The following is a 55,802-nucleotide window of genomic DNA, read 5'->3' as shown; positions in this document are numbered from 1 at the left end:
AGACCACGCTCGCGCGTGCGTTCGCCGCGATGACGCCCGGCAATGCGGCGCAGGTCGTGCAACTGGCCGACCTGCACGCGCGCGTGCGCGGCTTCGGCCACGTGAAGGTGCGCAACCTCGCCGGCGTGAAGCGCGCGGAACGCGAGCTCGCGTTGCAGCTCGGTATCGACGCGGCGACGAGCGCGGCCGTGCAGCACGCGCTCGACGAGATGAAGGGCGCGGGGATGCTGAAGGGGATTCCGGTCGTCGTCGCGAAGTAACGCGATCGCGAGCGGAGGCGAGAACGGCGACGCCGATGCGTCGCCGTTTTTTCATGCCCGCGGGCGGCGGCGCGCAAGCCGCGGCCGGTCGCTCAGAGAATGCCTTTCTTGCGCGTCGACAGCGCGGTTTCGGACAGGTCGATCTCGCGAAGCAGCTTCGTCAGCGTCTCGTCGGAAATCTTGCTGTCGCTGCGCAGCCGATACAGCGCCGAGCGTTCCGCGCGCACGGCCGCGATCCGCATCTGCAGCTCCATCGTTTCGGCCTGCTGCGCTTGCGCGCGCGGCGTGGGGCCGTCTTCGGCCAGCGCGGCCAGCCGGCGGCGGTACTGGTCCATCACGCGTGCGGAGATGTCCGCGCAGCGTGCCGCGCCCGATTCGTCGAGATCGGCCGAGATCGCGTCGTGCGACGAATCGACCGCGCGGATCGCGGCCTGCGCGGCGGCCGAGCGTGCGAGGCGCTCCTCGTCGCCGAGCGGGTTGCGCGTCGAGCGCACGCCGCGCAGCAGCAGCGGCAGGCCGACCACCGCGACGATCAGCGAGCCCAGGATCACGGCCGATGCGATGAAGACCGCGGTGTCGCGGCCCGGCAGCGGTGCGCCGTCGGACAGCGCGACCGGGATCGACAGCACGCCGGCGAGCGTGACCGCGCCGCGCACGCCGCCGACCGTCATCACCGCGATCGTGCGCACGCCGGCCATCGTGCCGGCGAGGCCGTGGCGCGCGGCTCGGCGGCTCGCGAACCAGCGCAGCAGCCACACCCACAGGAAGCGGATCGCATACAGCGCGAGAATCATCGCGCACACGTTGAAGATCATGCGGCCGACCAGCGCGTCGCTCGTATGGTGCGCGTCGACGAGCGCGCGGCCGATGATGTGCGGCAACTGCAGCCCGAGCATGATGAACACCATGCCGTTGAACACGAACTCGATCATCGCCCACGTGCTTTCGGCGCGCACGCGCGACGCGACGGTGCTTTTACGCGAGAAGCTCGTGTAGTTCATCATCATCCCGGCCGACACGGCCGCGAGCACGCCCGACAGGTCGAGGTGCTCGGCGAACAGGTAGGCCGCGAACGGCACCAGCAGCGTCATCACGATGCCGGGGGCCGGATCGCCCTCCTGCTCGGCATTCAGGAAGCGCGTCGACAGCGCGCTGAACAGCCACGCGACGAGCGCGCCCGTCGCGAGCCCGCCGGCCGCGACGATCACGAACGTGACCGATGCGGCGCGCAGCGAGAACACGCCGGTCAGCGCGGCCGCGATCGCGAACTTCAGCGCGACGAGGCCCGACGCGTCGTTCATCAGCGCCTCGCCTTCGAGGATGTGCATCAGTTGCGGCGGAATGCGCCCCTTGCCTGCGATGCCGGACAGCGCGACCGCATCGGTCGGCGACAGCACCGCCGCGAGCGCGAACGCGATCGGCAGCGGCAACTCGGGAATCAGCCAATGCGCGAAGTAGCCGACTGCGAGTACCGTCATGAACACGAGCCCGAACGCGAGCATCAGGATCGCGCGGCGCTGCAGGTAAAGCTCGCGTTTGGGAATTCGCCAGCCGTCCGCGAACAGCAGCGGCGGAATGAACAACAGCATGAAGATTTCGGGGTCGAACGTGACGTGCAGGTTCAGCTTCGGCCACGCGAGCATCGCGCCGAACGCGATCTGCATCAGCGGCAGCGGCAGTTGCAACGGCAGGAGGCGCGTGACGGCGCCGGACAGCGCGACGGTCAGCAGCAGGATCAGGACTGTGAAGACGATTTCCATCGATACGGCGGAGAGGCAGAATGAAACGGTCGTACGGAGTGTAGCGTGCCGACGTGACGGATGCGCTCGAGCGGCCGGTGCGTGCGCACGGAAATGGTGCGCCGGCGCTGCGCCACGATGGTGCGGCGGCCCGGCGCGGCCGTGCGGCGCATGGGTTCCGCGCACCTTGCACGGAGCTTGCTTGAAGGTGAGCAAGCCGCCCGGCCCGAGCCAGGCAACCGAGGGTCCAACCATGACATTGCGCGCGCCGTCCCGTTCGTCGTCCGTTTCGCCGGACGTCGCGTTCGACTGCATCACCAGGAGAAGGGCATGACGATCGTGCAACAGGAGCGTCCGGCCGCCGCGTCGCCGTACCGGTTCGAGCGGGAGATGAGCTCCGGCTTAGAACGGCTCGCGACGCAGCACCGCGACCTGACGCTCACGACCGTATTCCAGCCGATATTCAGCCTGTCGCACCAGCGTGCGGTCGGCTACGAGGCGCTGCTGCGCGCGCACGATGCGCTCGACCGCGCCGTGTCGCCGCTCGACGTGTTCGGCGAAGCCGCTCGCCGCGGCGAGCTGCTGCAGCTCGACCGGCTCGCGCAGGCGCTGCATCTGGAGAACTTCGCGTTGCTCGGCGCGGAGCGCGAGTGGCTGTTTCTCAACGTCCATCCGGGCGTGCTCACGGATTCGTTCCAGGCGGCCGCGCTGCTCGCGAACCTGAAGCGGCTCGGCATGCCGCCGCGGCGCATCGTGCTCGAAGTGCTCGAACAGCGCGCGGAGGACGTCGAGCGGCTCGCGGAGGCCGTGCGCGAGTTCCGCACGCACGGTTTCCTGATCGCGCTCGACGATTTCGGCGCGGGCCATTCGAACCTCGAGCGGATCTGGCAGCTGAACCCGGACATCGTGAAGCTCGACCGGATCATGTTGTCGCACGCGGCACATCGCACGGGGCTCACCGCGATCCTGCACGGGCTCGTGACGCTGTTGCACGAGGCCGGCAAGCTGGTGCTCGTCGAAGGGATCGAGACCGAGCACGAAGCGCAGATCGCGCTGTCGTGCGAGGCCGATTTCGTGCAAGGCTACTACTTCGGCCGGCCGGCGCCGGGGCTGCCCGACAGCGCGACCGCGACCGGCTGCATCGGCGAGCTGACCGAGCGCTTTCGTCAGCAGACCGAAGCGCGCGAGCGGCGCGACACGCAGCGGCTCGCGCCGTACCTGCGCGCGTTCGAACGGGCGGCCGAGCGTCTCGAGGCCGGCGAGCCGCTCGACGAGGTGTGCTGGAACTTCCTCGCGCTCGACGCGGCTGCGCGCTGCTTCCTGCTCGACGCGCAGGGCCGGCAGTCGGGCCGCAACGTCGTACTGCGCGCCGATCGCGCGCTGGCCGAGGCGCGCTTTTCGCCGCTGGCGGACGCGCAGGGCGCGAACTGGCTGCGCCGGCCGTATTTCCGCTCGGCGATCGCCGAACCGGGGCGCGTGCAGGTCACGCGGCCGTACCTGTCGATCAACGAGGCGCAGCCGTGCGTGACGCTGTCGGTGGCCGTGCGCGTCGGCGATGCGCAACGCGTGCTGTGCGGCGACATCGACTGGAGCGACGACGACGAGCAGGCCGCCTAGCGGCACGCGGTCCGGATGCGGCGAGCGACGGCGCGGGGACGTCCGTTGCGTTCGCCGTGCGGTTCCCCGACAATGGCGCGAGCGCGGCCGTCGTGACCGTGCGCGCGCCGTCCCGGGGGCCACCATGGCGGCGAATATAAAAAGGAAAACACCATGAAAAGACCGATTTCGCTGACCATCCTCGCGTGGATCATCATCGTGACCAACGCGATCACCTGCGTCTACACGCCGTTCTCGATCGGCATGCCGACGACCCAGGCGCTGATGTCGCACTACCTGCTGCCCGTCTGGGCGACGTTCGGCATCAGCATGATCATCGAGGTCGCGAACGTCGTGATCGGCATCGCGATCCTCAAGGGGCGCGAATGGTCGCGCAAGGCCTATATCGTGACGTTCGTATTCGGCATCGCGTTCTCGCTGATCAACATGCCGGCGTCGATGCTCGCGGTGCTGATCCCGGGCGTCCTGCTGTTCGCGCTGTTCGTCTACCTGCTGTTTCGGCGCCCGGCGACCGCGTATTTCCGGCAGGCCGTTGCGTGAGCGTCGTGCGCAACGCGCTGGCGATCGTGCTGTTCTCGATCGCCGGCTTCTGCGTGCTTGCCGCGCAAATGGCCGCGTTCCTGAAAGTCGGGCAGACGGGCGCGACGGCCGTATTCGTCGCCGTGCTGTTCGCGGTGTCGGCCGTGCTGCTCTTCGCGGGCGCGTTTGCCGGTGTATTCCGGCCGCGTGCGCGCGGCGCGGGCATCGTGCTGCTCGTCGCGGCCGCGACCACCGCGCTCGGGATGGTGGGCTGGACGATGCTCCTGCTCACACCGGCGATCGTCGACGTGATGCAGCAGCAGGGCGCGTACTTCGACGCGCACATGTTCCGGTTCATGCCGGGCACCGCGGTGACGGCGTTGTCCGCGCTCGTCGGCATCTGGCTCGTGCGGCGCGGCTGAAATACGCGGCCGACGTACGTAACCGACATACGCGGCCGACATACGCGACCGACGCACGCGGCCGACGTATGCGGCCGACGTATGCGGCCGACGTATGCGGCCGCCGGCACGCTGGCGTCCGTCGCGCGGCTCGGCTAGGATGCGCGAATTGTCCAGACGATTCGCGGGCCGCCCATGAACCGACACGCCGCTTCTTCCGTTCTTCTCGAAGTGATCGCCACGACCGTCGGCGATGCGAAGGTCGCCGCCCGCGCGGGCGCCGACCGCCTCGAGCTCGTGACCGCGATCACCGAAGGCGGGCTGACGCCGAGCGTCGGGCTGATAGAGGCCGTCGTGGCCGCCGTGCCGATTCCGGTCAACGTGATCGTGCGTCCGCACAGCCGCTCGTTCGTCTATGACGCCGACGACCTGCGCGCGATCGAGCGCGACGTACGGGCGGCCGTCGCCGCCGGCGCGAACGGCGTCGTGTTCGGCGCGCTCGATGCGCGCGGCGACGTCGATCTCGGCGCGCTGGCCCGCATCGCGGCCGCCGCGGACGGGCGCGCGCTCACGTTCCACCGCGCGTTCGACGTCGCGCGCGATCTGAACGCCGCATTCGACGCGCTGCTGCGCGTGCCGGCCGTCACGTCGGTGCTGACGTCGGGCGGTCATCCGTCGGTGCTCGATGCGGTCGCGACGATCACGCGGCTCGTGCGGCAGGCGGCGGGCACGACCTGCACGGTGCTGGCCGGCTCGGGGCTCACGATCGAGGCGGTCGGCGATTTCGTGCGCGCCACCGGCGTGCGCGCGGTGCATTTCGGCTCGGGCGTGCGACCGCGCGGCGAAGTGCTGGCGCCCATCGACGCGCAGCGCGTCGAACGCGTGCGCGCGGCGCTCGACGGCGCGACGTCGCACGTGTGACGCCGCCGCTCGCGCACCGTCGCGTATTTCGCACGAACCGGGCTTTTCGGCACACGTTCAGGCAGACGCAGGTGCCGGGCGGCGCGGACTGGGTGCACGCCGCGCGCGCATGAAAAAAAACCGGGACGTATCCCGGTTTTTTTGCGACGCGTGAACTCGGCTGTGTGCTTACGCGTTTTCCGCCAGCGCATCGGCCTGGCTCGCGCGAATCCCGAGGCGCTCGAACAGCGCGCGGTCGCGCTGCGTCTGCGGGTTGCTCGTCGTCAGCAGCTGGTCGCCGTAGAACATCGAGTTCGCACCGGCGAGGAAGCACATCGCCTGCATCGCGTCGTCGAGCTGCTCGCGCCCGGCCGACAGGCGCACGACCGCCTTCGGCATCGTGATGCGCGCGACCGCGATCGTGCGCACGAACTCGAACGGATCGAGCGGCGCGGTGCCTTCGAGCGGCGTGCCTTCGATCGCGACGAGGTTGTTGATCGGCACCGATTCCGGATACGGATTCAGATTCGCGAGCTGCGAGATCAGGCCCGCGCGCTCGCGGCGCGATTCGCCCATCCCGATGATGCCGCCGCAGCACACGTTGATGCCCGCGTCGCGCACGCGGTCGAGCGTGTCCAGACGATCCTGGTACGTGCGCGTCGAGATCACCTGTCCGTAGAACTCCGGCGACGTGTCGAGATTGTGGTTGTAGTAGTCGAGGCCCGCGTCGGCGAGCTGCTGCGCCTGTTCGTCCTCGAGCATGCCGAGCGTCATGCAAGTTTCGAGGCCGAGTTCCTTCACGCCGCGCACCATCTCGGTCAGCGCCGGCATGTGACGCTCCTTCGGGTTGCGCCACGCGGCGCCCATGCAGAAGCGGCTCGCGCCGTTCGCCTTCGCCGCGCGCGCGGCGTCGAGCACCGCGTCGACGTCCATCAGCTTCTCGGCCTTCAGGCCCGTGTCGTGATGCGACGATTGCGAGCAGTAGCCGCAATCTTCCTCGCAGCCGCCCGTCTTGATCGACAGCAGCGTCGACAACTGCACCGCGTTCGCGTCGAAGTGCTCGCGATGCACCTGCTGCGCGCGGAACATCAGGTCGTTGAACGGCAACTCGAACAGCGCGACGACGTCGGCGACGCGCCAGCGTTGCGGGGCCGGTGCGGCAACGGGAATCGCGTCGGGTTGCACGGCGGCGGTCTGGGCTTGGGTCATTTCGTTTTCCTGTCCTGGGCGGGATGGGGGGATCGGTCGGGTCAATGCCGCGCGGCGCGCAGCGACTCGACGAGCGCGGCGATGTCGAGCATCGCCGCGGCGGATTCGGGGGCGGCCGGCGTCATGTGCGCGATGCGGCCGACGAGCGGCGCGCGGTGCTCGCGCGCGAGCCAGTCGCGGATCGTCGCGACGTTCTCGTCGGCGAACGACATGGCCGGGTCGACGTGGTTCGCGACCCAGCCCGCGAGCGTGAGGCCGCGTGCGCGAATCGCGTCGGCCGTCAGCAGCGCATGGCTGATGCAGCCGAGCCGGACGCCGACGACGAGCACGACGGGCAGGCCGAGCGCGACCGCGAGATCGGCGGTGTCCTGCGTGTCGTTCAGCGGCACGCGAAAGCCGCCGACGCCTTCGACGACGACGACGTCCGCGCGCGTCAGCGCGTCGCGATGGCACGCGACGATCGTGTCGAGGTCGAGCGTTACGCCTTCCTGCGCGGCGACGATGTGCGGCGCGGCCGGCGCTCTCAGCAGGAACGGCGTGCGCAACTCGGGCGGCAGCGCGACGTTCGCGGCGGCGTCGAGCTGATCGGCATCCTCGTTGCGCCACACGCCGTCGCGTTCGTACGCGCCGGCCGCGACCGGCTTCAGCGCGGCCGCGCGCAGCCCGTGCCGCGCGAAGCCGTGCAGCATCGCGGCCGACACGAAGGTCTTGCCGATTTCGGTGTCGGTGCCGGTGACGAAGACGGAAAGCGGGGCGGCGGTCATGCGGCTGCCTCGCTGGCTTCGATCAACGCGGCTTCGAGCCGCGCGAGATCGTCGAACGAATGCGCGGCCGACAGCGACACGCGCAGCCGCGACGTGCCGGCCGGCACCGTCGGCGGCCGGATCGCGGGCACCCACAGGCCGTGCGCGTCGAGCGCGCGCATCGCCGCGAGCGTCGCGTCGTTGCTGCCGATCACGAGCGGCTGCACGGCCGTATGCGAATCGACCGGCTGCCAGCGCGTGTTACGCAGCAGCGCGCGCGTGCGTTCGATCAGCGCGGCGAGGTGCGCGCGGCGCGCGTCGCCTTCGTCGCCCGCGATCAGCTTCAGGCTCGCCGAGACCGCATGCGCGACGGCCGGCGGCGCGGCCGTCGTGAAGATGTAGCTGCGCGCGCGCTGGATCAGCCATTCGATCACGGTTTCATGCGCGATCACGAACGCGCCGGCGACACCGGCCGCCTTGCCGAGCGTGCCGACGTACACGAGATGCGGCGAACGCAGCGCGGCGGCCGCGAGCGCGCCGCGACCCTGCGGGCCGAGCACGCCGAAGCCGTGCGCGTCGTCGACGACGAGCCACGCGCGATGGCGTTCGGCCAGCGCGACGAGTTCGGCGAGCGGTGCGACGTCGCCGTCCATGCTGAACACGGTATCGCTGACGATCAGCTTCGTTTCGGCATCCGACGCGTCGAGCAGCGCGGCGAGCGCGGCCGTATCGGCGTGCGGATAGACTTGCACGTTCGCGCGCGACAGCCGCATGCCGTCGATCAGCGATGCGTGGTTCAGGGCGTCGGAAAAGATCGTCGCGCCCTTGCCGGCGAGCGCCGTCATCGCGGCGAGGTTCGCCATGTAGCCGGTGCTGAAGTACAGCGCGCGCGGCGCATCGGAGAAACCGCCCGCGAAACCGGCGAGTTCGTCCTCGAGCCGGGCATGCGCACGCGAATGCCCGCCGAGCAGATGCGAGCCGCCGCTGCCGGAGCCGTAGCGCTGCGCGCCTTGCGCGAACGCGGCGACGAGCGCCGGATGCGCGGCGAGGCCGAGGTAGTCGTTGCTCGCGAAGCCGACGATCTCGCGGCCGTCCACGGTCATGCGCGCGTCGCACGCGGTGTCGGCGATGCGGCGCACGCGGCGCAGCCCTTGGGCGTCGAGGTCGACGAGGCCGCGCTGCAGGGTGTCGAGCAGGCTCATCGGCGGAGGTCCTCCAGCGTGGCGTCGAGCGTGTCGCGCGTGTGTTGCGCGAGCCACGCGATGTCGTCGTCGCTCATCACGTACGGCGGCATCAGGTACACGGTCGTGCCGATCGGGCGCAGCAGCAGTTCGCGCGCGAGCGCCTGTTCGAAGAAGCGCCGCGAGAAACCGCGCGCCGCGTCGCCGTCGAGCGCGACGTCGAATGCGAACAGCGTGCCGCGCTCGCGCAGGTGGCGCACGTGCGGATGCGCGCCGAGCGGCGCGAGCGCCGCGCGCAGCGTCGCCGATTTGCGGGCGTTGCTCGCGAGCACGTCGTCGCGCGCGAACAGATCGAGCGTTGCAACGGCCGCGCGGCACGCGAGCGGGTTGCCCGTGTACGAATGCGAGTGCAGGAAGCCGCGCGTCGTGTCGTCGTCGTAGAACGCCGCGAACACGTCGTCGCGCGTGAGCACGAGCGACAGCGGCAGGTAGCCGCCGCTGATCCCTTTCGACAGGCACATGAAATCGGGCCAGACGCCGGCCTGCTCGCATGCGAAGAAGGTGCCCGTGCGGCCGCAGCCGACCGCGATCTCGTCGGCGATCAGGTGCACGCCGAATTCGTCGCACAGCGCGCGCAGCCCGCGCACATACGACGGATCGTGCATCGCCATGCCGGCCGCGCACTGCACGAGCGGCTCGACGATCAGCGCGGCGATCCGGTCGCCGCGTTCGACGAACAGGCGCCGCACGTCCGCGAGCGCGCGGCCCGCGACGTCGGCGGCCGTCTCGCCCGGCAGCGCGCCGCGCGCATCGGGCGACGCGACGACGTGCGCGTGGCGGATCAGCGGGTCGTACGCATCCTTGAACAGCGCGACGTCGGTCACGCCGAGCGCGCCGATCGTCTCGCCGTGATAGCTGTTCGCGACGCAGACGAATTCCTGCTTGTTCGCGCGGCCGCGGTTGCGCCACGCGTGGAAGCTCATCTTCAGCGCGATCTCGACGGCCGACGCGCCGTCCGACGCGAAGAACGCATGGCCGAGCGTGCGCGCGGTGAGCGCATGCAGCCGTTCGGCGAGTTCGATCGCCGGTTCGTGCGTGCAGCCGGCGAGCATCGCGTGCTCGAGCGTGTCGAGCTGGTCCTTCAGCGCCGCGTTGATGTCCGGGTTCGCATGGCCGAACAGGTTGACCCACCACGAGCTGATCGCGTCGAAGTAGCGGCGGCCGTCGCGGTCGTACAGCCACACGCCCGCGCCGCGCGCGACGGGGACGAGCGGCAGGCGCTCGTGATGCTTCATCTGGGTGCAGGGATGCCAGACCGCGCGCAGGCTGCGCGCGACCCAGTCGTCGGTGGCTGGCGTACTCAAGGCGACTCCGGGGGTAAAACGGCCGCGCGGCATCGACGGGATGCCGCGCGGCGGAACACGAAACGCGCAGAGATTAGCGTGTTCCGCCGGACGTTGCACTAGCGGTTACAAACGCCGCAAAGCCTTATGGGGCGGGAGTTCGGCGCAGTTCGCCGGTGCTCGGGACGGAACGCGGCGGATCGGGCGAAATGCGCGCAGATGACGACGTTCGAGTGACGCCCCCCGACGAAAAAAATCGTGGGACGGGCGCGGCCCGGCGGTGAAATAGGGGGAACGATGGTGGCGCGGTGTGTGCGGCGGCGAGGGGCGGTCGTGCTTCGCGGATTGTCCCGATCAGTGGGGGCGAGGCTGGACGACTGAACGAAATCGAGCGGGCAGGTTCAGGGCAATGCCTTGCGAAGTGCTGCGTCGGCTACGTGGTCGATGTGACGGAACGCCGGCGCAATCTTGTCGACTTCCTTGTCAGGCACGCCATGCTCTTCGAACCACGTCTTCCATTCGCGTGTCGGTTGCCAGACTTCCGCAATCGCGAGTCCGGCGTCTGCCTTCGAAAGGCCGAATGCATCCCGGGCACTGAACGCGTTGTCCAGTGTGGCGAGCCGGCCCTGCGGCCCGATGCCGAGGTGCAGATAGCGCTCGTGTGCACTGCTCGGACGGGGCAGAACATCGTATAACGGGCTAAGGCGCCAGCCTGGAAGACGCGGGTCGCGAATGAATCCGTGATTGCGCAAATGGTCGTCGTCGTTGCTCACGAGGATGTTGAAGACCATCCGCTTGAACAGTTCCCTGTTGTCGGCTCGAATGGCGTCCACGTGCCCATGCTGCCGGATCGCGTGAGCCACATCCTGATAACTTTTCTCGATCGATTCCATCTCGGAACAACCGACCAGCGTTAATGCGCTCGCGAAGGGCACTCTTCGCTCGGTTGCCCCGGCACGGGGGGCGGATATAGCGCGTCGTCCCCTCGAAGGGCTTCGAACTCGGGGTGAGTCCAGTACCGATCGAATCGGCGGATCAACATGACTTGTCGGCCGCCAACGTCGACGATGCGGGTGGGTGGGACCCGAATGCCGCACCGGGCCGCAAGACGAAGCGTGGCCTCTTCGATGACCGCCACGTTCAACCGGTCGCTACGACTCGGGAATTTGGCCAGCCAAAGCACGCCGTTTTCGTCCCGCACCGCAGCCTTTGGCCGGGCGCCGCCGAGACCACTACCCTGTACGAAGATGGCTTCGAGTTCGGCTGGCACGGGCTCGCCTTCCTCGATGCGTGCGGCCGAATCGATCAGATACTCGAGGCTGTGCAGGCCGTTGCCGGCTTGCGGGCCCGGAGGGGTGTCCAGATTCTCCCGGATATCGAGCGCACCGATCCGCTGACTGCCTGCGTGGAGAAGATAGGTGGATTCGGGCAGCGTGTTGGCCCTGACTTTGAGTTTGGCTTCGATGACGCGTCGCCCCCATGCATCGGGCGCGGCGTCGCGAATACCGCGAATTGCGTCAACCCGCCCGTCGGGAAGTTCATCTTGCCGCGTATCTCGTTCTTTCTCGCGAGACTCAGGCTCACCGGGTCGATTTCGATGGCGTTGGGCCGGTCGATATAGCGCAAGCCGTAGGCGAAGCTCGATGCCTGCAGATCTGCGCCGTCTTCGGTCATTTGAAGCAGGCCGGCGGGTGCCCAGTCATCGTCGAGATAGGCGAACACGGCGAGTCTTTTGACGACGGCGACCATCAGAAATCAAGATCCTTGAGTTCGTTGTCCGTGAGCGATCGTACGCGTCGACTACGTTCTCGGGCAGCCTGTGTCTTGAGCGACGGGTCTGTTCCGGAGAGCAGTTCCAGCAGGGTGGTTCCCGGCGCAATCGCCTCGAGATACCGAAGCCACTGCCCCAGCGCGACGCCAGGGTCGCCTTTTTCGATGCGATAGGCGGTATTGCGCGAGAGCCCGGCGCGGGTGGCCGCCTCGTTCTGCTGAACGCGCCGCGAGATGCGCAGACGGGCGAGTGCTTCTCCAACGCGCGCAGCTTCCGCGAGGGCGGCTGGGCTGGCGGCTGCAGTTTGATTGACCTTCATGCTCGTAAAATCGATCATTAAGTCGATTGTGATCGAAATAACGATCATCATAGATCATGCCGGCGCGAATTCAAGCCGATTGCTCGTCAAAACGAGCGTTACGCGGTTTGCGCTCGATTTGACGAGCAGGCGGCGGAGCGCCGCGCTAATCGTGAATGGCCCGGGGGGCGCGAAGCGAGGGGAAAGACGGCCGCGCGTCAGCGCGAAGCCAATGCGCGCGTATCGACGTCGCGGGGGTGATCGTCGCCGTTGTCGGCCGTCTGCGTTGTGTTGTCGCTCCACACGACGCGGTCGTTGACCGCATACAGCCGGCACGCGCCCGCACCTTGCTTCGCGCAGTTGTCGAGCGCGAGCGCCATGGGGTCGTCGCCGCCTTCGGCCCATGACCACGCGCCTTCCGACGACACCGCGAACGCGCGGCTCGGATGCTGGTTCAGGAAGCGGCGATAGCCTTCGCGGCCCGCTTCGTCGACGTAGGGCACCGCGTTGACCGCATCGATCGACGCATAGCCGGTGGCCTTCGGTTCGCGCGGGTCCGCGACCGCATAGCGCACCGCGGTCGGCAGATTCAGTTCGGCGAGGAACGCGTGCACGGCCGGCCACCACACGGGCACGCCGTCGCGATCGACGATCAGCCGGTGCGCGTCGTCCTTGTAGCGGCCGAAATCGATGAACTGCGCCTGCGTGCCGTGCGACACGTATGCGTCGTGCATTTGCGCAACGAGCGCGGGCGTCCACACCGAATCGTTGTCGCCGTACAGCCACAGCGACCGCACGGCGGTATGCGCGCCGTACTGGTCGAACGCGTCGACGAGGTTGCGCTGCCAGCCGTCGCACAGGTCCTGGCGCAGCCCGCCGGAGAAGTTGATGATGCCGCGTACGCCCGCTGCGGCTTCGGTGCCGTATGCGATCGACACGAGGCCGCCGTGCGACGTGCCGGCGACGACGATGCGCGACGCATCGACGTACGGCTGGCGCGACATGTAGCGCACCGTCGCATCGACGTCGGCGGCCTGCGCGAGGCCGTTCTTGCCGACGTTGCAGCCTTCCTGCCGGTACGTGCCGTCCGAACCGGCGAAGCCCTGGCGATTCGGCGCGATCACCGCATAGCCGCGGCGCACGAATTCGCGCGCGAACGCGAGCGGCCGGCTGCGCGGCTGCAGATGGAGATCGCCGGTATTTTTACCGTGGTTGAAGACGACGAGCGGGAACGGGCCGGGGCCGTTCGGCTTGAAAAGCGTCGCCTCGAGCGTGACGGCGCCCGACGCGTCGGCCGGAATGCGCAGCACCTGCTCGTTGAGGTCGGCGGCGACCTGCGGCAGGTTCGCGTCGGCGTAGTCGAAGTGCCCAGCATGGGCGAGCGATCCGCTGGCGCCGGCACCCGTATTGGCGCTCGGCAGCGTACCGGCCTGAGCGGCCGACAGCGCACAGGCCGCCATCCATCCCACCAATACCTTGCTGAACGCCATCCGTAAGCCCTGCCATGCAACATGACCAATTCGAGGCCATCGTAGCCCGACAAAATCGGGTTGTGCAATGCGGGAATTACCCGGCGTCTGACATGGCAACTATTTGTCAGCGTTCACTTACTTCGCCGTCGACATAGCGCCAGGATCCGTGCTCGTCGCGCTCGAAGCGGCTCGTCTCGTGGAGCCGGTACGCGCGTCCGCCGACCTTGTAGCGGGCCACGAATTCGACCTCCGCATGCCGGTCGTCGAGCGGCGTGTGGCGTTTGACCGCGAGGCCCAGCCAACGCGGCGCGTCCGGCGCTTCAGGGTCGACGTCGAGATCGGGCGGGCAGGTGCGCGCGGCCCACGTCGCGCGCAGGTAAGCGGTCGCGCCCAGCACGTACGCGCTGTACCGCGAACGCATCAATTCGAGCGCGGTCGGGGCGGCTTCGCCGCCGTCGATGAAGCGGCCGCAGCAGGCCGCATAGCGCGGCGCCGGCGCTGTGCCGGTGCGCGCGGGGGACGCGCCGCCGCACGGGCACGCGTCAGGTCGGTTCAAAATCATGCGGAATGTGAATTAACAACGCCCGGTTGCCGGCGCCGCTCACCAACTGAGCTCGATGCCGTCGTACTGGAAGAACCGGCCGTTCGCCTGGGACACGTCCGAAGCGGATTCGGCGATGACGCGACGCATGCCGGTCACGCTCGTTTCCGGATCGATCGCGGCTTGCGCGCCGCCCATGTCGGTGCGCACCCAGCCGGGATGCAGCGAAATGCACGCGGCATGGCGCGTCTGCAGCGACGCGATGCGCAGCGCGTCGTTCAGCGCGGCCTTGCTCGCGCGGTACAGCCAGCCCGTCGTGCCGGTCGCCTCGGCGATGCTGCCCATCCGGCTCGACACGACGGCCAGCACGCCGCGCGCGTCCTCGACGAGCGGCAGCAGGATCGGCAGCAACTGCATCGGCCCGCGCACGTTCGTATGCATCACCGCGTCGAAATCCTCGGCGGTGATCGTCTCGACGCCTTCGGTGCGCGGCCCGTACACGCCCGACACCAGCACGGCCGCATCGAGCCGCTCGCCGTCGAGCTTCCAGCCGAGCGCCGCGATCTGCTCGGGCTGCGCGATGTCGAGCGCATGCGGCTGCGCGCCGAGCGCGCGCAACGCGTCGAGCGACGCCGCGTCGCGCGCGGTGGCGATCACGTTCCAGCCGTCGCGCCGGTATTGCCGGACGAATTCGCGGCCGAGGCCGCGCGATGCACCGACGATCAATACGGTTTTCATGCCCGTCGCTCCTTGGGTTGGCGCCGCCGTGGCAGTGCCGGTGTCAGATCCGTTCGATGCGCGCTGCGCCCGCGCGGCAGCCGCCGTCGGGCGGCTGGCGCGTCATTGCACGTTACTGCGCGTCGTCGCACGGCTTGAGCGTGGCGGCGACCGCCTGCGCGACGCCGTCGATCTGCGCGGCGTCCGCCGCGACCATGTCGTTGTCGGGCGCATGCTGGCCGCGTACGGTCAGCGCCGCCACGCAGCGCCGGTAGGTCTCGTCGAGCGCGTCGAAGTTCGACACGGCCATCCCGAGGTTGCGCATCCGGCCGTCGTGCACGCCGTACACGAGCCCGTGCACGGTCAGCGACTGGCCGCGCGCCCATGCGTCGTTGACGATCGTCGTGCGGCACACGTTGACGACCTGTTCGATCGAATTCAGCTCGATCAGGCGGCGGTAGCGCGCTTCGCCGACCGGCCATTCGTCGAGCAGCGCCGCATGGCGCTCGCGCACGTCCTGCACGTGATGCAGCCAGTTGTCCGCGAGGCCGACGCGGCGGTTGTGCAGCGCCGCGTTCACGCCCGAGCAGCCGTAGTGGCCGACGACCATGATGTGCTTCACGCGCAGGATGTCGACCGCGAACTGGATTACCGACAGGCAGTTCAGGTCACTGTGCACGACGACGTTCGCGATGTTGCGGTGGACGAACACCTCGCCCGGCGGCAGGCCGATGATCTGGTTGGCCGGCACGCGCGAATCAGAGCAGCCGATCCACAGATATTCCGGCGCCTGCTGGTCGGCGAGCCGTGCGAAGAAATCGGGATCGTCGGCGAGCTGGCGCTTGACCCAGGCATCGTTGTTGTCGAACAGATGTGAAAGCGGATTGTCTTGGGTAGTCATCGGTGTGGATTCCGTTGGCGGAAATCGGGTCGATCATGATTGCGGTGTTGCCGGCGTCAGGCGGCGCGCTGCGCGCCGCCTTCGCCGTCGTTCCGGTCCGTCGCGCCGAAGCGCGCGGGGTAGCGCACGCAAAAGCGCAGCGCTGCGTCGTACGGATAAAAATCGGGCAACTCGCCCTGCATCAGCTTGTCCTTGCTCGCCTGCCACAGCGCGGGATCGAAAAAGTCCGCGTGATGCTTCATGAAGACGTCGCGCACGCGCGGGTCGCCGAGCAGGAACGGTCCGTAGGTCTCCGGAAAGATGTCGTGCGGGCCGACGGTATACCACGGTTCGCCGGACAGCTCGTCTTCCTCGTTGCGCGGCGGCGGCACGCGCCGCACGTTGCAGTCGGTCAGGTACTCGATCTCGTCGTAGTCGTAGAACACGACGCGGCCGTGGCGCGTGACGCCGAAGTTCTTGTACAGCATGTCGCCCGGAAAGATGTTGGCCTTCATCAGCTCCTTCACCGCGTTGCCGTATTCCTTCACGCCATGCTCGACGTCCGCGTCGGTGCCGTTCTGCAGGTACAGGTTGAGCGGCGTCATCCGGCGCTCGATGTACAGGTGCTTGATCACGAGCTTGTCGTCCTCGTATTCGAGCAGCGACGGCACTTCCTTCTCGAGTTCGCGCACGAGCGCGTGATCGAGCCGCGCGAGCGGCAGCGCGACGCTCGAATACTCGAGCGTGTCGGCCATCCGCCCGAGGCGGTCGTGGCGCTTCACGAGCTGGTACTTCTCCATGATCTGCGCGCGCGTCGTGTCCTTCGGCGGCGGGAAGTGGTCCTTGATGATCTTGAACACGTACGGGAACGACGGCAGCGTGAACACGAGCATCACGAGGCCCTTGATCCCGGGCGCGACGATGAAGCGGTCGCTCGAATGCGACAGGTGGTGCAGCAGGTCGCGGTAGAACAGGTTCTTGCCCTGCTTCTGCAGCCCGACCGACGTGTAGATCTCGGCCTTCGGCTTGCCCGGCATGATCGTGCAGAGGAAATCCACGTACGCGGACGGCACGCCCATGTCGACGAGGAAGTACGAATGCGAGAAGCTGAAGATGATCTGCAGCAGGTCGCGGCGCAGCAGCACGGTGTCGAGCGCGAGCAGGCCCGGGCGCACGTGGCGGATCGGCACGGCGAACGGCAGCACGCGGTCGGCGTTGATGATGCGGCCGACGATGTATGCGCTCTTGTTGCGGAAGAACAGCGACGACAGCACGTGGATCTGGAAATTCGGCGCTTCGTCGAAGTGGCCGAATTCGTCGTCGATCGCCTGCATCACGCAGCCGATGTCGCGCGCGAGATCCTCGAACGCCGGCTCGAGCTGGAAGTTCGTGACGATGCGCTCGAGCGTGACCGCGAGCCCGTCGGTGCCCGGGTAGTACGCGCGGTAGGTCGGCTTCGCGGCCGGCTCGTCGTTCTCGAGGTACTCGGTCGAGATCGCCGGGCGCACGAAGATGAAATCGTTGTTGAAATACGAGCGGTGCAGGATCTTGCAGCACACCGAATTGAAGAAGGTTTCCGCGCACTCGGGCTGGCGGTGCGACGTGAGCAGCCCGATGTAGTGCAGCTTGATCTGCTGCCACACTTCGTCGTCGATGTTCTCCGCGTCGTACTCGTCTTCCAGCACCTCGACGCATTCCTTCACGCGATCGTCGTACGACGTGATCCGCTCGCGCGCGAGCCGCTGCAGCCCGTGCCAGTCGCCGCGCTCGAACAGCGTCTTCGCATCGACCGCCGCTTCGCGGAAGATCCGGTAATGGCGATCGAAGTATTCGAGCATCGTCTGCGCGACGTCGAAACCGATCTGCGACGACAGCAGTTTGGGGAAGTGATTCATCGCGTGCAGGCTCGTTCAAGGGGCTGTAAGCACTCGCCATTTTAGCGCCCAAGTCGGCGTTTCAATGACTTTCGCGGTGGCGCGCGAACGGCCGTCAATCGGCGTGTTGATCGCCGTTGGGCGCGGTTCGATGCATCTTCGCGTAAAGATGCGGGTACGGGACCGATTCTGACACGAACTTTTTTCTGGCGGGCCGATGCTCGTCTGGCACCTGTTTCGCGCGACGGCGATAGAATCGACGCACCGCCCGCCGCGCGCTGCCGCCGGCACGCATTCGCACCGATAACGACGAGACGCCCCACCGATGAACGCCCTGGAACACCAACTCGACTACCCCTTCGCCGATACGCTGCCCGCCCCGGGCGACACGTTCGAGGTCGCGCCCGGCGTGCGCTGGCTGCGCATGCCGCTGCCGTTCTCGCTCGATCACATCAATCTCTGGCTGCTGCGCGACGAGATCGACGGGCAGGCCGGCTGGACGATCGTCGATTGCGGGATCGCGTCGGACGCGATCCGTACGCACTGGGAGCGGATCTTCGACACGCATCTCGACGGCCTGCCCGTGCTGCGCGTACTCGTCACGCACTGCCACCCCGATCACTTCGGCCTCGCGAACTGGCTGTGCGAAGGCGGCGACAAGGGCCGCTGGAACGTGCGGCTGTGGATGACGCTCGGCGAATACCTGTTCGGCTGCCTGATGGCGGCCGGCAACGGCTCGAACGCGGGCGGCGCGGCCGCCGCCGATCACTTCGCGCGCCACGGGCTGACCGATCCGGCCGCGCTCGACAAGCTGCGCAACCGCCGCAGCTATTACTCGGATCTCGTGCCGGCCGTGCCGCCGCGCTACCGGCGCCTGCGCGAAGGCGACGCGGTCGCGATCGGCGCGCGTACGTGGCGCGTCGTCACCGGCTTCGGCCATTCGCCTGAACATTGCGCGCTCCACAGCGAAGCGGACGGCGTGCTGATTTCCGGCGACATGGTGCTGCCGCGCATCTCGACGAACGTGTCGGTGTTCGACCTCGAACCGGAAGCGAACCCGCTCGCGTTGTACCTCGAATCGCTCGGCCGCTACGAGACGATGGCGCCCGACACGCTCGTGCTGCCGTCGCACGGCAAGCCGTTTCGCGGCGTGCGCACGCGCATCGCGCAACTGCGCGAACATCACGATGCGCGCCTGGCCGAAGTGCGCGTCGCGTGCGCGGAGCAGCCGCGCAGCGCGGCCGACATCGTGCCGATCATGTTCCGCCGCCGCGAGCTCGACATCCACCAGATGACGTTCGCGCTCGGCGAGGCGCTCGCGCACCTGAACCTGCTGTGGCTCGCGGGCGAACTCGTGCGCGAGCAGGGCGCCGACGGGGTGCTGCGGTTCCGTACCGCCGGCTGAGACTGCTTCGTTCTCGTTACGCGACGGGTTCGTGGCGCCACCCGTCGCGCTGCCACTGCATCGTGTGCGTCGGCTCGAGCGCCGCGAGAAACGCGGCGTCGTGCGACGCGACCACGATCGCGCCGGGAAAGCCGGCCAGCGCCGCTTCGATCGCGCGCACCGATTCGAGATCGAGGTGATTGGTCGGCTCGTCGAGCAGCAGCAGTTGCGCGGGCGTGCCGCGCCACAACGCGCACGCGAGCGCGGCCTTCAGCCGTTCGCCGCCGCTCAGTTGCCGCGCCGATTGCGTCGCCCGTGTCGCGTCGAGTTGCAGCAGCGCGAGACGGCTGCGCAGATCGCCTTCGGCGAGCGGGGTATCGAGCAGGCCCAGCTGCTCGACGATCGAGCGCTCCAGATCCAGCAGCGCGAGCCGCTGGTCGAGATACGCGGCGCTCACGTGCGTCGTGCAGGTGCCCGAGCGCGGCGCCAGTTCGCCCGCGAGCATCCTCAGCAACGTCGACTTGCCGCAGCCGTTCGGGCCCGTCAGCGCGATGCGCACCGCGCCGCTCGCCGACCACGTGATCGCGTCGGCGTCGCCCGCGACGCACCACGGCAGTTGCGCGCGTTCGAGCGTGAACAGTTGGCGGCGTGCGCTGACCTCGGTGCCCGGCAGCGATACCAGCACGGGCGCCGCGGCGTCGACGCGCTCGGCCGCGTGCTGCACACGTTCGTCGAGCGTTGTCTTGAAATCGTCCTGATGGCGCCGGACCTGGCCCATGATGCTGCGCGCCGCACCCTTGCGGCGCTGTTTCGCCATCGACGACAGGTTGACCGTCTTCGCGCCGCGCAGCGACGCGGCCGCGTGACGCTGGATCGTGTCGTGTTCCTGTTCGAGCCTGCGCCGCATGCGCCCGCGCTCGGTGCGCGCGTGGTCGAGCGCCGCTTGCGCGGCGTCCTGTTGCGCGTCGCGTTGCGCGCGGTAAAGCGCGTAGTTGCCGCCGTACGAGCGCGCACCGTGCGGCGTCAGCTCGACGATGCGTTGCACGCCGGCGAGCAGCGCGCGGTCGTGGCTCACGACGACGACTCCGCCGCGCCAGCCGTCGAGCGCCGCGCACAGCCACGCGCGGCCCGGCGCGTCGAGATGGTTGGTGGGTTCGTCGAGCACGAGCAGGCCGGCGTCCGACAGCAGCGCACCGATCAGCGCGACGCGCGCGAGCTGGCCGCCGCTCAGCGTATGCGCGGGCGTGTCGGCGCGGACGTCGTGCAGGCCGGCCGCGTCGAGCGCCGCGCGCAGCCGCTCGGGCAGGTCCCAGCGATCGCCGATCAGCTCGAAGTCGTGCGGCGCCGCGCGGCCGTCGGCGAGAAGCGCGAGCGCGCCGAGCGGCGCATCGAGCGCGGCGATCTGCGCGACGGTCCGCGGGGCGGCCGCCGTGTCGTCGCGGTCGTGCTGCTGCGCGACGTAGACGACCTGCGTATGCCGCTCGATGGCACCCGCACTCGGCGCGCGGCGGCCCGCGATCAATTGCGCGAGCAGGCTCTTGCCGACGCCGTTGCGGCCGACGATGCCGGTCGGCGTGCGGTCGATGGACAGGTCGAGCGAATCGAACAGCGTGACGCCGTCGTCGAAGCGGAAGGAAACGTGATGAAGCGCGACGAGCGCGCCGGTCGGCGTGGCAGCAGCCATAAGCACCTCCGAAAATGCGTGAAGACCTTCGCGCGCGGCGTGCGTGGCACGGCGGCGAAAACATTTCGGGAAGGCTTAGTTATTCACTTTGGCTGGCGTCCGGTATGAGGAATGAGCGCGCAGTGTAGCAAGCGCGGCGCGCGGGCCGCAAGCGACGGCCCGACGCACCGTCGCTTGCGCGCGACGCGCGCGGGGCGCGTTACTGCACGGCGACCGTCGTGAAATTCTGCCGCCCGAACGGACTGACGCGATAGCCGCTCACGTTCGTGCGCGTGAGCGCGGCCGCGGTCGGGTAGCCGAGCGGGATCCACAGCGCCTGGTCGTGGATGATCTTCTGCGCGCTTTCGTACAGCTTCGCGCGCTTGGCCTGGTCGGCGGTCGACTTGCCGTCGGCGATCAGCTTGTCGAGCTGCGCATCGCAGAAGCGCGCGAAGTTGATGCCCGACTTCACCGCGTTGCAACTGAACAGCGGCGACAGGTAGTTGTCCGGATCGCCGTTGTCGCCGGCCCAGCCCATGAACAGCATGTCATGCTGGCCGAGCTTCGCCTGCTTGATCAGCTCGCCCCATTCGATCACCTTGACCTCGGCCTTCACGCCGATCTTCGCGAGGTCGGCCTGCAGCAGTTCCGCGCCGACCTTCGGGTTCGGGTTCAGCACGCTGCCGGTCGGGCGCGTCCAGATGGTCGTCGAGAAACCGTTCGGGAAGCCGGCCTGCGCGAGCAACTGTTTCGCCTTCGCCGGATCGTACGCATACGGCGCGACGTCCTTCGCGTAGCTCCACGTGTTCGGCGGATACGGGTTGTTCGCGGCCGTCGCGGTATTGTCGAACACGACCTTCAGGTAGGTTGCGCGGTCGAACGCGAGATTCAGCGCCTCGCGCACCTTGTCGTTGTCGAGCGGCTTCTTCTGCGTGTTCAACGCGACGAACGCGGTCATGAACGCGGGCGTCTGCACGACCTTCAGCGCGCTTTCGCCCTTCGCGGCGAGCACGTCCTGCGGCTTCGGCGACAGCGCGATCTGGCATTCGCCGGCCTTCACCTTCTGCAGGCGCACCGACGGGTCGGGCGTGATCGCGTAGATCAGCCGGTCGACCTTCGGCTTCGTGCCCCAGTACGTCGGATTCGCGTCGTAGCGGATCAGCGCGTCCTTCGTATAGCTCTTCAGCACGAACGGGCCGGTGCCGACCGGCTTCGCGTTCACGTCGGCCTGCTTGCCGGCCTTCAGCAGCTGGTCAGCGTACTCGGCCGAGTAGATCGACGCGAAGCCCATCGTCAGGATCGGCACGAACGTCGCGTTCGGTTCGTTCAGCACGAACTTCACCGTGCTGTCGTCGACTTTCGTGACCGACTTCACGAGCTTCACGAGGCCCATCGACTGCGCGTGCGGGAAGCCGCTCGCGCCGGCCACCTTGTGCCACGGATTCGCATCGTCGAGCATCCGCGTGAACGTGAACACGACGTCGTCCGCGTCGAGCGGGCGGCCCGGCTTGAAATAGTCGGTGGTCTGGAACGCGACGTTCGGGCGCAGGTGGAACGTGTACGTGAGGCCGTCGGCGCTCGTTTCCCATTTGTCGGCGAGCGCGGGCACGACCTTCTTCGTGGCTTCGTCGTAGGACACGAGCGTGTTGAAGATCACGTCGGCCGATGCGTTGGTCGTGACGAGCGAGTTGTACTGCACGACGTCGAAACCGTCCGGGCTCGATTCCGTGCAGACGGTGAGCGGCTTGGCGGCGGCGAGGCCGGGGGCGGCAAGGGCGGCGGCGACGGCGGCCGCGGCGAACAGCTTGACGTGCATAGGATCTCCCACGTGGCGCGTGTTTTTCGCTGGATGACGGAGGCAGGCGCGGCCCGGAAGCAGGCAGGGCCGGCGCGGCTGGCGAATAGCATACCGTCAAAGCGCGCGACGCGTGAAAAAAGGCGCCGGAACGCGGCGAATTGACCGAAAAACGGCTGCGTTCGCGACGGAACGGGTGTCGATGCAGCGGAAGGTGCGGCTGAAGCGGCGGGAAGGCGGGAAGGCGGGAAGGCGGACGACGGAGATGGCGGGGTCAGCGCGTCGAAGCATGCGGCGGACGTGGCGAATAGGCCGTGGAAGGCGTCGCCAAACCGGCGCGTCGACGCGTCGGCGCAGCGAGAAGGCCCGGCGTACATCGCGCGGGCCGTCTCGGCGGATCGTCAGTGCGCGCCGGCCTTCGGCTTGCGCGGCGCCTTTTCGAACAGGCGATCGTACAGCCAGCGCGGCAGCACGTGCAGCACCTTCGCGACGACACCCATTTGCCACGGAATCACGCGGAATGCGTGCTGCCGGGCGATCGCGCGCGCCGCGCGTGCGGCGAAGCGATCGGCGTCCATCAGGAACGGCATCCGGTACGGGTTGTGCGCGGTCATCGGCGTGCGAATGTAGCCGGGCGCGATCGTCACGACGCCGACGCCGGCCGGGCGCAGTTCGACGCGCAACGCCTCGAGATACTTGATCGCGGCCGATTTCGACGCGCTGTACGCGCCGGAGCCGGGCAGTCCGCGCACGCCGGCGACGCTCGCGACGCCGACCAGCGTGCCGTGGCGCGCGGCCGTCATCGGGCCGACGAACGGCTCGAACGTCGCGACCATCCCGTAGTAGTTGATGTCCATCACGTCGCGGAACGCCGCGAGATCGCCCTGGCCGGTGACGGCGCCCTGGCTGATGCCCGCGTTCGCGATCACGACGTCGGGGCAGCCGTGCGCGGCGATGAACGACGCGGCGGCCGTTGCGAGCGCATCGGCGTCGCGCACGTCGGCGGAATAGACGGAGACGGACAGCGTCGGGAAACGCCGCGCGAACGCATCGAGTGCATCGGTGCGTCGCGCGACGAGCGCGAGCGTGGCGCCCTGGCGGGCGTATTCCTCGGCCATCGCGAGGCCGAGGCCGCTCGACGCGCCGGTGATGAAGACCTTCAGCGGAGTAGTCATGCCGGCGCGCGGGCGGGGATCAGAGCTTCTTGTCCTGGACCTGCTTCACGAGAAAGTCGAGCACCTGGGCGGTACCCGGGATGCTGTTCGTGTAAGCCGGGCCCGTCTTGTACTTGCCCTGGACGACGACCGTCGGCACGCCGTCGATCGCGTAGTCCTTCAGCAGCTTGGCCGACTGGTTCACTTCGCCCTGCACGCTGAACGAGTTGTACGCGTCCATGAACTTCTTCTTGTCGACGCCCTGCGTGGCCAGGAAATCGGCCTGCGCCTGCGGCGTCAGCAGGTAGTTCTTCTGCTTGTGGATCGCGTTGAAGATCGCCGGCGTGACCTTCTCGGAGATGCCGAGTGCGGACACCGCATAGAACAGCTTCGAGTGCGGGAGGAAATCGTCACGGAAAGCGACCGGCACGCGCTTGAAGTCGATGTTATTGCCCTGTTTCTTCACCCAGGCCTCGATCGTCGGCTCGAATTCGTAGCAGTGCGGGCAGCCGTACCAGAAGAACTCGATCACCTCGACCTTGCCGGCCGGCGCGGACACCGGCTGCGGCGACTTCATCACCTCGAAGTCCTTGCCGGACACCGGGGCGGCGGGCGTCGCCTGGGCCAGGCCGGCAGCCAGGCCGAGGGACAGAAGGAGCGTGCTAAGCAGTTTTTTCATGTTGTGGACGTCGAATCGGTTGCTCGGGTTACGAAACGTAACGGGTTCTGCGTGGGTGCGGCCGGCTGCTTACTGCTTCGTGAAGCGGATCACCGCCGTGTCGACACCTGCATCGGACAGGCGCTGACGGGCCGAGTTCATATCCTCGAACTTCGAGAACGGACCGACGCGCACGCGGAAATAGGTCACGCCGCTGACGTCGCGTTTCGACACCTTCGATTCGAAGCCCTGGAAGCCGAGGCGCGCACGCTGCTGCTCGGCATCGCCTTCCGTCTTGTACGCACCGACCTGCAGGAAGTAGCCGGTGTTCGCGTCGTTCGCGGTCGGCGGCTTCGCGGCCGCCGCGGTGGCCGACGACGTCGGCTTCGGCGTGTTCGCGGCCTGCTGCTGTTGCTGCTTTTGCGCGGCGGCTTGCTGCGCCTGCTTCTGCGCGGCGAAGCGCGCGAGGTCGTCCTCGCCGCCTTGCTGCTGTTGCTGCGCCTGTTGCGTCTTCTTCGGCGGCGGCGTGGTGTCGGCCGGCTTCGGTGCGACGGCGACGCCGTTGCTCGACGACGGCGTGTTCGACGCGGTGTTGCTCGAGCCGGTGGCGCCGTTCGTGTTACCCGACGGCGGCACTTCGACGATCTGCGGCTCGGGCAGCAGGCCGCCCTGGGTCTGGTTCGCGGCCTGGCCGGGCGCGGTGTTCGGCGGTGCAGGCTGCGCGGCCTGCGGCACCGGCTGGCCGGGCGTCTTGCCCTGCAGCGCGCGATTCGGGTCGAACTGCTGCGGCTGGCTCGCGCCGTTGTCGGCCGGCGGCGGCGCGACCTTCGACACGAACGGCGACGGCGAACGCGTGATGTAGAGCGCCACCACCACGGCGATCGCGAGGCCGACGATCAGGCCCAGCACGATTCCAAGAAATGTTCCTCCGGCTTGTTTCGATTGTTTCGAAGTGCGGCGTGGTTGTGCCATTGCTTGAGTCACCTGCAAAAAGAATCGTGAAAAGGCTGCGACGGGCATCCGGCGACGGGCGTCCGACGGCGGGCGCTGCCGCAGCCAATCGCGGCCCGGTTCGGGGCCGCGCTGACATCCGTTACATCTTGGCGGGCGCGGATACGCCGAGCACTGCCAGGCCATTCTCGAGTACCTGCCGGGTCGCGGCGAGCAGCGCGGCGCGCGCATTGCGCGGCGCTTCGTCGTCGACCAGCACGCGCTCCGCATTGTAGAACGAGTGGAATTCGCCAGCGAGATCGCGCAGGTAGAACGCGACTGCGTGCGGCGCGAGCTCGTTCGCCGCGTGCGTGAGCATGTCCGGGTACTCGGCCAGCTTCTGCATCAGCGATGCCGCTTGCGCGCTGGTCAGTTGCGACAGGTCGGCGCCCGGCAGTTGCGCGACGTCGACGTTGTAGCGCGACTTCAGTTCGTTGAGCACCGAGCAGATCCGCGCATGCGCGTATTGCACGTAATAGACCGGGTTCTCGTCGTTCTGTTTCAACGCGAGGTCGATGTCGAACACGAACTCGGTATCGGCCTTGCGCGAGATCAGGAAGAAACGCACCGCGTCGCGGCCGCGCGTGATGGTCGCCTCGTCGATCAGGTCGGGCGCCGCTTCCTGGCCCGGCGCCGCGCCGCCCGACCATTCGATCAGGTCGCGCACCGTCACGTAGCTGCCCGCGCGCTTCGAGATCTTCACTTCCTGGCCGTCGCGCATCACGGTGACCATCTTGTGCAGCACGTAGTCGGGATAGCCCTTCGGGATCCCGATGTGCAGCCCCTGCAGGCCGGCGCGCACGCGCGCGATCGTGCCGTGGTGGTCCGAACCCTGGATGTTGATCACCTTCGTGAAGCCGCGCTCCCACTTCGTCACGTGATACGCGACGTCCGGCACGAAGTACGTGTACGTGCCGTCCGACTTGCGCATCACGCGATCCTTGTCGTCGCCTTCGTCGGTCGTGCGCAGCCACAGCGCGCCGTCCTGCTCGTAGGTCATGCCGGCCTTGACCAGCGCGTCGACCGTCTTCTCGACGCGGCCTTCGCTGTACAGCGACGATTCGAGGTAGTACTGGTCGAACTTCACGCCGAATGCCTGCAGGTCCATGTCCTGCTCGCGACGCAGGTACGTGACCGCGAACTTGCGGATCGCGTCGAGATCCTCGACGTCGCCCGCGCCCTTGACCGGCTCGCCGTCCGATGCGGCGACCGTTTCGCCGTTCAGGTAGTCGCGCGCGATGTCGGCGATGTACTCGCCGTTGTACGCGGCTTCCGGCCAGCCCGCGTCGCCCGGCTTCAGGCCGCGGGCGCGCGCCTGCGTCGAAATCGCCAGGTTGCCGATCTGCACGCCCGCGTCGTTGTAGTAGAACTCGCGGTGCACCGTGTAGCCCTGGCTCGCGATCACGTTCGCGAGCACGTCGCCGAGCGCGGCCTGGCGGCCGTGGCCGACGTGCAGCGGGCCCGTCGGATTGGCCGACACGAATTCGAGCAGCACCCGCTTGCCCTTCTCGCGATCCGACGTGCCGAACGCGCGGCCCTGGTCGAACACGGCGGCGATCACCGCCTGTTTCGCGGCGGCCGACAGGCGCAGGTTGATGAAGCCGGGGCCGGCGATCTCGGCGGCTTCGACGAGGCCTTGCGCGGCCGGCTGCGCGGTGAGTGCGGCGACGATCCGTTCGGCGAGCTGGCGCGGGTTCGTGCCGAGCGGCTTCGCGAGCTGCATCGCGACGTTGCACGCGACGTCGCCGTGCGCGGCGACCTTCGGGCGCTCCAGCGTGATGGCCGGGGCGACGAATGCCGCGTCGGCGCCTTTCAGCGCGTGTGCGACCTGCTTGACGCTATCCGCGAGCAGGGCTTCGAGGGTCTGTTTGTGTGCTGGCAGCATGCTGGTAGAAGGCTTCGTTGGTGGCGGCCGGAAACGCCGGGCCGCCGGCGCGCTTTTTAAGCGCGCGTTTCAGGGATCGCAGAATTTTAACAGGTGCTAATATGCCGCTCAGGCGGCCCGCGTCCGCGAGGCCGGACGCCGGTCTGTCGGCGTTCCCCAACCGCGCCGCGCAGGCACAACAAGATGAAAAGGGAATTGTCATGATTACGTTCAAGAGCAAGGCGGCACAGGATCTCGACGTGCTGAAGGATTTCGCCGTGTATGTGCTGGGTCTCGTCGGCAAGCAGCTGGGCGAGCGCGGTGTGATCACGCACGACGAACTGGACCACGCGATCGCCAAGCTGGAAGGCGCGGTCGCGCAGGCGAAGCAGGAGCGTGCGGAGCACGCCGGCCATTTCCACGAGGACGAAGCCGACCACGCGCACCACGAAGTGCCGCCGAGCCTGGCCCAGCGCGTCGCGCCGTTCCTGACGATGCTGCGCGAGGCGAAGGCCGGTCAGGCCGACGTGCACTGGGGCTTCTGAGCTTCCTTGCCGGGCGGGTCGACAGGTTCGCCAGACACGAAAAAGCCCGCTTTCGAGCGGGCTTTTGCTTTTGTCTGATCAAAAGGAGGCCGGGCCTCTCGTTTGCATCGATCAGAGCTGCGGCGCGAGCGCGCGGCGCGCGTCGTCGAGCGACAGCGCCATGCGCTGCGCGTAGTCCTCGAGCTGATCCTGCCCGATTTTGCCGACCGAGAAATAGCGGCTGTCCGGATGCGCGAGGTAGAAGCCCGACACGCTCGCCGCCGGCAGCATCGCCAGCGAATCCGTCACGCTCATGCCGATCTCGTCCGCGTGCAGCACGTCGAACATGTCGCGTTTCACGAGGTGGTCGGGGCAGGCCGGGTAGCCGGGCGCCGGGCGGATGCCTGCGTACTTCTCGGCGATCAGCGCGTCGTTGTCGAGCGTCTCGCCGCTCGCGTAGCCCCACAGCTCGCGCCGCACGCGTGCGTGCATCGCTTCCGCGAACGCTTCCGCGAAACGGTCGGCGAGCGCCTTCAGCATGATCGCGCTGTAGTCGTCGTGGTCGGCTTCGAATTGCTTTTCCTTCGCGTCGACGCCGAGGCCGGCCGTCACCGCGAACATCCCGATGTAGTCGGCGACGCCCGATTCCTTCGGCGCGATGAAATCGGCGAGCGAGCGGTTCGGCCGCATCACGCCGTCGACGACCGGACGCACGCTCTGCTGGCGCAGGTTGCGCCACGTGAGCAGCACTTCCGAGCGCGACTCGTCGCTGTAGATCTCGATGTCGTCGTCGTTCACCGTGTTCGCCGGCAGCAGCGCGATCACGCCGTTCGCGGTCAGCCAGCGGCCCTGGATCAGCCGCGCGAGCATCGACTTCGCATCGGAAAACACGCGCCGCGCCGATTCGCCGACGATCTCGTCGTTCAGGATCGCCGGGTATGGCCCCGCGAGGTCCCAGGTCTGGAAGAACGGGCCCCAGTCGATGTAGTTCGCGAGCTCGTTCAGGTCGTAGTTCTTGAATACGCGCCGCCCGATGAACTTCGGCTTCACCGGCGTGTAGTTCGCCCAGTCGACCTTGGTCTTGTTCGCGCGCGCCTCTCCGAGCGTGACCATCGGCTGCGCCTTGCGATTCGCGTGCTGGTCGCGGATGCGTTCGTAGTCCGACTTCAGCTCGTCGAGGTACTTCGCCGCGCCTTCGTCCGACAGCAGGTTCGACGCGACCGACACCGAGCGCGACGCGTCCGGCACGTAGACGACCGGGCCTTCGTAGTGCGGCGCGATCTTCACGGCCGTGTGCACGCGCGACGTCGTGGCGCCGCCGATCAAGAGCGGGATCTTCTTCACGCGGAAGTAGTCGTCGCGCTGCATTTCGGACGCGACGTACGCCATTTCCTCGAGGCTCGGCGTGATGAGGCCCGACAGCCCGATGATGTCCGCGCCCTCGACCTTCGCCTTCGCGAGGATCTCGTTGCACGGGACCATCACGCCCATGTTGACCACTTCGAAGTTGTTGCACTGGAGCACGACCGACACGATGTTCTTGCCGATGTCGTGCACGTCGCCCTTCACGGTCGCGATGACGATCTTGCCCTTCGCGCGCACGTCGCCGCCCGCTTCCGCGAGCAGGCGCTTTTCTTCCTCGATGAACGGGATCAGGTGGGCGACCGCCTGCTTCATCACGCGCGCCGACTTCACGACCTGCGGCAGGAACATCTTGCCCTGGCCGAACAGATCGCCGACGACGTTCATCCCGTCCATCAGCGGCCCTTCGATCACGTTGATCGGGCGGCCGCCGGCGGCGGCGATCTTCGCGCGCGCTTCTTCGGTGTCCTCGACGATGAAGTTCGTGATCCCGTGCACGAGCGCATGCGCGAGCCGCTTCTCGACCGGCTGGTTGCGCCATTCGAGGTTTTCTTCCTTCTTCGCGGCGCCGGTCTTGAACTTGTCGGCGATCTCGAGCAGGCGATCGGTGGAATCCGGCCGGCGGTTCAGGATCACGTCCTCGACGCGCTCGCGCAGTTCGGGATCGAGATCCGCGTACACGCCGAGCTGGCCCGCGTTCACGATCCCCATGTCCATCCCGGCCTGGATCGCGTGATACAGGAACACGGTATGGATCGCCTCGCGCACCGGGTCGTTGCCGCGGAACGAGAACGACACGTTCGACACGCCGCCGCTCACCTTCGCGTACGGCAGGTTCTGCTTGATCCAGCGGGTCGCCTCGATGAAGTCGACCGCGTAGTTGTTGTGCTCGTCGATGCCGGTCGCGACCGCGAAGATGTTCGGGTCGAAGATGATGTCTTCCGGCGGGAAGCCGACTTCGTTCACGAGGAAGTCGTACGAGCGCTTGCAGATCTCGGTCTTGCGTTCGTAGGTGTCGGCCTGGCCGGTTTCGTCGAATGCCATCACGACCGCGGCCGCGCCGTAGCGGCGGATCAGGTTCGCGTGGTGGCGGAACGCGTCCTCGCCTTCCTTCAACGAGATCGAGTTCACGATTGCCTTGCCCTGCACGCACTTCAGGCCGGCTTCGATCACGTCCCACTTCGACGAGTCGATCATGATCGGCACGCGCGCGATGTCGGGCTCCGACGCGATCAGGTTGAGGAAGCGCACCATCGCCGCCTTCGAATCGAGCATCGCTTCGTCCATGTTGACGTCGATCACCTGCGCGCCGTTCTCGACCTGCTGGCGTGCGACGGCGAGCGCCTCGTCGAACTGGCCGTTGAGGATCATCCGTGCGAACGCCTTCGAGCCGGTGACGTTGGTGCGTTCGCCGACGTTGATGAAGAGCGTCCCGGGCGTGACGTTGAACGGCTCGAGGCCGGCAAGGCGCATCATGTGATCGGTCATGGCGGTGCGGATTCTGGTGATGAAGGACGTGGGGCGGTCGGGTCAGGCGTTGTCGCTGTACTGGTTCGGCCAGCGGCGCGGCTTCACGCCGGCGAGCGCCTTCGCGATCTCGGCGATGTGTTCGGGCGTCGTGCCGCAGCAGCCGCCCGCGAGGTTCACGAGCCCGGCCTGCGCGAATTCCTTCAACAGGCCCGACGTGACGTCGGGGGTTTCGTCGAAACCGGTGTCGCTCATGGGGTTCGGCAGGCCCGCGTTCGGGTAGCACGACACGTAGGTGTCGCACAGCTTCGCGAGCTCGGCGATGTACGGGCGCATCAGCGCCGCGCCGAGCGCGCAGTTCAGGCCGAACGTGAGCGGCTTCGCGTGACGCAGCGAATTCCAGAACGCTTCTACCGTCTGGCCCGACAGGATCCGGCCGGACGCATCGGTGACGGTGCCCGAGATCATGATCGGCAGGCGCTCGCCGGTGTCCTCGAACAGCTCGTCGAGCGCGAACAGCGCGGCCTTGGCGTTCAGCGTGTCGAAGATCGTCTCGACGAGGAACAGGTCGACGCCACCGTCGAGCAGCGCCTTCGCCTGCTGGTAGTACGCGTCACGCAACTCGTCGAACGTGACGTTGCGCGCGCCCGGATCGTTGACGTCCGGCGAGATGCTCGCCGTCTTCGGCGTCGGCCCGATCGCGCCGGCGACGAAGCGCGGTTTGTCCGGCGTCGCGTATTTCGCGGCCGATTCGCGTGCGAGCTTCGCCGATTCGACGTTCATCTCGACGACGAGATCTTCCATCCCGTAGTCGGCCTGCGCGACGGTCGTCGCGCCGAACGTGTTCGTTTCGACGATGTCGGCGCCGGCCGCGAAGTACTGGTCGTGGATCTCGCGGATGATCTGCGGCTGCGTAAGCGACAGCAGCTCGTTGTTGCCCTTGATGTCGCGCGGGAAATCCTTGAAGCGCTCGCCGCGATACGCGGCCTCGTCGAGCTTGTAGCGCTGGATCATCGTGCCCATCGCGCCGTCGAGGATCAGGATGCGCGATTTCAGCAGCGCGGGCAGGGCGGCGCCGCGCGTGTAGGGCGCGTCGAGCGGGACGGAAGCGGCGAGAGGAGTCGCAGACATGGGCGAAAGACCGGCGAAGACGGAAAACCGTCATTGTAGCCGGTGCGTCAAGCGGTCGCCGTCGCTCGCCGCGCCGGCCGGACGGCCCGTCAAGACGGCCCGTCAAATGAAAGCCCCCGCCGGCGAACCGGACGGGGGCAGGATCGGAGTGCACGCGGCGCCGCGCGGGGCGCGGCGAATGGCCCGGCCGCGCGACGCGCCGGGCCGCGAGTCGTCAGTGCAGCACGACGGGCATCATCATCAGGCTGTCGAATTGTCCGAGGAATTCGTCGACTTCGTCGAGCGACGGTTCGTCCTCGATCAGCTGCTTCACGTGCGCGCGGAATCGCTCGGCAAGTTCGCCGTCGATGAAGATTTCGCGCTGCGCGTTCTTGTCGACGATTTCGTATCCGCCGGCATTCATCAGGTGATGGCCGGCCTGCGGCGCAAATTCGACGACGCAGTAGTTGGGGCTGTTGTAGATCATTTGCATGGCGGCACTCCTCTTCGCAGTGGCATCTGGCCTTGTTGTCCCCTAGGTGGGGCGAGCCTTGCCGGTTTCAAGGGGCTTGCGCTGCACACCCCGTTCTCCCGTTTGCGTGGGGTGTATCGGTTAGAAGCCGATGTCTATCAAACGTTTCTCATTGTGAGCCGGTGGACTGAAATAGTTGTTAAAGAGTGTCATCGGCCATTTTTCGGAAATCTGTAGTCGGTCGAAATTGCCGATTCGTGTGCGTTCACTGTGTGACAGCCGATGAGGCAGGCGGTTGCATCGTCGCGGGCGGTGCCGCTTGCGCAGGTGGCGCGGGCGGCGCGGCCGATGCATCGGCGGCCGGTGCGGCGGCGGGCGCGTTCGTTGCGCCGCCTGGCGGTGCGGGTTCGGCAGGCACGTCCGGTGCGGCGAGGCGGCCGTGCCACAGCAGCTCGATCTGCGCACCGTTCGGCTCGCTCTGCACGAGCCGCGCGGGCAGCCAGCCGAGCGACGGCGCGAGCCACATGTCGATGCGGCGCGTGTCGCCTTCGCGGCGCGGCAGGCGCATGAAGTGCCGCGCGGCGACGATGCCGGCCTGCGTCTGCACCTGCTCGTCGCCGATCACGGTGATCGGCCAGGTCTCGCCGCTGTTGTTGTCGATCACGAAGAATTGCTGCGTGACGCCCGGTTTGTAGGCGGCGGGATTGCCGCGCACGAGTCCCGACAACTGCATCAGCATGCTGAAGCGGTCCTGCACGCCGTCGGGCAGCGGCGCGTTGTTCGGCGTGCGCGTGAACACGACCTGCCGGATCTCGCGGTTGAAGATCGCGATGTCTTCCGGCCGCTTGCCGCGCTTCTCGACGTAACGGTCGGGCGCGACGCCGAACGCGTCGATGCGGCCTTCGCTGCGATAGGCGAACGGGCCGACGAACGGCACGGGCATCGATACCGACAGGTCGTAGGTGTGCCCGTCGGTGCGCCAGTGGATCGTGCCGATCATGTTCTGCATGCCGTTGTAGAACGTGTCGTACTGCAGGTCGCCGGACGGCGGCACGGCGAACTTCACGCCGGTCGTCGCCGGGCCCGGTGTCGCGGCGCCGGCGCTGGCGGCCGATGCGGCGGATGCGCCCGAGGCGCCCGGCGTACCGCTTGCCGCGGATGCGGCGGCAGCCGGCGGTTCGCCGTGCTCGGCCGTCTGCGTCGACGTGAGGACCGGCTCGCGCGACGGCGCGGGTTTCGGCGGGGCCGCCTGCGGCGCGGCGGCCTTGGGCGCGGCCGGGCGTTCGACCGGCTTCGGCGCCGGCGGCGCCGGCTGGCGCTCGATCGGCTGCGGTTTCAGCAATTCGATCTGCACGGGGATGTCCGCGGGCGGCGGCGGCGTAAACGATTCGCGGTTGCGCATCAGCCAGAACCCGGCGAGCGCATGCAGCACCAGCACGGCGACGAGCGCGACGCCCACGCGCAACCAGCGGCGGGGCAGGGCGTGACTCGGGCGAAGGTCGGCAGGCTGTATGGGCATCGGAACGGGATCGGGGCGCTTGCTTGACGTCGGGCGCGCGGCGCGCGCCACAGGAATCGGACCGTCGGATGCGCCGCGCGTTCGCGATGCGTGACGTGGCGTGAACCGGAGGCGTCAGGCGTCGCGTGCGTCCGGACTATAGCCGAGTTCGTAAGACAGTTTCCGGGCGCACGCGCGCAGCGCGGTGTCGATCTCGCCGCCCCACGCGATGTCGAACGAGCCTTCCTGGCCGAGCGCGACGATCGCGAGCGCGAGTTCGCCGACCGCGTCGAACACCGGCATGCAGAACGCGTGGATCGTCGGCAGCAGCATCCCTTCGACGCGCGCGGCCTGGTGCGCGCGCACGTCGGCGAGCACCGCTTCGACTTCGTCGAGCGTGCGCGGGCCGCCGTGGTGCGGCGAGCGGCGCGTATCGGCGAGCTCGCGCTCGAGCATCGCGGCGGTCTTGCTGCGCGGCAGGTACGCGGCGAACAGCAGCCCCGTCGCGGAGCCGAGCAGCGGCATCACGTCGCCGAGCTTCAGCGACGCCTTCGCCGGATGGCTCGATTCCATCCAGTGCACGATCGTCGGCCCCTGGTTGCCCCATACCGCGATGCCGACCGTCTGGTCGAGGCGATCGCGGAATTCGGTCAGCGCGATCCGCGCGAGCTTCACGCCGTCGACGCGCGCGAGCCGCGCGAGGCCCATCTGCAACGCGAAGCCGCCCAGCTCGTAGCGGCCCGAGACCGGATCCTGCGACACGACGCCGAGCCGCGAGAAGCTGACCAGATAGCGGTGCGCCTTCGCCGGACTCATGCCCGCGCGCTGCGCGAGATCGCGCAGCATCATCGCGCGCGGCTCGCTCGTCAGCACGTCGAGCAGGCGGAAGCCGACCTCGATCGACTGGATGCCGGAACGGACCTTCTCGCCGTGGTCGCCGGACGCGGCGTCGTCGGTATCGGAGTCGGCGAGATCGTCGTCGGGAAGGGGGCTGGCGGGCATGGGCAACGGGTGCGCGAAAATGCGTCGGGAAACGGGGCGAAAACGGCGCGCGCCATCATCGCGCGCCGCATGGATTCACCATCGTAAAATAGATTCCCTCCATCGTCACTAAAACGGCCAATCCCCTATGAAACTTGCTTCGCTGAAGGACGGCACGCGCGACGGCCAACTGATCGTCGTGTCGCGCGACCTGCACACCGCGGCGATTGCCGATGCGATCGCGCCGACGCTGCAGCGCGTCCTCGACGACTGGGCGTTCTACGCGCCGCAACTGCGCGACCTGTACGACGCGCTGAACCACGGCCGCGCGCGCAACGCGTTCGCATTCGATCCGGCCGACTGCATGGCGCCGCTGCCGCGCGCGTTCCAGTGGGCCGACGGCTCCGCGTACGTGAACCACGTCGAGCTCGTGCGCCGCGCGCGCGGTGCCGAGATGCCGCCCGAGTTCTGGACCGATCCGCTGATGTACCAGGGCGGCAGCGACGATTTCCTCGGGCCGCGCGACGACGTCGTGTGCCCGTCGGAGGAATGGGGCATCGATTTCGAGGCGGAAGTCGCGGTGATCACCGGGGACGTGCCGATGAGCGTGTCGCCCGACGACGCGCTGAAGGCCGTGCGGCTCGTCACGCTCGCAAACGACGTGTCGCTGCGCAACCTGATTCCGGCCGAACTCGCGAAGGGCTTCGGCTTCTTCCAGAGCAAGCCGGCCACCGCGTTCGCGCCGGTCGCCGTCACGCCCGACGAGCTCGGCGACGAGTGGCGCGCCGGCCGCGTGCACCGCCCGATGATCGTCCACTGGAACGGCAAGAAGGTCGGCCAGCCCGACGCCGGCACCGACATGGTGTTCCACTTCGGCCAGCTGATCGCGCACGCGGCGAAGACGCGCAACCTGCGTGCCGGCTCGATCGTCGGCTCCGGCACGGTATCGAACAAGGACGCGAAGCGCGGCTACTGCTGCATCGCCGAGAAGCGTTGCCTCGAGACGATCGAGCACGGCGCGCCGCAGACCGAATTCATGCGCTACGGCGATACCGTGCGCATCGAGATGTTCGATGCGGCCGGCAAGTCGATCTTCGGCGCGATCGAGCAGTCGGTCGCCCCGCCCGACGGCGCGGCATAAGCCGCGCGGCGCACGCCACGCAGCGGCGAAACCCGGCTTCGGCCCGCGCGCCGGGTTTCGCCCGATGTTTGACCGCGCGGGCTTGGCTACACTCGATTCAAGCGTTCGAGCACGTCGAACAAGGAGCAGCAGATGGCCGATCTTGCCGCGTACGGCGGTTACGAAGCACTGAAGGTGACGCGCCGCGACCATGGCGTGCTCGACATCGTGATGAGCGGCGAGGGCGCGAACCGCAGCGGCCTCGCGACCGCGAACGCCCGCATGCATCGCGAGCTCGCCGACATCTGGCGCGACGTCGATCGCGATCCCGACACGCGCGTCGCGGTGATCCGCGGCGAAGGCAAGGGCTTTTCGGCGGGCGGCGATCTCGCGCTCGTCGAGGACATGGCGAACGATTTCGACGTGCGCGCCCGCGTATGGCGCGAGGCGCGCGACCTCGTCTACAACGTGATCAACTGCAGCAAGCCGATCGTGTCGGCGATGCATGGCCCGGCCGTCGGCGCGGGGCTCGTCGCCGGGCTGCTCGCCGACATCTCGATCGCCGCGAAGGACGCGCGCATCATCGACGGCCACACGCGGCTCGGCGTCGCGGCCGGCGACCACGCGGCGATCGTGTGGCCGCTGCTGTGCGGGATGGCGAAGGCGAAGTACTACCTGATGCTGTGCGAGCCCGTGAGCGGCGACGAGGCCGAGCGGATCGGGCTGGTCTCGCTCGCGGTCGAGCCGGCCGACCTGCTGCCGAAGGCGTACGAAGTGGCCGAGCGGCTCGCGCACGGGTCGCAGTCGGCGATCCGCTGGACCAAGTACGCGCTGAACAACTGGCTGCGCACCGCCGGGCCGACCTTCGATACGTCGCTCGCGCTCGAATTCATGGGTTTTTCGGGGCCCGACGTGCAGGAAGGCATCCGTTCGCTGCGCGAGCGGCGCCCGCCCGCGTTTCCCGGCGACGCGCCGTTCTGACGTGCGCGCTATGATCGAACCACGCGCGGCTGCGCGACGCACGGCGGCCGCCTCGCTCCTCCAGTCAACCAGGATGCCCGTATGACGACCGATGCCTCCGGCGCCAACCCTTTCGCCGGCTTTGCCGGGTTCCAGCCCGCCGACATGATGGACCGGATGTGGGACATGATCCGGATGTCGCCGTTCGGCGGGATGGCGCCGTTTCCGGGCGCCGCGCACGGGCTGCCGCCGTCGCTGTCGAGCATGTCCGACATGATGGCGCCGCTCACGAACGTCGAGGAGCTCGACAAGCGGATCACCGATCTGCGTGCGGTCGAGCAGTGGCTGAAGCTCAATCTCGGGATGCTGCAGTCGGCGATCCAGGCGCTCGAGGTGCAGCGCGCGACGCTCGCGACGCTGCGCGCGTTCGGCGCGTTCGCGCAAAGCTCGATGTCGGCGGCCGAGGAAGCGGCCGTGGCCGCCGCGCAGGCCGCGAAAACCGCGTCGGCGGGCGAGGCCACGCCCGCGGCCGACCCTGCGGCATCGGCCGCCGCGGCGTCCGCCCCGGATGCGCCGGCGGGCGACCCCGCGCAGCAGCCGTTCGACCCGGCCGGCTGGTGGAACCTGCTGCAGACGCAATTCAACCAGCTCGCGAGCCTCGCGATGGCGCAGCCGGGCATGCAGCCTGCCGCGCCGGGCGCCGCGTCGCCGCAGGCCGCTGCCGCGCCGGAACCCGCCGCGAAGGCGGCCGCGGCTGCGCCGCGCAAGCCCGCCGCGAAGCGTGCGAAGCCGTCCGGTTCGGCCGCGGCCCGCGCGGCGGCCGCGTCGTCGCCCGAAACGCGTCCGCCGAAGCGCTCGACGTGATGCGGCGCAGGTAGCAGGTCGATCATGCGACTCGCGCTCGTTCTGATGGGAGGCGGCGCGCGCGCCGCATACCAGGTCGGCGTGCTCAAGGCGCTGGCCGAGATCGCGCGCGAGGCCGATCCGCGGCGGCACACGCTGCCGTTCGCGGTCGTGTGCGGCTCGTCGGCCGGCGCGATCAACGCGACGTCGATCGCCAGCCACGCGGACGATTTTTCCCATGGCGTGCGGCGCCTGCTCGAATTCTGGGAGCCGCTGCGCGCCGAATACGTTTACCGCACCGATTGGCTCGGCATCGCAGCCGCCGGCGCGCGCTGGCTCGCGACGATGACGTTCGGCTGGGCGGCTCGCCGCTCGCCGCGCGGGCTGCTCGACAACACGCCGCTCGCGCACCTGCTGCAGCGCGAGCTGAGCTTTCACCGGATCGAGCAGATGCTGGAGGCGCGCCTGCTGCACGCGCTCGCGATCACCGCGCTCAGCTATTCGAGCGGCCGGCACCTCACGTTCTACCAGGCCGCCGAGCCGATCCAGGCGTGGCGGCGCGCGCAACGCACCGCGCGGCTCGTCGACTTGTCGGCGTCGCACCTGCTCGCGTCGTCGGCCATTCCGTTCGTGTTTCCGGCCGTGCCGCTCGTGCTCGACGGGCAGATCGAGTACTTCGGCGACGGCTCGATCCGGCAGATCGCGCCGCTGTCGCCGGCGATCCACTTCGGCGCGCACCGGATCGTCGTCATCGGCGCGGCCGATCCGCGGCCCGAGATTCCGGCCGCGAACGGCGCGGGCCGGGCTCGCGGCTACCCGACGCTCGCGCAGATCGGCCAGCAGGTGCTCGCGAGCGTGTTCCTCGACTCGATCGGCTCGGACATCGAACGGATCGAGCACATCAACCGGATGATCGAGCACCTGCCGCACCAGGTCGAAGTCGACAGCGGCTGGCGGCACGTCGACGTGCTCGCGATCGCGCCGTCCGAACGCATCGAGCTGATTGCCGCGAAGCACCTGAAGCAGATGCCGGCGACGATGCGCGGGCTGCTCGGTGCGATCGGCGGCAGCCAGCCGGCCGGCGCGTCGTTCGCCAGTTACCTGCTGTTCGAGGAGGCGTTCACGCGCGAGCTGATCGAGCTCGGCTACCGCGACGGCCGGGCGCAGTGGGAGACGCTCGCCGACTGGATCGCGCATGCGGACGGCGGCAGCGCGCCGGCGGCCGGCACGCCGCCCGAAGACGGCCTCGCGACCGGCGAAATGCGGGTCTGACACGCGCAGGCGTACTGTCAGGTTGTGTTTTCGCGACGGTCGGCCGCGACCGATCGCCGCACCTTGGTTGGCGGCACGCGACCGAGCGGGCGTCTCGGAACCGTCATGCACGCGTGCTATCATGGCCGCCGCCGTATACACCATATCGAGCAGCCCGCCGATCCGGCATCCGCACGGGGACCTTTCGGGGCACCCGCCTGGGGCAGGGGATGGGCGCACCAACGAGCCGGCCAGCGCCGGCCCCCACTCAGGCAAGCGCGGCCGGCTTCGTCCGAACGGAGCGGGTGGCGGCATGCCCAACGGCGGCAACGCGGCCGCCTGGCTGCCGGACGAGGAATCGGCGTCCGGCGGGCCGGTTTCCCGCGTAAAATTACAGTCTTGGCTGCAAAAAGCGCGCGTGGCGCGCTTGCGCGGCAACAGTCACGTTTAGAGAAGTCGCATTGCGCAGAACAGGGGTGGGACCATCATGAACACCATGCTTTATCCGGAACTTTACAGGTCGCTCGAAGCCGTCCGCTGGGACATGGAGAAGGACATTCCGTGGGACAAGTTCGACGCTTCGCTGCTCACCGACGAGCAGGCGAAGACGATCAAGATGAACGCGATCACCGAATGGTCGGCGCTGCCCGCGACGGAAATGTTCCTGCGCGACAACCAGCACGACAGCGACTTTTCCGCGTTCATGAGCGTGTGGTTCTTCGAGGAGCAGAAGCATTCGCTGGTGCTGATGGAATACCTGCGCCGCTTCAAGCCGGAGATGGTGCCGACCGAAGAGGAACTGCACGCGGTGCGCTTCCAGTTCGATCCGGCGCCGCCGCTCGAGACGCTGATGCTGCACTTCTGCGGCGAGATCCGCCTGAACCACTGGTACCGGTGCGCGGCCGACTGGCACACCGAGCCCGTCATCAAGCAGATCTACGAAACGATTTCGCGCGATGAGGCGCGTCATGGCGGCGCGTACCTGCGCTACATGAAGAAGGCGCTGAACAACTGCGGCGACGTCGCGCGTGCCGCATTCGCGAAGATCGGCGTGCTGATGGCGTCGGCGCGCCGCACCGAGAAGCCGCTGCACCCGACCAACCTGCACGTGAACCAGGCGCTGTTCCCGCGCGACACGGTGCAGTCGCGCCTGCCGGATCCGGAATGGCTGGAGCGCTGGCTCGACGAGCAGATCCGTTTCGACGGCGAGTGGGAGAAGAAGGTCGTCGAGCGGATCCTGCACAACCTGTCGATCCTGTTCGAGCGTACGTTCGCGACCGCGCAGGAGCTGAACCGTTATCGCAAGGAAGTCACCAGCCGCCTGCAGGCCGAAAGCGGCCCGTCGTCGGCCGCGCAGCCGGCCTGAGGCCGGCGGGTGCCGGCGGTGGTGCGAGTCACGCCTGGCTCGCGCCCGGCTCGCCGCACCGTGTCGCGTTCGCTGCATGAAGCCCGCCCGGCCGGTCCGGCGGGCTTTTTATCTGGCGCCGCCGTCGCGCGCGCCGTCGTTCATTCCGTCCGATTTCCATCATGTCCGCCACCTTCGAACGCAAGCTGATCACCCGTGATGCCCTCGTCGCGCTGCGCCCGTCGCTGCCGTCGCCCGTCGTGTTCACCAACGGCGTGTTCGACATCCTGCATCGCGGTCACGTCACGTACCTCGCCGATGCGAAAGCGCTCGGCGCCTGCCTGATCGTCGGCGTGAACAGCGATGCGTCGGTGCGCATGCTCGGCAAGGGCGACGACCGGCCGATCAACCGCGAAGAAGATCGCGCGGCACTGCTGGCGGCGCTGGAAAGCGTCGACTGGGTCGTGACGTTCGGGGAAAAGACGCCCGTGTCGCTGATCGAGGCCGTCCGTCCGGACATCCTCGTGAAGGGCGGCGATTACGACATGGATGCGCTGCCGGAATCCGCGCTCGTGCGCGGCTGGGGCGGCCGGGCGCTGGCGATTCCGTTCGAGCACGACCGCTCGACCACTGCGCTGCTGAAGAAGGTGCGCGCGCAACGGCCCTGAGCGCGACGCGGCGCCGTCACGGAGCAGACGCCGCGAGCGGTGCGGTCGTGACGGCCGGCGCCGCGATCGGGCCGCCGACGACGGGCTGGTCGGTCGCTTGCAAGAGCGGCGTCGCGCGCAGCGCGTCCGGCCGCACCTGCCGCGCCAGCACGCCGGGTTCGCGCGGGCCGGCCGCCGGCAGCGGCCCGAACACGCCGCGCGCCGCCACGAACGCGAGCAGGTTGGCGAGAAAGAGAACAGCGATCAGCCAGCGCAGCATCGTCGAAACTCCTTGTCGTCATCGACGTGATTCACGTCGTTCAGTCGAGCCGGCCGCATGGCCGGCTTTTTCATGGCTTCCGTCGGCCGTTCGCGCGGGCCGCTGGCGCGGCGCCGCGCGTACGGCGTCGTCGGCGTGATGCGGGCCCGCTTGTGCACGCTTGTGCCCGGTTCGGCCGGCATCGCCACGCGCCGGCGCGATGCCGGCGCATTTGCTTCAATCCTGCGCCGTCGCCGGGCCGGCCGTGTCCGCGGCGATCAACGCGAGCCCGGACAGGATCAGCGCGTCGTGCCGCGTGTGCGGGACCGTCAGCGCACGCGCGACGTCGTCCGCCGCGCCGCCTGCCAGCACGAGCCGTACCGGCGCCTGCCACGCGTCGACGAGATCGCGCCACGCGCGTTCGATCAGGCCGGCCTGCGCGTACAGGCAGCCGGCCGACAGCGAGCGCGGCGTATCGATCTGGAACGGCTCGGCCTGCGCGCCCGCGAGCAGGCCGCTGGCGATATCGGTGGTCAGCGTCGGCAACTGCGCGGTGTGCGTGCCGAGCGCGCGCATCATCAGCGCCCAGCCCGGCGCGATCAGGCCGCCCGTGAAGCGGCCGTCCGCGCGCAGGGCTTCGAGCGTCGTCGCGGTGCCGAACGTCGCGATCAGCAGATGCTCGCCCGGAAACGCCGCGTGCGCGCCGATCAGGCCGGCCCACCGGTCGCTGCCGAGCTGTTCGGGCGTCGTATAGCCGTTCGTCACGCCGCATTGCGCGGGCCGCGAGCGGATCGTCGTGCGCGGCAGGCCCGGCCAGCGTGCGTCGAGCAGCGCGTCGAGCCGCGCGGCCACGTCCGCGCCCGCGACGTTCGAGATCCATGCGCCGCGCGGACGCGGCAGGCGCGACCAGTCGGGATCGGCGCCGCCGTCGCGCGTGTGGCCGAACGCGCCCGTGTCGACGAGCATGCGCTGCGCGTCGGCGAGCGCCCACTTGATCCGGCTGTTGCCGGCGTCGATCAGCAGGTGCGGCTCGCTCATTGCGCTTCGCGCAGCGACACGTCGCCGGCCGCGATCGTCCGCACGCCGCTCGGCGTGTCGAGCAGCAGCTGGCCGGTGGCATCGATGCCCGTCGCGATGCCGCGCACGCGTTCGACGCCCTGTTCGAGCAGCACGACTTCGCGGCCCGCGTACGCGTGCAGCGCGTGCCAGCGCGGCAGGAACGGCGCGAGGCCGTCGGCGCCGAATTGCGCGAGCGCCGGCGTGAGCGCGTTCAGCGACGCGGCGAGCGTATCGGTGAGGTTCGCCGACGCGCACGCGATCGACAGCGCGGCGGGCGGCAGCCCGCTCGCGAGCGTCGCTTCGCGCGCGCGCAGCGCGTCGACCTGCGCGGCGACGGCTTCCGCGCCGCGCACGTTGATGCCAAAGCCGATCACGACGGCGGTGGCGTCGGCGGTGGTCCAGACGGTTTCGATCAGAATCCCGGCGAGCTTGCCGACGATGCGCGGCGTGCCGTCGTCGTCGGTCGTCAGCAGCAGGTCGTTCGGCCATTTGAGGGTGACGCGCATGCGGGCGTCGAGCGGCAGCGTGGCCAGCCCTTCGGCGAGCGCGACGCCGATCGCGATGCTGAGGCCGCCGAGCGCGTCGACCGCGCGCGGCACGATGCAGCCGACCGAGCACAGCAGCGCATTGCCGGGCTGCGCGAACCACGGGCGGCCTTGCCGGCCGCGACCGGCCGTCTGCTCGAACGCGACGCGCACGAGCGGCGCGGGCAACGCGTTCGCGCTGCGCGGCAGCGCCTTGAGCCGCGTGGCGACGTCGGCGTTGGTCGAGCCGGTGGCGGCGACGATGTCGAGCGGCCACGCGCGCGGCGCGGCGTCCAGGTGCGCCTCGAGCCGGTTGCGCGCGATGTGCGCGTCGCCGGATTCGGGCGTGTCGGAGGAGGTGGGGGCGTTCATGGCGCCTATTGTAGCGACAGGGGGCGTCGGCGCGTGCCGGGCCGTGCGTGCGACAGGCCGGCGTACGGCCGCGGTCCGGGCGCGCACCGCGCCTGGGCCGCCCGCCGGACCGGCGCCAAGTCGCTCAGTGCTGCTCCAGTTGTTCCAGCGCCTTGATGTCTTCCTCGCTCGTCATTTCGCAGGCGAGCAGCGTGTTGCCCTTGAGCGCCGGACCCTGGCGGGCCGACACGAGGATCAGCGCACCGCCCGGGCCGCGGACGTTCAGCCGGCGCGAATAGCCGACGGACGACGCACCGAGCAGGTGGCCTTTCTCGCGGGTGAGCGCGTAGCGTTTGGCGAGCTGGTCGGCGACTTCGCCTTCCACGAGCACGCCGATGCCGGTGGCGACGAACACGACGTGCTGCGTCGTGAAGCCGTCGCGGCGGATCGGCTCGGGCAGGCGATAGACCGCCGCACCCGGCATCGAGTTGTCCGGTTTCGGATCGGCCGCCTTGGCGGCGTTGTAGATCGCGTCCATCAGGTCCGACGTGAACGGCGGCTTGCACAGCGCGGCGTTGAAGATGTCGGGCGGCGCCGGCGGTGCGGCGAGCGAAACGAGCGGAATGGCAGCGACGCCTGCGCCGATGGCGGCGCGCAGGCAGGACAGGCGATGCGACATGGATGAAGGCCTCTCAGGTTTTATCGTGAATGCGAGGCGGCATGTTAAGGCATCGCCGCACGTGTATCGAGCTGCGAAAACCGACAGGCTGCGCGGCGCGGCGACCGGCGTGCGTATCGCGCGCCGCGCATCGAGCGCCGTTGCGCGCGTTCGATGCACGACGCGACGGATCATGCTCGTCGGGCAAGCCGCCGTTACGCTACCGCGCGGTCGTGCGTGCGCCGTCGACGTCCGTCACGGCGCCACCACCGGATGCTTCAGCGCATGCGCGGTCTCGATCCACTGCGCGTGGAATTCGTCCGCGTCGGGCTTGAGCCCGAGTTCGCCGTTGCGATAGGCCATCGCGAGCGTCTGCACGGCTTCCGGCAGCTCGTGTTCGGCGGCCCGGCGATACAGCGCGAGCGCGCGCGCGTCGTCGCGCGGCACGCCGCTGCCGTCGCGGTACGCGTTCGCGAGCATGAAGTCGGCGGCCGGGATGTCCGCGCGCGACGCGATGTCGAACCAGTGCGCGGCCTGCACCGGGTCGGCGGCGATGCCGTAGCCGCTGCGGTAGATCAGCCCGAGGTAATACGCGGCGGCCGGGTCGCCCTGTTCGGCCGCGGCGCCGAGCAGCGCGCGTGCGCGTGCATAGTCTTTCGGCAGATCGCCGCTGCCGAGCAGCAACGCCTTGCCGAGCGCGAGCTGCGCGCGCCGTGCAGCCGGCGCGTCGGCCGTGTCGTGCGCGGCCGCGGCCGTTTCCAGCCAGCCGCGCCCCTCGTCGCGCAGCCCCGGTTCGTGCGCATCGACGAGCGCGATGCCGAGCGCCGCCTGCGCGGCGCCCGAGCCGCGGCGCGCGAGCGTGCGCAACTGGGCCAGCGCATGCGGCTCGGTCGCCTGCGCGACCATCGCCTGCCATTCGTCGAGTTGCGCGGCGCTCGGCGCGGGGCCGGCGCCGCGCAGGCCGGTCGCCGCGACGACGACCGCGACGGTCACGGCCGCCGCCGCGAGCAGCGCGGCGGGCGGGAGCTTCGCGCGCAGCACGCGCCGCGCGGCAGCGGCGAAGCCGGTTTCGGCGGGCCGCATCGTCCGGATCGGTTGCATCGCGTGTCTCATTGCGTGAGGTCGATCTCGTAGGTCGCGAGGTTCTTGCCCGAGCCGTCGTCGGCCGCGACCTGCGTGATGCCGGTCAGGCCGGCCGCCGTCGCGTCGCCGAGGCGGTTCGGCGCGGACGCGAACCGCACGTGCGCGACCGAGCCCGCGAGCTTCGTGAAGCGCCAGCTGCGCTGCGCGCCGTCGGCCGCGCGCGTGATCGCGCCGCGCTTCTTGATGAACGCGATCAGCACGTCGCGGTTCGCGTCGGGCGACGCGAAGATCGTCTTGCTGCCGTCGAGGCCCGGGAAGTTGCCGCCGCCGCTCGCACGGTAGTTGTTGGTCGCGACGATGAACTGCGCGTTCGGGTCGATCGGCGCCCCCTTGTACGTCAGGTTCCTGATGCGGTTGCCGACCGGCTGCGTGACGTCGATCTCGTAGGCGAGATCGGCCGACGTGAACATGTCGAAGTTGTAGCCGGGGAAGGTGCTGACGAGCGGCTGCACGGTCGCCTTCGTCGGGTCGATCGTGTTGAAGCGCTTCGCGGCCGTCTCGAGCCAGTTCCTCACGTCGGCGCCGCTCACCTTCACCGCGTACACGGTGTTCGGATACAGGTACAGGTCGGCGGCGTTGTTGATCGCGAGCGCGCCCGGCGCGACGTCGGTGTAGTCGGTGCCGCCGCCGAAGCCGCTCTTGAACGGCGCGCTGACCGACAGCACCGGCAGCGACGCGTATTGCGGCAGGTTGGCCTGCACGTAGGTCTTCACGTAGTCGGCCTGCGCCTCGTTGACGATCTGGATCGCGCCCGGATCGCCGACGTCCGCGAAGTACGAGTTCATCCGGTAGTCGGTCGAGCCGATCGGCGTCTTCACGTAGTCGATCGTCGCCTGGTGCTCGGCCGCGATCGCGGCGGACACCGACGGATCGGCGGCGACGTAGCTCTTGTCGGCATTCTGGATCGGCCGCGCCTCGACGGTCGTCTGCGACTTGTCGACGGTCCACGTCTTGCCGTCGAACTTCAGGCCGAGCTTGATCACGCCGAGATGCTTGCCCCAGTAGTTGGCCATCACGGTCGGCACGCCGTTGACGGTGCCCTTGACCTTGTCGACGCCCGGCAGGTTGAACTGCGACACGGTGCTGTTCGCGTCCGGGAACACCTGGTGCGAGTGGCCGATCAGCATCGCGTCGATGCCGGGCACCTTCGACAGCCACCAGCTGCCGTTTTCCATCGTCGGCGAGTACGCGGCATTGTCGAGGCCGCCGTGCGAGATCGCGACGACGAGATCGGCGCCCTTCACGCGCATTTCCGGAATGTACTTCTCGGCCGCCTCCTTCAGCCCGGTCGTGTAGACCTTGCCGTCGAGCCAGCGCTTGTCCCAGTTCATGATCGCCGGCGGCGTGAAGCCGATGATGCCGATCTTCACGGGCGCGCTGACCGTCTTGCCGTCCGGCGTCGTGGCCGTCACCGTGCGCGTGAGGATCGTGTACGGCGTGAACAGCGGCGCGTTGGTCTTCGCGCTGATCACGTTCGCGAGCACCTGCGGGAAGTTCGGGCCCGCGCACTTCTTCTGCTGGGCCGGCGCCGGCAGGCCGTCGACCTCGAACGTGTTGCCGGTCACCTGCGACAGGTACGGCAGCCCGTAGTTGAACTCGTGGTTGCCGATCCCGCCGCCGTCGAATTTCGCGGCGTTCATCACCTTGTAGATCGCGAGCGTCTGGTCGCAGCCCACCGGCTTCACGAGCGCCTGGTAGTCCGACAGCGCGGTGCCCTGGATCGTGTCGCCGTTGTCGAGCAGCAGCGTGTTCGGGTACTGCTTGCGGGCCTGCGCGATCAGCGTCGACACGCGCTCGAAGCCGAGCGAATTGTCGGCGGCGAGCTTGAAATAGTCGTACGACAGCACGTTGGTGTGCAGGTCGGTCGTCTCGAGCAGCGCGAGCGTGGCCGTCGTGCCGACGGGCGCCTGGGCCTCGGGCTGCGACGGCGGCGTGGCGGTGACGTCGTCGCCGCCGCAGCCGGCGAGGACGAAGGCGAGGCTGGCGAGCGCGGCGGCGGCCGGCACGTGGCGGCGGGAAAGCGGGGGGAGACGCATCGGTTGTCCTGTTCGGTGTTCTGTTTTATGAAGCGCGAGGTACGCACGAATGGCGGCGCGGTGCGCCGACGGCCTGAGGTGCGGCGCGTGAGAGTATCGAAAGGAAACGTGACGGAACAATGAAAGGTTGCGATGCCGGCAGCCGGCCGGCGCCCCGGGCTCGACGCTCCCGGCTGCGAGCCGCGCCCCCGACGCCGCGCCGGAAATCCTCACGTCGCGGCGTCGGGCGGTTCGCTACAATGGCCGCTGTCATCCTTTTGCAAACAACCTGCCCTTGGACTTCGAGACTCCTCCCGGCCTGTCGGTCGACGCCGGCGGCCAGGGCCAGACGGTGCGCCTGACCGGCCAGTGGACCGCGCTGTCGCTCGCGCGCAACCGCGGGGCCGTGGCGCGCCGCATCGCGAGCATCGCCGCCGGGCGCGTGAGCGAATGGGATCTGTCCGGCATCGAGCGGCTCGATCACGTCGGCGGCCAGGCGCTGTGGCGTGTGTGGGGCCGCAAGCTGCCGGCCGGCGTCGCGCTGAGCGCCACGCAGCGCACGATCTTCGAGCGCATCGAGCGGCTCGACAGCCAGCGCGAGGCGCCCGAGCGCATCGTGCGGTTCGATCCCGTCACGCGGCTCGGCCAGGCGATCTTCTCGTTCGGCGAACACCTGCAGGGCGGCATCGCGATGTTCGGCCTCGTGATCCTCGATGCGCTGTCGGTGCTGCGCCGCCCGCGGACGATGCCGTGGCGGGAAACCTCCGCGAACATCTACAGCGCCGGCGCGCAGGCGCTGCCGATCACCGCGCTCGTCGCCTTCCTGATCGGCATCGTGCTCAGCTACCTGTCCGCGCAGCAGTTGCAGATGTTCGGGGCGAACCGCTACATCGTGAACATTCTCGGGCTGTCGGTGATCCGCGAGCTCGGCCCGGTGCTGTCGGCGATTCTCGTCGCGGGCCGCTCGGGCTCCGCGATCACCGCGCAGATCGGCGTGATGCGCGTGACCGAGGAGCTCGACGCGATGCGCGTGATGGGCATCCCGCACGGGTTGCGGCTGATCCTGCCGCGCGTGCTCGCGCTCGGCGTCGCGATGCCGCTGCTCGTGATGTGGACCAACATCATCGCGCTGACGGGCGGCGCGCTCGCCGCGAAGTTCGTGCTCGGCATCGACATCAACTACTTCGTGCGCTCGCTGCCGGGCGTCGTGCCGATCGCGAACCTGTACATCGGCGTCGGCAAGGGCGTCGTGTTCGGCATGCTGATCGCGCTGGTCGCGTGCCATTTCGGCTTCCGGATCAAGGCGAATTCGCAGAGCCTCGGCGAAGGCACGACCACGTCGGTGGTGTCGTCGATCACGGTCGTGATCCTCGCCGACGCGGTGTTCGCGATCCTGTTCCAGAACGTGGGGCTCGGATGAACGCATCGAACGAAACGACCGCGCACGCCGCGGCGATCGGCGCCGGGTCGGTCGGCTCCCGGCCGGACGCGGCCGCCGATGCCGGCGACCTCGTGATCGAGGTGCGCAACCTGACCAAGCGCTACGGGCGCAACATCGTTCACCAGAAGCTCGACTTCGACGTGCGGCGCGGCGAGATCGTGTCGATCGTCGGCGGCTCGGGCTCCGGCAAGACGACGCTCGTGCGCCAGATCCTCGGCCTCGAACGGCCGACGTCGGGCACGATCAAGGTGTTCGGCGAGGATACGGCGACGATCGACGACGCGAGCGCGCGGATGATGCGCACGCGTTCGGGGATGCTGTTCCAGCAGGGCGCGCTGTTCTCGTCGATGACGGTGTTCGACAACGTCGCGCAGCCGCTGCGCGAGCTCGGCCGCGTGCCGCCGGACCTGCTGCACGACATCGTGATGCTGAAGCTGGAGATGGTCGGGCTGCCGTGCAAGCACGCGTCGAAGATGCCGGCCGCGCTGTCGGGCGGGATGGTGAAGCGGGTCGGCATCGCGCGCGCGATCGCGCTGGAGCCCGAGCTGCTGTTCCTCGACGAACCGACGGCCGGCCTCGATCCGCAGGCCTCCGACGAATTCGTCGAGCTGATCGCGACGCTGCACCGCACGCTCGGGCTGACCGTCGTGATGGTGACGCACGACCTCGATACGATGGTCGCGCTGTCGACGCGCGTCGCGGTGCTGGCCGACCGCAAGGTGCTGGTCGCCGCGCCCGTCGAGGAGGCCGCGAACGTCGACCACCCGTTCATCCACGAATATTTCCTGGGGCTGCGCGGGCGCCGCGCGTTGCAGGCGCTGCCGCCCGAGCGGCGCGCGAAGCTGCCGAAGGCGGCCCTCGAACCGGCGCTGTCGAGCGTCGAGCTGTAGAAGCAAGGAACCCGCGAATGGAAAACAAATCACATGCGTTCTGGGCCGGCCTGTTCACGATCGCGCTGACGCTCGCGATCGCGGGCACCGTGTTCTGGTTCAACGTCGACCGCACCGTGCGCGTGCCGTACGACCTGCTCGCGCGCACCAACGTGACGGGGCTGTTCCCGGACGCGGCCGTGCGCTTTCGCGGCCTCGACGTCGGCAAGGTGCAGTCGATCGGCTTCGATCGCACGCACCCGGGGCAGATCCGGATCCGCATCCTCGTCGATCACGACGCGCCGATCACGCAGTCGACCTACGGCAGCCTCGGCTTCCAGGGCGTGACGGGTATCGCGTTCGTGCAGCTCGAGGATACGGGGCGCGATCTGTCGCCGCTGCCGTCGTCGCCGAAGTCGATCGCGCAGATTCCGATGCGGCCGAGCCTGTTCGACCAGATCCAGGAGCGCGGCGACGTGCTGCTGCGGCAGCTCGAACTCGCGGCGAAAAGCGCGAACGCGCTGATGTCGCCCGAGATGCGCGAGCAGTTGCGCGCGACCGCCGAAAGCCTGCAGCACGCGGCCGACGGCGCGGCGACGCTGACGAAGCAGCTCGGCCCGGCGGTCGCCGCGCTGCCGGAGACGATGCACGAGGTAAACCGCGCGATGGCGTCGGCGAACACGCTGCTGCAGCCGAACGGGCCGCTCGTGTCGAACCTGAACAAGGCCGGCACGGCCGCCGAGCAGGTCGGCGTCGCGCTGAACGGGCTCAACGCGCGCGTGCAGTACGACACGCTGCCGCGCTTCAATGCGCTGGCCGGCAGCGTCGGCGACGCGTCGCGGCAATTGAAGGACGTCGCCGGCGAACTCGGCCGCAACCCGCGCAGTCTGTTGTTCGGGTCGCCCGGCGCGGCGCCGGGGCCCGGCGAAGCGGGCTTCGTCTGGCCGGGCGCGACGGCCGGGCAATGACGTCCATCGAAACCGGAAACATCATGCAGGAATACGCCATGCCACGAATCCTTGACCGCGCGCTGCGCCCGGCCGCGCTTGCCGCGCTGACGCTCGCGCTGGCGGCCGGTTGCGCCGGCAACAACGCGGTGCTGTCGAACATCCGCTACGACCTCGGGCCCGTGTCGTCGGTGGCGACCACCGGGTCCGGCCCCGCGCTGAAGGTGCTCGACGTCGCCGCGCCCGATGCGCTCGATACGGACAAGTTCGCGTACCGCCTCGCGTACGCCGATGCGCAGCACGTGGCCGTCTATCGCGACAGCCGCTGGACCGCGCCGCCCGCGCAGTTGCTCACGCAACGGCTGCGCGGCGCGCTGTCGTCGCGCGGCACGGTGCTCGAAGGGGCCGACGGCGTGCGCGCGCCGACCCTCAAGGTCGACCTGAGCGAATTCGAACAGGTCTTCGACGGACAGTCGCAAAGCCACGGCGCGGTGACCGCGCGCGCGACGCTGATGCTCGACGGCAAGGTGCTCGGCCAGCGCACGTTCGTCGCGCGCGCGCCGTCGAGCACGCCCGACGCGGCCGGCGGCGCGCGCGCGCTCGCGGCGGCCAGCGACGAACTCGTGTCGCAGATCGCCGCGTGGGTCGGCGTGCAGGCGTACGCGGGCACGCCGTGACGCCCGGCGGGCAGCCGCGATGAGCGCGCCCGGCACGCATCGCGCGTCGCCGCTCGCGCGGCAGGCGTTTGCCGCCTACGCGGCGCTGATCGTCTATGCGTCGCTGTATCCGTTCGAAGGCTGGGCGTCGCTCGGCATCGGTCCGTTCGATTACCTGTTCGCGCCGATGCAGCGCTACGTGACGGCGTTCGACGTGGTCACGAACGTGCTCGGTTATCTGCCGTTCGGCGCGCTCGGCGTGCTCGCGCTGCACCCGCGCTGGCGCGGCGTGGCCGCGACGCTGATCGCGAGCGTGCTCGGCGTGCTGCTGTCGGGGACGATGGAGGCGCTGCAGACCTACCTGCCGACGCGCGTCGCGTCGAATCTCGATCTCGGCGCGAACGCGCTCGGCGCGCTGCTGGGCGCGGCGCTCGCCGCGCCGGCCGCCGGCGCGCTGCTCGACCGCGGCGTGCTGCGCCGGCTGCGCTTCGCGTGGCTGGAGGCCGACGGGTCGACGCCGTTGCTGCTCACCGCGCTGTGGCCGTTCGCGATCGTGTTTCCGTCGCCGTTCCTGTTCGGCATCGGCGACTGGCCGGCCGCGCTGTGGGAGCGCGCCGACGCGTCGATGCAGGACGCGCTGCTCGCGTGGCTGCCGGCCGCGTGGCACGTCAGCGAATGGCCCGAGCGGGTCGACGGCTGGTTGTCGGATTCCGCGTGGGAAGCCGTGCTCGGCGGGCTGATGCTGTTCCCCGCGCTGGCGATCGCATCGCTCGCGATGCGCCCGCGCGCGCCGCGCATCCGGCTGCTGGTCGCGCTGGTCGTCGTCACGCTCGTGCTGAAGGCGGCCGCGACGTTCATGCAGTCGGCCACCGGCCTCGTCGTCGTGTGGGCGACGCCCGGCGCGCGGCTCGGCATCGAGCTGGGTTTCGCGGCGGCGCTCGTCGCATTGCGCGTGCCGGCGACGTGGCGCGCGATGCTCGCGGCGCTCGCGCTGCTGGCCGGCGTCGCGCTCGTGAACCTGCTGCCGGTCAACCCGTTCTTCGACTTCACGCTGTCGGGGTGGCGGCAGGGCCGCTACGTGCACTTCAACAGCATCGCGCGCTGGCTCGCGTGGATCTGGCCCTACGCGGCGCTGATCTGGCTCGGCCAGCGCGTCGAGCACGCGTGGCTGCCGGCCGCGCTGCGCCGCTGACGCGGCAGCCGGGGCCCGTGCGGCGGCTGCCGTGCCGCGGGCAGCCGCGTGCGCCGGTCGCTATAATCGTCCGCATCCTCCGTTGCCGCTTCGCGTAACGGCAATTCATCGCCCTTCTTTCCGCACGGCCTTGCGCCGGGCCGCACGTCACCATCATGGATTCCTACTACCAGCACCACGTCTTCTTCTGCCTGAACCAGCGCGAACCGGGCGCCGAGCGCCCGAGCTGCGCGCAATGCGACGCGCAGACCATGCAGGAATACGCGAAAAAGCGCGTGAAGGAACTCGGTCTCACGGGGCCCGGCAAGGTCCGCATCAACAAGGCCGGCTGCCTCGACCGCTGCGAGGAAGGGCCGGTGATGGTCGTGTATCCGGAAGGCACGTGGTACACGTACGTTGATCGGGCCGACATCGACGAGATCGTCGAGTCGCACCTGCGCGACGGCAAGGTCGTCGAGCGCCTGAAGATCTGAGCGGGCCGGCCGAATGAACGTTCATACGCAGAAATCGCTGATCGCGGGCCCGATCGGCCAGATCGAAATCGCGGTCGACCTGCCCGACGCCGTGCGCGAAGGCGGCGCCGCGCCGCGCGGCATCGCGCTCGTCGCGCATCCGCATCCGTTGTTCGGCGGCACGATGGACAACAAGGTCGCGCAGACGCTCGCGCGCACGCTCGTGCAACTGAATTACGTCGTCTACCGGTCGAACTTCCGCGGCGTCGGCGCGACCGAAGGCGTGCACGACAACGGCGCCGGCGAGGCCGACGACCTGCTCGCGGTGCTCGCGCACATGCGCGCCCAGCCCGCGTATGCGGACCTGCCGCTCGTGCTCGCGGGCTTCTCGTTCGGCACCTTCGTGCTGTCGCACGTCGCGAAGCGCCTGCGCGACGCGGGCGAGACGATCGAGCGAATGGTGTTCGTCGGCACGGCCGCGAGCCGCTGGCAGGTGGCCGACGTGCCCGAGAACACGCTCGTGATCCACGGCGAAACCGACGACACGGTGCCGATCGCGTCGGTGTACGACTGGGCGCGGCCGCAGGAGCTGCCGGTCGTCGTGATCCCCGGCGCCGAGCATTTCCTCCATCGCAAGCTGCACGTGCTGAAGCGCATCATCGTCGACGCGTGGCGGTAGGGCGACTTGCATTTGAGACAGCCCCCGTATTTGCAAGCGAGATTGTTTCCTGCTCGAAGTAACTGCAGTTGATCGACGTCACGTGCCCGGATCATCCGAAACCATACGCGCGTTCTATTTTCGCGCGTTGACATTGGTTCGCAGTTTGCCTTCGCGAGCACGTTGCATTTCGGGAAGCACTGAATAAAGGCTGAGTTCGTGCTGCGAGCACGTCCCGACGGGGATTTGCGGACAGCGCAACTGCTTGGATCAGTGTTTCCCGACGTCGAAATACTGGGGGCGGCCGAGGCTGCGCGTGGCCAATCGGCACATGCTCTCTAATTTATCTGACGGAAATCCAGTACAGTCGGCCGTCGAAAGATGGAAACCGATTCCGGGCGCGTTTCGTGGGTTTCGTGCAGATATCGATCAGGTCTCGGGTGTCCATCAAACAAGCATTCATTTGCATGCAGGACGCCGATCTATGGATCTGTCGTATTACAAAATCAACAAGCTGCTATGGCGCTGGAGCAGGACAGAGGGCGCGCGCATCGTACATGACGCAGGTTTGTCGATGGACCGGGCGCCGCCTGCGCTTCCCGCTTCACCAGCGCCCGTGGCGAAGGCCGTGCCGGCCCCGAAGCCGCCAAAGCCAGACCCGATGGTCAAGATGGTGGATGACATATGGGGGGCCGTGGATGCTTTTTCCCGCTTCAAAACCTGGCTGAACACGGCTGATCCACCTAAGCCGGCCAAAGCACCTGCGCCAACGAAGCTCGAAAAGACGGTGCCTGCGTTCGACATTCAGGAAATCCCTGGCGCGATGCGTAAGGAGATGATGCCGATTGGGGCCAAACTGATGGAGCGATGGTTTGCCGGAGCGCTCAACTACTCTCCAACGGACGCAGACGAGGCGGCAGAAATTAATCAGGACGGCAGGCCGTATCCGCCTGAAATGTATGACACCACCACCGTCAAGCTGGATTGGGTGCTCCGGTTTGCCCGTGCGAAGAAGAAATACGACTATCTGATAAATGAGGCCATACGCTCGCCGGCAGCCAAGGAGACACTGAAAGGAAAGCTTGGGCCCTACAAGGAGCGATTGACTCTGCTGGATTCCGCGGACATATGCGGTGACGATGTCGCGACCCTGCATCGCCGCTTTCAATTTCAACTGGCATCGGTCGATGGTTCATTTGGACAGAAAATCGAGCTTCTCTTGCACACTTTGGCGAGGGGGGGCGTACCCGATGATCTCAGCAGCGCGCTCGGCTCATTCAATCTCTACGCGGCGCTCGGGCACGCACGCTTTTACTGGGATGCTGAATCCAGGAGAACACGAGCCGACGTAAGAGGCATCTGGGTATATGTGAAAGACAACTACACCTTCACTGACAGGAAGGGTGGTCGGTCGCAGTATCTGGGGCACTGGAGCCGCGATGGCGTGATTGTCATTCCGCTCGATGCTGTTGCTGCGACCTCTCCATATGTTCCTTACCTCGAATCTCCGGTTAGCCTTCCGTACCTCAACACTTCGGTGACCCTTGGCAATCCGGTCATCAGGGGTAATCTCTATCATCCTGTCCACAACAGCGATTTTCGACAGTGGGCAATTAGACACCATCGAGGCGGCGACTTCGTCATTTATTCCGACCGCCGTTATGTTCCTGTTGTGCCGCCTATCGAGATTTACCTGTGAAACGGTCATTAAAACGGATCGCATTGTTTGTCGCGGCGATTGGCGCGCTTTTCTTCTGCCTCGTCGATCGCACGCCACACGGTACAGAGTGCCGGAAATCGACATCCCCGGATGGTCTTTACGTAGCTGAACGTTGCTTGCTTCAGTGGGTTCCCGGAGGAAATTCAGAATACGTCGGACGGATTTTCAATGGAAGAGACGGCAAAAAGCTCGCACAGCGCACGTTCAGCACACCTGTTGCCGCTTTTATATGGTCTGATGGCGTGTGTTCTTCCGACTCGCCAAGGGGAGCCGAGAAGTGCACCGGTCCGAGTCTCCTGTTTTCCAGCGGAGATCCTGTTCAGGGCAATTCCGAGATTCCGTTACCGCCATCATGGTGGGACCAGGTTCTGGCGGCGCGTGTACGCCTGTAAGCGCACTCGCTACGGCGTATCGGTTTGTCAGTCAGATTGGGTCGCAAATCGGCGCATCTGCCCGGTTGCCGAGCCGAGCGAATCAAGTTGCAGATAATTCAGGCACGCGCATGCCGTCAGCTGCAGCTATTCCGAGCAAGAGATCACGTCAATTCCAGGCACGACCGATCTCCATTGCAAGCCGCTACAGCCGCGCAGCTGCGCATTCCCGACTTGCACATCGCCTGCGCGCTGCGTCGCGGCGCGCCCATCCCGAGCCCGGTTCGCGAAAACGCCGTTCGCGGCCACGTATAATGGCCGCATTCCGCGTTGCCCGCGGCCCGGCTGGGCCCATGCGGCGCTCGTTTCGCCGCCTGTCCGCCCGCTCGCGACGGCCGCGAACCGAACGCGTCCGCACGAGTCCAACCGGCGCGTTTCGCGTTGCCCGACAGTGTCGGGCGAGTGCCCGAAACGCCCGCCGCCTTGCCGTTCAACCCTGCGCGTTTCGCACCGCACTTTCTGCCATCAGCCTGAATCGATCATGCGTCTGTCTTCCCAAGGCCTCAAGTCCCTCGCTTCCTCCATCGCCTTCGGCACCGCCGCGCGCAACGTCGCGCTCGGCGTGATGCTGCCCGTCGCGCTCGCATCGACCATCGTCGTCGCCGAGGCGAAGCCGGCCGCCAAGGCCAAGGCCGCGCATGCGGCGCCGGCCGCCGAGCAGTCCACCGGCGCGCCCGCGACCTACATGCCGGGCGCGGTGCCGCCGCCGGGCGTGAACGCACGCTCGTGGGTGCTCGTCGACGCGACGAGCAACACGGTGCTCGCATCGGGCAATGCGGACGAACGCGTCGAGCCGGCGTCGCTGACGAAGCTGATGACGGCGTACCTCGTGTTCGAGGCGCTCGACAAGAAGAAGATCTCGATGGAGCAGATC

General features: G+C 68.4%; 54 protein-coding genes (2 of these 54 cut by a window edge). 22 read left to right on the top strand and 32 right to left on the bottom strand.

Annotation, left to right across the window (positions count from 1 at the left end; translation table 11 throughout):
• Positions 1-260, top strand: the 3' portion of a protein-coding gene (locus tag WS54_RS28360) for an indolepyruvate ferredoxin oxidoreductase family protein (RefSeq protein WP_059785355.1). The gene continues 3,313 nt to the left of window position 1, outside the view; only the last 260 of its 3,573 coding nucleotides appear in the window; its start codon lies off the left edge, out of view; its stop codon occupies positions 258-260.
• A 92-nt stretch (positions 261-352) separates the two neighbouring features.
• Here the strand turns inward: WS54_RS28360 and WS54_RS28355 are convergent, their stop codons facing one another.
• Entirely contained in the window at positions 353-2,020 is a 1,668-nt protein-coding gene (locus WS54_RS28355) for a Na+/H+ antiporter (RefSeq protein ID WP_059785352.1), read from the bottom strand.
• Positions 2,021-2,329: 309 nt separating this feature from the next.
• Here WS54_RS28355 and WS54_RS28350 point away from each other — a divergent pair, with 309 nt between their 5' ends.
• The 4 genes from WS54_RS28350 (at position 2,330) to WS54_RS28335 (ending at position 5,457) form a co-directional block, all read left to right on the top strand.
• The gene (locus tag WS54_RS28350; protein ID WP_059785349.1) at positions 2,330-3,616 is read left to right on the top strand and encodes a sensor domain-containing phosphodiesterase; all 1,287 of its coding nucleotides are present in this window, start codon (positions 2,330-2,332) and stop codon (positions 3,614-3,616) included.
• A 153-nt stretch (positions 3,617-3,769) separates the two neighbouring features.
• Positions 3,770-4,156 (top strand): hypothetical protein, encoded by a 387-nt coding sequence (locus WS54_RS28345; protein ID WP_059785345.1) that lies wholly within the window; start codon positions 3,770-3,772, stop codon positions 4,154-4,156.
• Complete coding sequence (locus tag WS54_RS28340; protein ID WP_034208528.1) at positions 4,153-4,557, top strand: hypothetical protein; 405 nt, start codon at positions 4,153-4,155, stop codon at positions 4,555-4,557. The genes WS54_RS28345 and WS54_RS28340 overlap by 4 nt, the downstream gene beginning before the upstream one ends.
• 174 nt (positions 4,558-4,731) lie before the next feature.
• Positions 4,732-5,457, top strand: coding sequence for a copper homeostasis protein CutC (locus WS54_RS28335; RefSeq protein WP_059785343.1), 726 nt, complete (start codon positions 4,732-4,734; stop codon positions 5,455-5,457).
• 168 nt (positions 5,458-5,625) lie between these two features.
• Here the strand turns inward: WS54_RS28335 and bioB are convergent, their stop codons facing one another.
• The 13 genes from bioB to aceK form a co-directional block, all read right to left on the bottom strand.
• Positions 5,626-6,645 carry a biotin synthase BioB gene (gene bioB / locus WS54_RS28330; protein WP_034208525.1) on the bottom strand — a complete coding sequence of 340 codons (1,020 nt, stop codon included), beginning with the start codon at positions 6,643-6,645 and terminating at the stop codon, positions 5,626-5,628.
• A gap of 41 nt (positions 6,646-6,686) precedes the next feature.
• A complete protein-coding gene (bioD, locus tag WS54_RS28325; RefSeq protein WP_059785340.1) occupies positions 6,687-7,409 on the bottom strand; it encodes a dethiobiotin synthase in 723 nt (240 codons plus the stop codon).
• Positions 7,406-8,590 (bottom strand): 8-amino-7-oxononanoate synthase, encoded by a 1,185-nt coding sequence (gene bioF, locus WS54_RS28320; RefSeq protein ID WP_059785339.1) that lies wholly within the window; start codon positions 8,588-8,590, stop codon positions 7,406-7,408. The genes bioD and bioF overlap by 4 nt, the downstream gene beginning before the upstream one ends.
• Complete coding sequence (gene bioA / locus WS54_RS28315; protein ID WP_179949020.1) at positions 8,587-9,933, bottom strand: adenosylmethionine--8-amino-7-oxononanoate transaminase; 1,347 nt, start codon at positions 9,931-9,933, stop codon at positions 8,587-8,589. Before bioA ends, bioF begins: the two co-directional genes overlap by 4 nt.
• Before the next feature lie 380 nt (positions 9,934-10,313).
• Entirely contained in the window at positions 10,314-10,805 is a 492-nt protein-coding gene (locus WS54_RS34350; protein WP_108041989.1) for a HipA domain-containing protein, read from the bottom strand.
• Between the two features lie 20 nt (positions 10,806-10,825).
• Positions 10,826-11,095 carry a HipA domain-containing protein gene (locus tag WS54_RS34540; RefSeq protein ID WP_442861323.1) on the bottom strand — a complete coding sequence of 90 codons (270 nt, stop codon included), beginning with the start codon at positions 11,093-11,095 and terminating at the stop codon, positions 10,826-10,828.
• A gap of 122 nt (positions 11,096-11,217) precedes the next feature.
• On the bottom strand, positions 11,218-11,661 hold the full coding sequence (locus WS54_RS33790; RefSeq protein WP_159086708.1) for a hypothetical protein: 444 nt from the start codon (positions 11,659-11,661) through the stop codon (positions 11,218-11,220).
• On the bottom strand, positions 11,661-12,053 hold the full coding sequence (locus WS54_RS28300) for a helix-turn-helix domain-containing protein (protein WP_230624935.1): 393 nt from the start codon (positions 12,051-12,053) through the stop codon (positions 11,661-11,663). The genes WS54_RS33790 and WS54_RS28300 overlap by 1 nt, the downstream gene beginning before the upstream one ends.
• Positions 12,054-12,199: 146 nt before the next feature.
• On the bottom strand, positions 12,200-13,471 hold the full coding sequence (locus WS54_RS28295) for a dienelactone hydrolase family protein (protein WP_059785336.1): 1,272 nt from the start codon (positions 13,469-13,471) through the stop codon (positions 12,200-12,202).
• A gap of 106 nt (positions 13,472-13,577) precedes the next feature.
• Positions 13,578-14,015 (bottom strand): YchJ family protein, encoded by a 438-nt coding sequence (locus WS54_RS28290; protein WP_059785333.1) that lies wholly within the window; start codon positions 14,013-14,015, stop codon positions 13,578-13,580.
• A gap of 39 nt (positions 14,016-14,054) precedes the next feature.
• Positions 14,055-14,732, bottom strand: coding sequence for an SDR family oxidoreductase (locus WS54_RS28285; protein WP_034208519.1), 678 nt, complete (start codon positions 14,730-14,732; stop codon positions 14,055-14,057).
• Between the two features lie 112 nt (positions 14,733-14,844).
• The gene (gene can, locus WS54_RS28280; protein WP_034208518.1) at positions 14,845-15,612 is read right to left on the bottom strand and encodes a carbonate dehydratase; all 768 of its coding nucleotides are present in this window, start codon (positions 15,610-15,612) and stop codon (positions 14,845-14,847) included.
• A 56-nt stretch (positions 15,613-15,668) separates the two neighbouring features.
• Positions 15,669-17,486: a bifunctional isocitrate dehydrogenase kinase/phosphatase gene (aceK, locus tag WS54_RS28275; protein WP_059785330.1), complete on the bottom strand. Its 1,818-nt coding sequence runs from the start codon at positions 17,484-17,486 to the stop codon at positions 15,669-15,671.
• Positions 17,487-17,790: 304 nt separating this feature from the next.
• Between aceK and WS54_RS28265 the strand changes: the two genes are divergently transcribed.
• On the top strand, positions 17,791-18,870 hold the full coding sequence (locus WS54_RS28265; RefSeq protein ID WP_059785328.1) for an MBL fold metallo-hydrolase: 1,080 nt from the start codon (positions 17,791-17,793) through the stop codon (positions 18,868-18,870).
• A 16-nt stretch (positions 18,871-18,886) separates the two neighbouring features.
• On the opposite strand, the gene WS54_RS28260 is transcribed toward WS54_RS28265, so the two are convergent.
• The 6 genes from WS54_RS28260 to argS all read right to left on the bottom strand — a co-directional run bounded on the left by WS54_RS28260 (position 18,887) and on the right by argS (position 26,994).
• Positions 18,887-20,533: an ATP-binding cassette domain-containing protein gene (locus WS54_RS28260; protein WP_059785325.1), complete on the bottom strand. Its 1,647-nt coding sequence runs from the start codon at positions 20,531-20,533 to the stop codon at positions 18,887-18,889.
• A 199-nt stretch (positions 20,534-20,732) separates the two neighbouring features.
• Entirely contained in the window at positions 20,733-22,328 is a 1,596-nt protein-coding gene (locus WS54_RS28255; RefSeq protein ID WP_059785322.1) for an ABC transporter substrate-binding protein, read from the bottom strand.
• A 380-nt stretch (positions 22,329-22,708) separates the two neighbouring features.
• Positions 22,709-23,482, bottom strand: coding sequence for an SDR family oxidoreductase (locus WS54_RS28250; protein ID WP_059785319.1), 774 nt, complete (start codon positions 23,480-23,482; stop codon positions 22,709-22,711).
• A 19-nt stretch (positions 23,483-23,501) separates the two neighbouring features.
• Positions 23,502-24,140: a thiol:disulfide interchange protein DsbA/DsbL gene (locus WS54_RS28245; protein ID WP_034208512.1), complete on the bottom strand. Its 639-nt coding sequence runs from the start codon at positions 24,138-24,140 to the stop codon at positions 23,502-23,504.
• 69 nt (positions 24,141-24,209) lie between these two features.
• Complete coding sequence (locus tag WS54_RS28240) at positions 24,210-25,091, bottom strand: SPOR domain-containing protein (RefSeq protein ID WP_059785316.1); 882 nt, start codon at positions 25,089-25,091, stop codon at positions 24,210-24,212.
• Between the two features lie 121 nt (positions 25,092-25,212).
• Positions 25,213-26,994, bottom strand: coding sequence for an arginine--tRNA ligase (argS, locus tag WS54_RS28235; RefSeq protein ID WP_034208510.1), 1,782 nt, complete (start codon positions 26,992-26,994; stop codon positions 25,213-25,215).
• Positions 26,995-27,194: 200 nt separating this feature from the next.
• Here argS and WS54_RS28230 point away from each other — a divergent pair, with 200 nt between their 5' ends.
• Positions 27,195-27,518 carry a DUF1840 domain-containing protein gene (locus tag WS54_RS28230; protein WP_006489103.1) on the top strand — a complete coding sequence of 108 codons (324 nt, stop codon included), beginning with the start codon at positions 27,195-27,197 and terminating at the stop codon, positions 27,516-27,518.
• Between the two features lie 111 nt (positions 27,519-27,629).
• Here WS54_RS28230 and metH read toward each other — a convergent pair whose 3' ends face one another.
• The 5 genes from metH to WS54_RS28200 form a co-directional block, all read right to left on the bottom strand.
• Positions 27,630-30,347 (bottom strand): methionine synthase, encoded by a 2,718-nt coding sequence (gene metH, locus WS54_RS28225; RefSeq protein ID WP_059785313.1) that lies wholly within the window; start codon positions 30,345-30,347, stop codon positions 27,630-27,632.
• A gap of 42 nt (positions 30,348-30,389) precedes the next feature.
• Positions 30,390-31,457 carry a homocysteine S-methyltransferase family protein gene (locus tag WS54_RS28220; protein ID WP_059785310.1) on the bottom strand — a complete coding sequence of 356 codons (1,068 nt, stop codon included), beginning with the start codon at positions 31,455-31,457 and terminating at the stop codon, positions 30,390-30,392.
• 214 nt (positions 31,458-31,671) lie between these two features.
• Complete coding sequence (locus WS54_RS28215; RefSeq protein ID WP_006477667.1) at positions 31,672-31,929, bottom strand: BTH_I0359 family protein; 258 nt, start codon at positions 31,927-31,929, stop codon at positions 31,672-31,674.
• A gap of 244 nt (positions 31,930-32,173) precedes the next feature.
• The gene (locus WS54_RS28205) at positions 32,174-33,427 is read right to left on the bottom strand and encodes a DUF3108 domain-containing protein (protein WP_059785410.1); all 1,254 of its coding nucleotides are present in this window, start codon (positions 33,425-33,427) and stop codon (positions 32,174-32,176) included.
• A 114-nt stretch (positions 33,428-33,541) separates the two neighbouring features.
• Complete coding sequence (locus WS54_RS28200) at positions 33,542-34,408, bottom strand: IclR family transcriptional regulator (protein ID WP_034208506.1); 867 nt, start codon at positions 34,406-34,408, stop codon at positions 33,542-33,544.
• A gap of 127 nt (positions 34,409-34,535) precedes the next feature.
• On the opposite strand from WS54_RS28200, the gene WS54_RS28195 reads away from it, so the two are divergent.
• From WS54_RS28195 to rfaE2, 6 genes are all read left to right on the top strand, one after another.
• Positions 34,536-35,528, top strand: coding sequence for a fumarylacetoacetate hydrolase family protein (locus WS54_RS28195; RefSeq protein WP_034208505.1), 993 nt, complete (start codon positions 34,536-34,538; stop codon positions 35,526-35,528).
• 132 nt (positions 35,529-35,660) lie between these two features.
• Complete coding sequence (locus tag WS54_RS28190; RefSeq protein WP_034208504.1) at positions 35,661-36,488, top strand: enoyl-CoA hydratase/isomerase family protein; 828 nt, start codon at positions 35,661-35,663, stop codon at positions 36,486-36,488.
• 81 nt (positions 36,489-36,569) lie between these two features.
• The gene (locus tag WS54_RS28185) at positions 36,570-37,331 is read left to right on the top strand and encodes a PhaM family polyhydroxyalkanoate granule multifunctional regulatory protein (RefSeq protein WP_059785308.1); all 762 of its coding nucleotides are present in this window, start codon (positions 36,570-36,572) and stop codon (positions 37,329-37,331) included.
• Between the two features lie 24 nt (positions 37,332-37,355).
• On the top strand, positions 37,356-38,582 hold the full coding sequence (locus WS54_RS28180) for a patatin-like phospholipase family protein (RefSeq protein ID WP_059785305.1): 1,227 nt from the start codon (positions 37,356-37,358) through the stop codon (positions 38,580-38,582).
• A 466-nt stretch (positions 38,583-39,048) separates the two neighbouring features.
• On the top strand, positions 39,049-39,927 hold the full coding sequence (locus tag WS54_RS28170; RefSeq protein ID WP_034208501.1) for a diiron oxygenase: 879 nt from the start codon (positions 39,049-39,051) through the stop codon (positions 39,925-39,927).
• Between the two features lie 161 nt (positions 39,928-40,088).
• Positions 40,089-40,574 (top strand): D-glycero-beta-D-manno-heptose 1-phosphate adenylyltransferase, encoded by a 486-nt coding sequence (gene rfaE2 / locus WS54_RS28165; RefSeq protein WP_034208500.1) that lies wholly within the window; start codon positions 40,089-40,091, stop codon positions 40,572-40,574.
• 16 nt (positions 40,575-40,590) lie between these two features.
• Here the strand turns inward: rfaE2 and WS54_RS28160 are convergent, their stop codons facing one another.
• From WS54_RS28160 to WS54_RS28135, 7 genes are all read right to left on the bottom strand, one after another.
• Positions 40,591-40,833 carry a hypothetical protein gene (locus tag WS54_RS28160; protein ID WP_034208499.1) on the bottom strand — a complete coding sequence of 81 codons (243 nt, stop codon included), beginning with the start codon at positions 40,831-40,833 and terminating at the stop codon, positions 40,591-40,593.
• Entirely contained in the window at positions 40,818-41,015 is a 198-nt protein-coding gene (locus WS54_RS33785) for a hypothetical protein (RefSeq protein WP_059781376.1), read from the bottom strand. Before WS54_RS33785 ends, WS54_RS28160 begins: the two co-directional genes overlap by 16 nt.
• 34 nt (positions 41,016-41,049) lie before the next feature.
• Complete coding sequence (locus tag WS54_RS28155; protein ID WP_059781378.1) at positions 41,050-41,850, bottom strand: type III pantothenate kinase; 801 nt, start codon at positions 41,848-41,850, stop codon at positions 41,050-41,052.
• Complete coding sequence (locus WS54_RS28150; protein ID WP_059781380.1) at positions 41,847-42,767, bottom strand: biotin--[acetyl-CoA-carboxylase] ligase; 921 nt, start codon at positions 42,765-42,767, stop codon at positions 41,847-41,849. The genes WS54_RS28155 and WS54_RS28150 overlap by 4 nt, the downstream gene beginning before the upstream one ends.
• 124 nt (positions 42,768-42,891) lie before the next feature.
• A complete protein-coding gene (locus WS54_RS28145; protein ID WP_236872776.1) occupies positions 42,892-43,599 on the bottom strand; it encodes a hypothetical protein in 708 nt (235 codons plus the stop codon).
• A gap of 60 nt (positions 43,600-43,659) precedes the next feature.
• Positions 43,660-44,505 (bottom strand): tetratricopeptide repeat protein, encoded by an 846-nt coding sequence (locus WS54_RS28140; RefSeq protein ID WP_059781384.1) that lies wholly within the window; start codon positions 44,503-44,505, stop codon positions 43,660-43,662.
• Between the two features lie 8 nt (positions 44,506-44,513).
• Complete coding sequence (locus WS54_RS28135) at positions 44,514-46,583, bottom strand: bifunctional 2',3'-cyclic-nucleotide 2'-phosphodiesterase/3'-nucleotidase (RefSeq protein WP_059781386.1); 2,070 nt, start codon at positions 46,581-46,583, stop codon at positions 44,514-44,516.
• A gap of 274 nt (positions 46,584-46,857) precedes the next feature.
• Here WS54_RS28135 and WS54_RS28130 point away from each other — a divergent pair, with 274 nt between their 5' ends.
• The 9 genes from WS54_RS28130 to WS54_RS28090 all read left to right on the top strand — a co-directional run.
• Positions 46,858-47,982 (top strand): MlaE family ABC transporter permease, encoded by a 1,125-nt coding sequence (locus WS54_RS28130; RefSeq protein WP_059781388.1) that lies wholly within the window; start codon positions 46,858-46,860, stop codon positions 47,980-47,982.
• Positions 47,979-48,893: an ABC transporter ATP-binding protein gene (locus WS54_RS28125; RefSeq protein WP_059781390.1), complete on the top strand. Its 915-nt coding sequence runs from the start codon at positions 47,979-47,981 to the stop codon at positions 48,891-48,893. Before WS54_RS28130 ends, WS54_RS28125 begins: the two co-directional genes overlap by 4 nt.
• 17 nt (positions 48,894-48,910) lie before the next feature.
• Complete coding sequence (locus tag WS54_RS28120) at positions 48,911-49,840, top strand: MlaD family protein (RefSeq protein ID WP_034208490.1); 930 nt, start codon at positions 48,911-48,913, stop codon at positions 49,838-49,840.
• A 38-nt stretch (positions 49,841-49,878) separates the two neighbouring features.
• Positions 49,879-50,496, top strand: coding sequence for an ABC-type transport auxiliary lipoprotein family protein (locus tag WS54_RS28115; protein ID WP_059781489.1), 618 nt, complete (start codon positions 49,879-49,881; stop codon positions 50,494-50,496).
• 19 nt (positions 50,497-50,515) lie between these two features.
• A complete protein-coding gene (locus tag WS54_RS28110) occupies positions 50,516-51,667 on the top strand; it encodes a VanZ family protein (RefSeq protein ID WP_059781391.1) in 1,152 nt (383 codons plus the stop codon).
• 155 nt (positions 51,668-51,822) lie between these two features.
• On the top strand, positions 51,823-52,140 hold the full coding sequence (locus WS54_RS28105) for a (2Fe-2S) ferredoxin domain-containing protein (RefSeq protein WP_059781393.1): 318 nt from the start codon (positions 51,823-51,825) through the stop codon (positions 52,138-52,140).
• A 13-nt stretch (positions 52,141-52,153) separates the two neighbouring features.
• Positions 52,154-52,798, top strand: a complete 645-nt coding sequence (locus WS54_RS28100; RefSeq protein ID WP_059506516.1) for an alpha/beta hydrolase — start codon at positions 52,154-52,156, stop codon at positions 52,796-52,798.
• A gap of 463 nt (positions 52,799-53,261) precedes the next feature.
• Positions 53,262-54,476 carry a DUF6402 family protein gene (locus tag WS54_RS28095; protein WP_059781395.1) on the top strand — a complete coding sequence of 405 codons (1,215 nt, stop codon included), beginning with the start codon at positions 53,262-53,264 and terminating at the stop codon, positions 54,474-54,476.
• A gap of 933 nt (positions 54,477-55,409) precedes the next feature.
• On the top strand, positions 55,410-55,802 hold the 5' end (the start) of the coding sequence (locus tag WS54_RS28090) for a D-alanyl-D-alanine carboxypeptidase family protein (protein ID WP_034208485.1). 918 nt of this gene lie beyond the right edge of the window; 393 of the gene's 1,311 nt are visible here — the first part of the coding sequence; it begins with the start codon at positions 55,410-55,412; its stop codon lies beyond the right edge, outside the window.

The sequence above is a fragment of the Burkholderia sp. NRF60-BP8 genome (assembly GCF_001522585.2).
In the GTDB taxonomy this organism is placed as follows: domain Bacteria; phylum Pseudomonadota; class Gammaproteobacteria; order Burkholderiales; family Burkholderiaceae; genus Burkholderia.
The sequence above is the reverse complement of the archived record's forward strand: the minus strand, read 5'-3'. Positions and strand labels throughout refer to the sequence as shown.

Excerpts from the sequence above, each read along its gene's own strand:
- WS54_RS28355 (WP_059785352.1), bottom strand. The coding sequence starts at position 2,020 with ATGGAAATCGTCTTCACAGTCCTGATCCTGCTGCTGACCGTCGCGCTG.
- WS54_RS28350 (WP_059785349.1), top strand. The coding sequence starts at position 2,330 with ATGACGATCGTGCAACAGGAGCGTCCGGCCGCCGCGTCGCCGTACCGG.
- WS54_RS28345 (WP_059785345.1), top strand. The coding sequence starts at position 3,770 with ATGAAAAGACCGATTTCGCTGACCATCCTCGCGTGGATCATCATCGTG.
- WS54_RS28335 (WP_059785343.1), top strand. The coding sequence starts at position 4,732 with ATGAACCGACACGCCGCTTCTTCCGTTCTTCTCGAAGTGATCGCCACG.
- bioB (WP_034208525.1), bottom strand. The coding sequence starts at position 6,645 with ATGACCCAAGCCCAGACCGCCGCCGTGCAACCCGACGCGATTCCCGTT.
- bioD (WP_059785340.1), bottom strand. The coding sequence starts at position 7,409 with ATGACCGCCGCCCCGCTTTCCGTCTTCGTCACCGGCACCGACACCGAA.
- bioF (WP_059785339.1), bottom strand. The coding sequence starts at position 8,590 with ATGAGCCTGCTCGACACCCTGCAGCGCGGCCTCGTCGACCTCGACGCC.
- WS54_RS34350 (WP_108041989.1), bottom strand. The coding sequence starts at position 10,805 with ATGGAATCGATCGAGAAAAGTTATCAGGATGTGGCTCACGCGATCCGG.
- WS54_RS33790 (WP_159086708.1), bottom strand. The coding sequence starts at position 11,661 with ATGGTCGCCGTCGTCAAAAGACTCGCCGTGTTCGCCTATCTCGACGAT.
- WS54_RS28300 (WP_230624935.1), bottom strand. The coding sequence starts at position 12,053 with ATGATGATCGTTATTTCGATCACAATCGACTTAATGATCGATTTTACG.
- WS54_RS28295 (WP_059785336.1), bottom strand. The coding sequence starts at position 13,471 with ATGGCGTTCAGCAAGGTATTGGTGGGATGGATGGCGGCCTGTGCGCTG.
- WS54_RS28290 (WP_059785333.1), bottom strand. The coding sequence starts at position 14,015 with ATGATTTTGAACCGACCTGACGCGTGCCCGTGCGGCGGCGCGTCCCCC.
- WS54_RS28285 (WP_034208519.1), bottom strand. The coding sequence starts at position 14,732 with ATGAAAACCGTATTGATCGTCGGTGCATCGCGCGGCCTCGGCCGCGAA.
- can (WP_034208518.1), bottom strand. The coding sequence starts at position 15,612 with ATGACTACCCAAGACAATCCGCTTTCACATCTGTTCGACAACAACGAT.
- aceK (WP_059785330.1), bottom strand. The coding sequence starts at position 17,486 with ATGAATCACTTCCCCAAACTGCTGTCGTCGCAGATCGGTTTCGACGTC.
- WS54_RS28265 (WP_059785328.1), top strand. The coding sequence starts at position 17,791 with ATGAACGCCCTGGAACACCAACTCGACTACCCCTTCGCCGATACGCTG.
- WS54_RS28260 (WP_059785325.1), bottom strand. The coding sequence starts at position 20,533 with ATGGCTGCTGCCACGCCGACCGGCGCGCTCGTCGCGCTTCATCACGTT.
- WS54_RS28255 (WP_059785322.1), bottom strand. The coding sequence starts at position 22,328 with ATGCACGTCAAGCTGTTCGCCGCGGCCGCCGTCGCCGCCGCCCTTGCC.
- WS54_RS28250 (WP_059785319.1), bottom strand. The coding sequence starts at position 23,482 with ATGACTACTCCGCTGAAGGTCTTCATCACCGGCGCGTCGAGCGGCCTC.
- WS54_RS28245 (WP_034208512.1), bottom strand. The coding sequence starts at position 24,140 with ATGAAAAAACTGCTTAGCACGCTCCTTCTGTCCCTCGGCCTGGCTGCC.
- WS54_RS28240 (WP_059785316.1), bottom strand. The coding sequence starts at position 25,091 with ATGGCACAACCACGCCGCACTTCGAAACAATCGAAACAAGCCGGAGGA.
- argS (WP_034208510.1), bottom strand. The coding sequence starts at position 26,994 with ATGCTGCCAGCACACAAACAGACCCTCGAAGCCCTGCTCGCGGATAGC.
- WS54_RS28230 (WP_006489103.1), top strand. The coding sequence starts at position 27,195 with ATGATTACGTTCAAGAGCAAGGCGGCACAGGATCTCGACGTGCTGAAG.
- metH (WP_059785313.1), bottom strand. The coding sequence starts at position 30,347 with ATGACCGATCACATGATGCGCCTTGCCGGCCTCGAGCCGTTCAACGTC.
- WS54_RS28220 (WP_059785310.1), bottom strand. The coding sequence starts at position 31,457 with ATGTCTGCGACTCCTCTCGCCGCTTCCGTCCCGCTCGACGCGCCCTAC.
- WS54_RS28215 (WP_006477667.1), bottom strand. The coding sequence starts at position 31,929 with ATGCAAATGATCTACAACAGCCCCAACTACTGCGTCGTCGAATTTGCG.
- WS54_RS28205 (WP_059785410.1), bottom strand. The coding sequence starts at position 33,427 with ATGCCCATACAGCCTGCCGACCTTCGCCCGAGTCACGCCCTGCCCCGC.
- WS54_RS28200 (WP_034208506.1), bottom strand. The coding sequence starts at position 34,408 with ATGCCCGCCAGCCCCCTTCCCGACGACGATCTCGCCGACTCCGATACC.
- WS54_RS28195 (WP_034208505.1), top strand. The coding sequence starts at position 34,536 with ATGAAACTTGCTTCGCTGAAGGACGGCACGCGCGACGGCCAACTGATC.
- WS54_RS28190 (WP_034208504.1), top strand. The coding sequence starts at position 35,661 with ATGGCCGATCTTGCCGCGTACGGCGGTTACGAAGCACTGAAGGTGACG.
- WS54_RS28185 (WP_059785308.1), top strand. The coding sequence starts at position 36,570 with ATGACGACCGATGCCTCCGGCGCCAACCCTTTCGCCGGCTTTGCCGGG.
- WS54_RS28180 (WP_059785305.1), top strand. The coding sequence starts at position 37,356 with ATGCGACTCGCGCTCGTTCTGATGGGAGGCGGCGCGCGCGCCGCATAC.
- WS54_RS28170 (WP_034208501.1), top strand. The coding sequence starts at position 39,049 with ATGAACACCATGCTTTATCCGGAACTTTACAGGTCGCTCGAAGCCGTC.
- rfaE2 (WP_034208500.1), top strand. The coding sequence starts at position 40,089 with ATGTCCGCCACCTTCGAACGCAAGCTGATCACCCGTGATGCCCTCGTC.
- WS54_RS28160 (WP_034208499.1), bottom strand. The coding sequence starts at position 40,833 with ATGCTGCGCTGGCTGATCGCTGTTCTCTTTCTCGCCAACCTGCTCGCG.
- WS54_RS33785 (WP_059781376.1), bottom strand. The coding sequence starts at position 41,015 with ATGCCGGCCGAACCGGGCACAAGCGTGCACAAGCGGGCCCGCATCACG.
- WS54_RS28155 (WP_059781378.1), bottom strand. The coding sequence starts at position 41,850 with ATGAGCGAGCCGCACCTGCTGATCGACGCCGGCAACAGCCGGATCAAG.
- WS54_RS28150 (WP_059781380.1), bottom strand. The coding sequence starts at position 42,767 with ATGAACGCCCCCACCTCCTCCGACACGCCCGAATCCGGCGACGCGCAC.
- WS54_RS28145 (WP_236872776.1), bottom strand. The coding sequence starts at position 43,599 with ATGATCCGTCGCGTCGTGCATCGAACGCGCGCAACGGCGCTCGATGCG.
- WS54_RS28140 (WP_059781384.1), bottom strand. The coding sequence starts at position 44,505 with ATGCAACCGATCCGGACGATGCGGCCCGCCGAAACCGGCTTCGCCGCT.
- WS54_RS28135 (WP_059781386.1), bottom strand. The coding sequence starts at position 46,583 with ATGCGTCTCCCCCCGCTTTCCCGCCGCCACGTGCCGGCCGCCGCCGCG.
- WS54_RS28125 (WP_059781390.1), top strand. The coding sequence starts at position 47,979 with ATGAACGCATCGAACGAAACGACCGCGCACGCCGCGGCGATCGGCGCC.
- WS54_RS28120 (WP_034208490.1), top strand. The coding sequence starts at position 48,911 with ATGGAAAACAAATCACATGCGTTCTGGGCCGGCCTGTTCACGATCGCG.
- WS54_RS28115 (WP_059781489.1), top strand. The coding sequence starts at position 49,879 with ATGCCACGAATCCTTGACCGCGCGCTGCGCCCGGCCGCGCTTGCCGCG.
- WS54_RS28110 (WP_059781391.1), top strand. The coding sequence starts at position 50,516 with ATGAGCGCGCCCGGCACGCATCGCGCGTCGCCGCTCGCGCGGCAGGCG.
- WS54_RS28105 (WP_059781393.1), top strand. The coding sequence starts at position 51,823 with ATGGATTCCTACTACCAGCACCACGTCTTCTTCTGCCTGAACCAGCGC.
- WS54_RS28100 (WP_059506516.1), top strand. The coding sequence starts at position 52,154 with ATGAACGTTCATACGCAGAAATCGCTGATCGCGGGCCCGATCGGCCAG.
- WS54_RS28095 (WP_059781395.1), top strand. The coding sequence starts at position 53,262 with ATGGATCTGTCGTATTACAAAATCAACAAGCTGCTATGGCGCTGGAGC.